This is a genomic window from Blautia sp. OF09-25XD, assembly GCF_003482095.1.
Lineage (GTDB): Bacteria > Bacillota > Clostridia > Lachnospirales > Lachnospiraceae > Fusicatenibacter > Fusicatenibacter saccharivorans.
On sequence record NZ_QUMG01000005.1, the window covers coordinates 1 to 57671 of the forward strand.

The following is a 57671-nucleotide window of genomic DNA, read 5'->3' on the forward strand; positions in this document are numbered from 1 at the left end:
AAGTTTTACGCCAAAACCAACAAAAAACCATCCCTTAAAAAATAGATAATGTCAATATTGCAAACCCTAAAGTATAATGACAATATTGCAAACCCTAAAGTATAATGACCTTTTTTCTGTAGTTTCTCAAAAACCTTTCTTATTTATTGGAACGATTATAGAAAATATTGATTTAACCGGAAATGCAGAACAAAATAAATTAAAAGATACCTTGGTTCAAAGTAAAGTGGCCGAATATTTAGAGCATTTTTCTGAAAAAGAACATACCAAAGTAGGAAACGATGGAGCAACACTTTCTGGTGGAGAAAAGCAAAAGATAGCTATTGCACGAGCATTATTAAAGAATGCTCCTATTGTAATTCTGGATGAAGCAACAACTGGTTTTGACACTGAATCACGTACATACTTGCATGAGATGATAACAAGCCAGATGAAAGAAAAAACCGTATTATTAATCACTCATCATTATGAAGAACTGGATGGATTCGATAAAATTTATCGTTTGGAAAATGGATATTTGTTTCCCGTTAAATAATCATATAAATAAACTAAAAAAGCCAAAAAGAATGTCTTCAATACAGTTTGTAGGATATTCTTTTTTTGTGTGTTTTTTTCCTACGTGAATCTGTTTCTCACTATTTTTCTTAATACTATCTATATAGCCTTCTATAAAATAGGCTAAATTTCCGGGAAAGGAGCAGAAGTTGGTGAATTTATCCGGTGTTGGTGAAAAAACAGAACGAAAATTAAAAAAGATAGGAATTTTAAAAGCAGAAGATTTTTTACAATATTATCCGAACCATTATGAATACTTTCCTTATCTTACCTATATTAAGGATCTTGCCCATTTGGAAGAAGGTACCGTTGTGAGCATTTGGGTACAGCTAAAGGTCAATGTGATGCGTTCCGGCAAAGTTACCCGTATCTGGGGGGAAGATTCCAGCGGAGACATCAATATCTCTTGGTTTCATCCGCCTTATACCGTTCGTCAGTTAAAAAGAGGGAGTAAGGCTGTATTACGCGGTCCAATTTCTTTTTTTCGTGATAAACCCTGTATGTTCCAGCCTTCTTTATATTCACCGGAAGAATATAAGGAATTATTAGGAAAAATGCTTCCTGTATATCCGTCTACATCTGGTATTTCGCAGAGATTACTTCGAAGCTGCGTCCGGGAAGCCCTTGAAATGGAGATTTCAGAGACATTGCCTGAAACAGTGCTTCAAAAATACAACTTATATTCCAGAGCAGATGCTTTAAGAGAAATCCATTTTCCAAAAAACGAATTTACGCAAAAGCAAGCTGTATACCGTTTGAAATTTGAAGAATTTTATCAGTTCAAGAAAGAGTTGGCGGAAAACTATGCTGCAGAAGAGCCAAACGCATGTCCGATGAAAAAATCAAGCCTGCTTAATAACGTTGTCATAAAGGGACTGCCCTACACATTGACGAATGCGCAGCAACAGGCATGGAAAAAGCTGGAAACAGAGCTGTGCGGAAAATATCGGGTAAACCAGCTGATTCAGGGAGATGTTGGCGCTGGTAAGACCATTGTTGGCTTTTTAGCTATGTTATTAGCAGTTGATAATGGCTATCAGGCTGTTTTAATGGCTCCAACAGAGGTTTTGGCAGAACAGCATTATGAAGATATGATGGGTTTCCTGAAAAATTATAATCTGCCTTATGCATGTGTCTTAGTTACAGGAACAACGAAACAGAAAAAAGCGATTTATCGAAGAATTGCGGATGGCACAGCTAATCTGATTATCGGAACCCATGCTGTAATTTCAGAGTCAGTCGCATATCAAAAGCTGGGAATTGTTATTATTGATGAACAGCACCGATTTGGTGTTTCACAGAGGACATCTTTACAGAACAAGGGGAAGAGGCCGCACGTTGTTACAATGAGTGCAACTCCAATTCCCCGTTCTCTTGGACTTATTTTATACGGAGATATGGATATTTCTATCATTAACGAGCGACCGGCTAATCGACTGCCTTTAAAAAATTGTGTAATCTCACGGAGTGATCGTTCCAAGGCATGGCGGATGATTTACCGCCAGATCCAGCAAGGAAGGCAGGCATATATTATATGTCCAATGGTAGAGCAGAACCCGCTGTTTCCAGTTGCTGATGTCCAGAGTTACGCCGAATTTCTTCGGAAGGAATATCCTCCAGATATTCAGATCGGCATCTTACACGGAAAGCTTTCTGCTAAGGAAAAAGCTTCCATTATGGAAAAATTCCAGAAGAATGAAATCCAGTTGTTGATAGCAACTACCGTTGTTGAGGTAGGCGTTAATGTTCCAAACGCTTCCGTGATCATGATTGAAGATGCAGATCGTTTCGGTATGGCACAGCTCCATCAGCTTCGCGGTCGGGTAGGCCGCGGAAAATGGCAAAGCTATTGCATTTTTGTGAATGGAAACAATGATCCTTGCGAACGCCTTGACATCATGAAAAGCACAAATGACGGGTTTGTTATTGCAGAAAAAGACATGGAACTGCGAGGGGTCGGGCTGCTTCTTGGCGAACGTCAGTCAGGAAAAACAAGTTTTGTCTTGGTGGATGTATATCATGATACGGAAATTCTGCGTTTGGCTGCAGAAGCAGTAGAAGAGAGTAACAAAAAAAGCAGCAGGAGGTCTAAATAAAACGATGAAATCTATTCTTCAGTATCCGGGAAGTAAATGGCGGATTGCAAAACAGATTGTTTCTCTTTTACCGCCGCACCATACATATTTGGAGCCTTATTTCGGAAGTGGAGCTGTTTTGTTTAATAAAAGCAGATCCGACATAGAAACTATCAACGATCTGGATGAAAATGTGGTAAATTTCTTTCAATGGTTAAAAAATGACCCAGAAAAGCTTGCTCATGAGCTGTGGTATATTCCTTATTCACATTCTGTTTATAACAATGCAGTACAAAATAAGGCTCAAAATTCTTTGGAACAGGCTGTGAATTATTGTATTATGCTTAATATGGGGCATGGATTCCGCACAGGCGGCCCCGTATCCGGCTGGAAGTCTGATATACATGGACGCGAAAGAGCCTATGCAGCCAAGAATTGGGCATCGTTGCCGTCCAGACTTGAAGAGGCGGCAGCCCGTTTACGCGGCGTACAAATCGAATGTATGCCGGCACTGGAGCTGATTCAAAAATACAGATATAAAGATGTCCTTCTTTATCTGGACCCGCCTTATGTTCTTTCCTCCCGTGCTGGTGGTCTGCAATATGCCAAAGAAATGTCAGATGCAGACCATGAGAAGTTGTTGGAAGTTATATTAGATCATCCGGGACCTGTAGTTCTTTCCGGGTATGATTCGGATTTATACCGCAATATGCTAAAAGATTGGCATCGTATCGAGTTGGAAAGCAGAACACAGTCTCATGCACGGCGGACAGAGGTCATATGGACAAACTATATTCCGCCGCAAGCAGAACAGTTGACGTTTGAGTTAGACTGAAAAGATATGAAGGTTCCTGACGTTTGGCAAAACACTCAATAACACGGACATATTTTTACATTGACTTTTTCCTTTGCAACGAATATCATAATAATAACTCCTCTAACACGTTTAGAAGGAGAATCCGGTTTTCGCATTGCGATTACCGGTTTTTTATGCTTTCTTCATGTTTCGACCACATATTGGACACAACTATTATGTATAGTTATAGTTGTCCACAAGAAAAACAAACATTTTCTTTTTCATACCTTCCGGAGAGATTCCCTTATCTCTCCGGCTCCTTTTTTGTCTAAAAATTCTTGTACGTCAAAATCCATTCAATAAAATCTTTACAATACTTCAAGTAGAAGCTAAAATAAAAAACATTGAATGGAGAATATATATATGAAATTTTTTAAAACCCACAGCGATCATGAATTAAAAAGAATTAAAAAGACCGTAAAGCAGATTCTGGAGCTGCAGCCAGAATACGCACAGTTGTCGGATGAACAGTTAAAATCTAAAACAGAAGAATTTAAACAACGTCTGAAAGAAGAATCTCTGAATGATCTTCTGCCTGAAGCCTACGCAGCTATCCGGGAAGCGGATAAGCGGGTTCTGGGGATGGAACCATTTCCTGTTCAGATCATGGGCGGAATTATTATGTCCCAAGGACGAGTAGCCGAAATGTGTACTGGCGAAGGTAAGACACTTGTATGCACTCTTCCTGCTTATTTGAACGCATTAACCGGAAAAGGTGTGCATGTCGTGACGGTCAATGATTATCTGGCAAAACGAGATTCCGATCAGATGGGACAGGTGTATGAATGGATGGGACTGTCCTGTGGCTGTATTACGCAGGATATGGAAGCTCCTGATCGAAAGGTTCAGTATGCCAAAGATATTACCTATATCACAAATAATGAGCTGGGCTTTGACTATTTACGGGATAATATGGCTGTACGCAAATCTCAGATGGTTCAGCGCGGACTGCATTTTTGTATTATTGATGAGGTGGATTCGGTTCTGATTGATGAGGCACGTACTCCGCTGATCATTTCCGGTACAAAATTCTGCTCCAAAGGCAAATATCTTGCATTTGATCGTTTTGCAAAGATGCTTGAGCGTGGCGAGACAACGGAATTAAATAAAATTGATTATATTTCCGGAGAAATGGGAACAGATTCCGGAGATTATGTAGCAGATGAGAAAGATAACAATTTGTTCCTGACAGAAGCCGGAGTTGCCAAAATTGAAGAAATGTTCCATATTGGGAATCTTTCGGACCCAGAAAATCTCAGCATCCAGCACGGAATGGTGAATGCGCTGCGTGCCAATGCATTAATGCATAAAGACAAAGATTACGTAGTGCGTGATGATGAAGTCTTATTGGTTGATACCTTCACCGGACGTATTATGCCCGGCCGCCGCTTTTCAGACGGTCTGCATCAGGCGTTGGAAGCCAAGGAAGGGGTATCCATCCGACCGGAAAATAAGACGCTGGCAACGATCAGTTTCCAGAACTTTTTCAATAAATATGAGAGAAAATGCGGAATGACAGGAACCGGACAGACAGAAGAGCAGGAATTCCGTGATATTTATGGAATGGATGTTATCCATATTCCTACCAACCGCCCAATCATCCGAAAAGATCTTAATGATTCTGTATACAAAACCAAGGCGGAAAAATATGCTGCTATCGTAAAAAGAGTACGAAAAATCCACAAAAAAGGCCAGCCGATCTTAGTTGGAACCGAAACAATTGAAGTTTCCGAGATTTTGTCTGAGATGCTCCTGAAAAAAGGCATTGCTCATAATGTGCTGAATGCGAAAAATCCAGAAATGGAAGCTGCAATCGTGGCAAAAGCGGGACAATTTGGGGCAGTAACGATTGCTACCAATATGGCTGGCCGCGGTACTGACATAAAGCTGGACAGCAGATCCAAAGAAGCCGGCGGCCTGTATGTGATTGGCACAGAACGCTCTGAGAGCCGAAGAGTAGATAATCAGCTAAGAGGCCGTTCTGGACGACAGGGAGATCCGGGTGTTTCAAAATTTTTTATTTCTCTGGAAGATGACCTGCTGCGTTTATTTGGTTCCGAAAAATATATTTCCATCTTTGAGAACCTTGGAATTAAGGATGGCATGCCGATCGAACACCGTATGCTGTCCCGTTCCGTCGAAAAAGCGCAGAAAAAGGTAGAGGAGAACCATTTTGCTTCTCGAAAAAGTCTTCTTGAGTACGATCAGGTCAACAATGATCAGCGGGAGATTATATACAGAGAACGCCTGAAAGTCTTAAATGGCGAGGATATCCATTCCGATATTTTGTATATGATCGATTCCATTATTGATCGAAAAGTAATCGAATCCTATGAAGGAAATGAAATCTCGGCAAAATTGCTCAATGACAACTTATTACCAATCATTCCGCTGCCGACAATCGGCGATGCTGATACCAAGGAAGATGATTTTGTTAAAAGTCTGCATACGAGTGCCAAGGTATTATATCAGAAAAAAGAAGCTTTGATGGAGCAGGCATACCCGAATGAGCATATGATGAGGGAAATCGAACGAACGCTGTTGCTCAAAACGGTTGATAAATACTGGCAGCAGCAGATCGATGATATGGATCAACTCCGGCAAGGTATTCATATGGTTAGTTATGGGCAGAAAGATCCCAAATTAGAGTATCGTTTACAGGGATTTTCCATGTTTAATGCCATGAATGATAACATTCAGGAGGATACCGTTCAGCTTTTATACCAGGTTGCGCCTGTCATCCATGATAATTGATATACCCAAAGAGGTCCGAAAGGATCTCTTTTTTTTGCCCAATTTTATTTTTTTTACAATACTATATATGAGAAAAAAATATCCAAAGCTGGGAGGCAACCTATGAAGAGAATCGTGTTAGCAATTACCCTATATATTTCTTGTATGGTGGTAGACTATCTTGTCCATTATCTGAACAACAGAAAAAAGTCATCAAGCCCAACAACCACTCAAAACTCTGAAAGCTATGTTGTAAGTTGTCCGGCATCTGTTAAATATGTATATATGACCATATTCGCTTTGGAAATCATACTGTTTGGTGTGTTTCTTTTTTTAAAGTAACTTCAAATTCCAATATCACAGCAGGACATTTTCGATTTGCGCTTATTTTTGCCGGGATCGGATTGTTTGTTGTAATCTGGACCTCCAGTTGGAAATTGGAGGTAAACAAGACTGAATTAAAAATTCATAAATTATTTCATAGAACCCAATCGGTATCTGTTTTTGATATAAAGAATGTAAGAATAGGGGAAAAGCAGGACGTTACCTTATATGACATGGATGACAAGAAAGTCCTTACCGTTGATGCATTATCTGATAACTATAATCGTTTTTTAAAAACCCTGGAATTTTATGGTAAGTATCCGGCTGCATGTAAATAGTGAACAAGGAGGTACATCATTTTGAGTCAATTTCGAAACTTCTAAAATAGATATTTATCAGGAATTTGGAAAATTATGGAACTTTTTATCAAAGCTGTTTGAAACATTTTTTCATGATTTTTCAACATGTGTTATCAAAATTATAGATTACATATATCCCCGATGGAACGCCTTTATATGGAATAGAACAGGAGAAGCTTGGCCTAAAGATTTATTTTCATTCTTTGTCGGCTGTGCTTTTTGCCTTGGCCTGATATTGCTCCTGCATTTTCTTCACTCAAAACATAAGGCACGGCATAAATTCGATAAAGCGTCTCAAAAGCCTAAGATTACATTCAAAATTCCGTTCTTGCCAATAAGTTCGATTATGACCGTGAAGAAATTCGAACGGCGGCGGGTTCACTGCACAGACTTTTCGGGTGTATATGTTTTGCATAATTGCAAAAACAAGAAAAACTATGTAGGACAGAGCCAGCGGGTGATGAAACGGGTAAATGATCATTTAACCGGACATGGCTGCCGAGATGTATATAGAGATTATAAGAATGGAGATAAATTCTACATTCATACGATTCCATTTAAAGGGAGTGGGTATCGTTCCCTGAATGCTCTCGAGCGCGATAATATAGCCAAATATTCTGGATATACACGCGGTTACAACAAAACTAAAGGAAATATTGGATAGCAGAGGCAGGAGAATATTCTTTTGCTTCTGCTCTTTCTGTGTCCGCCGCACACATGTTCTGATTTTCTGCTTTTCTGATCCGATTGTTTTCCTGCCCATTCACAATACTTATCATATCAGGCAAATTCATACGAAAGGAGAACTAAATAAGGAAATGTCTGAAAAACAATATGTCAATGGAGGTATTATTTATGACCAGGAAAAAAGAATTTAAAGATGTTCGGCAGTTATTGGCCGAAAATCTCGAAAAAGCTTATGAACGCTGGGATTTGCTGTATAAGAATGGCGGCAGTGATCCCTTCTGGTGTGACGGGACTAACCTGAACTTGGTACGAAATCATATTTTGTACTATAGAGAACAGTGTGAAGAAGTTTTAGAGCCAAAAGACTATCCGGAAGCGTATCATAAAGAGCTTCCGCCAGTGGTCCCAGATGATTACATGGCAAAAAAAGGTGAAATTATGCAAGATGCCCAGAATCTTTACCTTACCCTTACAGATGCTGCTGGGAATGAGAACGATCCCGATGTAAAAAGTGCACTTGAAAAGGAACTCTGTGCTTTAAAAGTTTCTTTTAACTCGGGATCAAGAGAACTGGTTGCATTGCGTAATATTCTGCGCAGAAATGAGTATTTCCCAATTCTAAAACAGCATCCTGTTACGGATAAGATAGAGAAGACCATTACCGTTACAGGTCGCTGCTCCAGCCGTGAAAAGGCGGTCATAACAGCACCGAATGAGACGCAGAAACCTTTTTTTGAAAGCAAGGAAACACTTCCCGTGGGACAACTTTCTATTTTTGATTATATGTAAGGAGATTTTTTTAAATGGATTATCAAAAGAACACAGAACACATTGGCAGCAGTGATATCGGCATCTTAATTCTTTCCGGTTTTGAACGTGGAAAAGGATTTCAGTTAAAAAAACTTTTTTTCGGGGAAGATGGAACTTATTCAGCTTATATTGTCAATGGACAAACACACATTCCAGATCACTATGAACTCATCTGCGAATTCAACACATGGATGCGCATCTATGATGATGATCATTTTGTTCGAAAATTCTCTGCAGATGCAATTCGGGTATATCGTTCCGGGGATCGTGGATGCATTATTCAGCTGATTTAATTAAAGAAAGGAATGTAATGTGAGAGGATATTTGATTGATGTTATTGAAGGAAAAACGCACTCTGTAGATGTATTTGATCTGGAGGATTATCAAAAATTCATTCACTGCCAGACGATAGATATTGTATCTCGTACTATCGGTGACCGAGAGTATGAGATCATTTGCGATGATGAGGGGCTTTCCAAGCGTCCTGCACTGGTATCTGCTGTAAATAATGATGGCCAGCCAATGCTGGTGGGAAATCTCATTGTCATGGGAAATTCAGGCGGAGATGAAGATATGCATGAAATCTCATTTGATGAAATTCAGCATCTGAAAAAGCATTTTATGCATGTTGTTACAAAAGGATCAGGTCCAATACACCATTATACGTTGCTTTGTGATGTAGAATTTATTTGAGGATATGAAATGACAATACTTCAGCGCGAACATTCTCCTGATGGAATACTTATTCACTTAGAGGATTGGTCCTGCGAATATAAGGCAGCAAAAAATGCAACGATCGCTTTATATCCCGTTGCACAAAATAATATTTGCAATAATGGCCGAACATATCCCAAAAAGGGAAAGTTGTTCCGCGTCAGCTTTGACTTTGAGAGCGCAGCAGAAGCGCAAAGTGCATTTTTCAGTATTATATCCGGGAAGAAAAATATTTTGGACTATCTCAATAAGTATTCATCGGAAACAATACGCAAAGAAGATTTCTTGAAAGCATTGAAAAAAGAGATAAAACCGGGGGCATAAGCTCCCGGCTTTTGTTTTTGGAAGAATTTTCTATTCTATCTGTATCAGAACAAATTATCAAAGAAAGGAGTAACTAAATATACGTTCTGAAAAACATTGTATCGAAAGGAAAATTATATGAAAATTTACAGAAATGGAAAAGAAATTGTCTTAACAGACGAAGAAATCATGGAGGCTCATGCTGAACATATCAAGAGTTTCATGAGAAACGAATTAATCACAGTCTATGGATTACCAGATGAAGAAGCAGAAGACTACGCTGAACTGGCGTATTCGCATTATACAAGTGGAAATGGCTATACCGAATACGATTGCATTGAATGGGCGGTTACCATTTATGATTTACCGAATTTAGAGCTTGAAGATTCCTATCTGCTCCTCTGGCCCAAAGGGACAAAAAAGTTCTTTTCGAGCTTAGATGATGCGGTTTTTGCGGCAGCCACCAAAGTGAGTTTCCCTTTCCCAGCTTATGAGCAGATTTGGATTCTTGCTTCTAACGACAAGGGAAAAGTAGTTCCTGTTAAAAAGTACAGATCTTCAGATTTGTTACTGGAAGATTTATGGAAATCTTTAACGGATGTCCCATTTGATCCGGATTCTGAAGACCGTCTTGTACTTGCTGAACCATGGTTTAACTTTCCTGCTGGAACTGATCAGGAAGAAATCTGGGCATGGTTTGATGAAAGATACAGCGGCGGAGTGGCAAAGCTCATGTTTCCGTCACTTTTCAATCCTTCCCAAAAGGAACCTTCCGAAACAGCTTCTTTATTGGATGCCGTTGAGAAGAAAGTTTTTTCAATGCATTCGACGAATCCGGATGCCTTTACCGATCCTGATACCATCTTGGCAGATTTATTTAGTAAGGTAGATATGCAGCTCACCGGAACATCTGAGGAACTTTTCAATATTTATCGGCGTTCAGGCGATAAACAGGCCGTAAAAGATCTGTTTCTATTCTTTACAGATATTTCTTTTGATGAATATCTGCAGAAATGCATTGAGGAAACGGCATCTCTGGCTGTAGCAGATCTTAAATCTTAAAAACGATTTCAAAGGAGAATAAGAGAATGAACGTAATTGACTTCCATGTTACCAAGATCTTATCCGAAAAATACGGAAAGGTATATGAACTGTATGGAATGACGCTGGAAAAAGCACAGTCTCATCCTAAAAGCTTATGGAGAGAATATCTGCTTAGTGACGGCGTACTGCAGGAGTACGAGTTTTGGGATTACGGCGGAACTCGTACAGAAAAGCGTGTCAGCACACTTGCAGATGCTTATTATCCCGGCTATGTTGGTCAGCACTAAAAGACTTTATAGTTTAATAGAGAAAGGATATCTATGAGCAAAAGAACGAATATTCCAGACAATAAGAGCATCCTGCAGCGAATGGAAGCGGAGCTGGCTCAATCCAGCGGAACAGAGTATCTGCTTACGGATGGCTGTGTTATTTCTGCTGATGTAGAAGCAGTTCGAAAATGGTTCCATGAATACAAATTAGTTTTTGAATCCTCAGAAGAATGACATAGACAAAATGTGATCAAAGCATGCCGAAAGGCAAGATGTCCGGCAGGTGGAGTGAATCTCTATGTCCTGCCGGATGTAAAATAAAACAGATAGGAGAAAATTATATGTTAATTTATGGCGTAAAAATTTCAGACATCAAAAAATATAATGAACAGAAGGCTGAAAGATTCTTCGAAATTCTTCAGAAAACGAATGCAAGCAATATTGCCGAAAAGTATTTTCTTGATAAAACAAAAAATGACGGTACCTTCGACGATTTTCTTTCCAATTTTGATGATGGCTGCGGGAACTATGGAGCAGCCGCTTGCCTGAAAGAAATTATTGAAAATATTGAAGGCATTAATATCTCATGCGATACCGTAGATGGCGTGCAATACCTTGGATTATCCGTAGATACTCCATGGTATTACAATGAAAAGACAAGAAATATGGGTCAGAAAAAATACGAAGCGATCCTAATGAAATATATTTCTTGTGTCACGGACGAGAAATTAGAAATCAAATATTGGGCAGCAAACGACGATTGCGATTGGTGATTCTATAACCAATCGCGGACAGCATTTTTGAGGAGAAAATAATATGGTGAGAAAAATCAATAACAGATTATATAAAATCAATACATATGCTTCTGAAATGATTGTTGAAGTAGATGACAATTATGACGAAGAAGTACAAAAATTAAAGAAAGAGATTCAGCTTGATAGTCTCGGATGTAAATTAAATTTGCTTGTATATCTGGCAGAATTATCTGTACAGGGATATGCCATTTCAAGTGTAACAGAATTTAATTCAAACGGGACAAAACCTAGAGTTGCCTATGCTAATGACAAGAATTTCAAAAAGATCGTGAAATATTATTCCACAAAGGAAGCATAGGAAGCGGCGATTTTACTATTTTGACAAGAAAAGAGGATAATATTGTGGCAAAGAAATTAATTAAAGAAATTAGGCCATATGTAAAACTTTATAGAGATACTAATAATGGGATTGCTTGGATTGAAGATGGTTCCACTGGTCTTGGCATCAGTGTGCATCCCAACCTTGACAAAAGTGGTTCTGTGACCGGAATGAAAAAACTGGGATACTGGGATAAGTCAGATAGAATTGTGCTGAGTCATGGATGGAAATATAACATTGATAGATTTGTTTGCGATAAGAAAAACGATCTGGAGATGATTGTTGCGGATGAATGCATGTGTCGGGCCTGCCTGAAGAGAAGAGGTGCATAATGGAAACATTCTTTTTTCATCAGGATATCATTATCATTACAGCAAATGCTACCGGCGAAAAGTATTTAATCAAAGCAAAATCTATTCAGGATATTTTAGATGATTGGAATGGGGACTGTGAATTCGTTCCGTCAAACGATGCGTGTGTATTTTATACTGAGTGGAATGGGCGACCAATTAACTGCCGGGTATACTGATTTCGGTACACTAATCGAATATCTGAAAGGTTTGCAGAAACGAGGAAGCGGCGTTTAAAAAGAGAAGCCTATTATTAATTTCTGGAGGAATCTAGCATGAAAGAACTAATCAAATGATACATTAGCATCTATTGTATTTGAATCTGGCTATCCTTGGCAGCTTAATGATATTGAAAGAAATATATCAGAAAAAGCATTAAAAGATATCTGTAAAAAATACATGGATGAAATTGGTTTAATTGATGAACCTGATTATTTAGAACTTGAGTATTTTGGATAACCATGAAATGAGGTTACTGTGAAGAATGGAGGATATATGATGAAACGTGATTTAGTAGATGAATTGTATAAAATAGCGTATAAACGATATAGAGAAAAATATCCAAATAAAGATTTCGCATCTATTCCAAATTTTTTAGATTCACTTTGGTTCAGTATTGAAGGTGAACTTAATAGAAATGGATACGATGCTGCAAGAAAATATGCAGAAGAAGCAGAGTTAATTGTATTAAGGTGAATGAAATGAGGATTTGCTGTGAAGAATGGAGAAAATAGAATGAGAAAAGAAAATGGAGTATCTGTGACAAAAATATTAACAGATGTTCGGAGTAATCAAAAAAATGGGACATTGCATGGGTATAATTACTTTGAAGATGAAAGTGGAAAATGGATATATAATATTGATTTTCACATTGATGGTTGTTTTGCACCTATTCAATTGAAATTACCTAAACGAATTTCAATTACAAGGGCAGTAGAAAAGGCAAGAAAAATATTTAATAATACAAAATATTGTAGACAGCCAGATTGGAACAATTAAAGATAGCAATATTGATAATTGGAAGATAATGAAACGATGATTTCAGAAAATGGAGGAAAATCATGTTATACAATGTAAGTTTTATGCTCAACGGAGTTGATTGCGCAAATCTTGTTGATGCCGATGCTGATATGGAGACGGTAAAAGAATATTTTATTCATGAGCATCTGAATGGAGATAAAAATCGGTTTGTTGGAATTTCCGAAAATAACGAATCTTACAAACCAGGAAAACCTGTGCATAAAATGCCGAATAACTGGAAACGAAAATAAATTTAGAAATGTAGGTGATAGTATAAAAAGGAGCAGAAATCATGAGAGAATACAGAACTGAAAGTTATAAGAAAAAGCTCGCTGGCAATAAATTCTTTAGTTCAGATAGCGATCTAAAAAAATATGATGGTATGAGAGTTGAAAAGGTAATAAAGGAACTCACGGAAAAAGATTATGATAGGGAGCTGTTGGACGATACGGATAGAAATGAAGATGGTAAACGGAGATATGAAATAAATTGTATGTATGAAGTAAAACTTCAAAATGGCGAAATTATTAACGCATATGAAGATGAAATTAACCCAAATTATTGTGGCGATTATGAAGCATGATGAAGTCATAATTTCAGAAAGGAAAAACTATGCGAGAAAAAAATGTGCGAGAAATCAATCTTACAAAAGAAAATATTTGCTTCGCTAATAAGATTAGCGTTGAAGATAATGTGATTGCTGCCGAGTGTACCCTGTTGTTTGATGTTGATAAGTATTTTGGAACAACTATCAAAAAGGATAATACTTGGATTAGCTTTGATGTATGCTGGACTCCTAATGGATCAGTCCATGCTGAATACTGTCTGCGTTCCTTTGATGACTGCTGCAAACGTCTTGTTGATTGGCGTTTAACGGAGGAAGAGCAGGAAATCATCTTAGATAAAATGGAAGAATATTGTATGCAAGAAACCGGAAAGACTTTACAAGAATTATGGGACTCATACGAGGTCGAATAAAAAAAACCATGGCAATACAGAATGGTCGGGAATTCCCGGCCATTTTGTTTGTCCGCGCTTTTTACATTCTAAGAATATCAGATCAATTTAAAGAAAGGAGCATAATAATACATCGATCTGAAATTCAATTTGTCAAGGAGATGAAAAATCATGAAATACCGATGTTACGATTGGTATGGGACCGAAAAGGCAAATAACCTTTCCTCTTTAAAAGATGCCGTAAAAGAAGCATTGAGATTAGGTTGTGAAGTCTACGATGAAAACGGAGAAATCATATTTTCACAATGGGATGGATGGAACGGGGATTATCCTGATATTAAAAAGAAGGCTTTTCCTGTTGCAGATATGGAAATGGTTAAAAAAGCCCAAAATTTTCTTAAAAAAACCAGTACCTATGAAGATTGGTATTCTTTCAAGAATAACCAATTTCATGAATGGATAGGTAAGGCAGAATGGCTGCATAGTGATCGATGGAGCGCTGCTTATGACTGGGTGTATGATGGAAAATTTGCCGATGTGGATATTCCAGATGATATTATTAATTGCCTCGTTGAAGAATGGGAGAAGTCAATGGGATTGAAAGTTGGCATATAAAAAAATTTGGAAATGGAGTAACATATGGATTATCAAAAACTTTTTTTGCAAAGATGGAAAGAGCTGTAAAAATTTTTATGGTCCCGGGTAATATTATCGCTTGCTTTTATTACTTATGAAAAGTATTAAAAATAACATTGGGATAGGAGATCAGCTATGACAGAGAAAGGGATTGAAGTTGTGATGAATGCATTGGCAGGAACCCAAACAGTGGTAACGGCCGATTTTGCCAATGAAGTAGAACAGATCTTAAGAGAAAAAATACAAATTGAAAAGGAAAACGGAGGAAACTGCCATGAAAGCAGAAGTAAGAGCAAAATACATTACTAAATGGGATGACGGAAGGACGATTCTTGAGTCACCGTGCAAGGTAAATCTTATTACACACGAAATTTTGCATATTGGACGACGAAAAATCATCTGCAGCCCCTACCCAAATCGTGTTCTGGATGATTATGTAGAACACTTGGATGCTGAATATGTCCGTTTTGCAGACGGAACCTGCTGCAATGTTGTCGATTACCAGTCTACGTGGTCTTTCAAGGAACAATGTGGTATTGCACCGTTTTATAGGTCCTAAAAGGATATGGAAGGGTAAATGTTATGCTTAAAAATCTAAATTTGTTTCGTACAAAAAAGCAGTTAGAGAAACAGCGTTATAAAACGATACTCGTAGGAGAAAAAATCACAATGACATCGTATTCCCGCGAAGGATTCATATTTTTAAAGAGCCGTGAAAAAGCAAATAAATCCAATGGTTAATTCGATCGGTTAATACAATATTGGGAAATGTGTTAATCCAGAAGTGACAATTCAAAAAGAAAAGTGAGGAACGAAAATGAACATTCAAAGTATTTCGAAGGAAAACGCTAATGCAAACGTAACTTTAAGTGCATCAGAACTTGTTCTCATTTGCAATATGTTTCATGAGCAGCTTGCCAAAGAGAAAAGTAACCCCAAGTTTTTAGAATTATATGGTGATCTGATGTTGGCCAGAGATTTGTGTCAGTATGGACATGTTGACAACTTTTGTCTGGGCGGCATTGTAAAATGCCGTAACAGCATCGGAAATGGGGTAAATGGGGTATTGTCCGACGAAGATATTGATAAATTCAATAACTTTTTGGAAGATATGCCGACTGCATTAGATAACTCCGAATGGTTAAATGACTACGTGAGTGAAATCGAAAAAATTGCTGCTCAATTGACGATGAGCCAATCCGACGGTTACTCACATATTTTACGAATCTGCGATGCTATGAAAAGGGAGCTTACCGTATCTGCCGAAATGGAGGATGACTTATGATGCTACAAACCCTTAAAGGTTATAAAGTTGTATATAATATAAAGGGATACGACATAACAGCTGGCAATTCCCAGATTTTTCCAAAACGCCATATTGCCGAAATATATAAATGGAATTATGAATCACACCCATGGTTCCACGAAGAACTCATTATCCGGGAAGCAGACTATGAAGGTGTTCCATTGAGCGAGAGTATTATTATCAATGGGAGAGAACTCATTGACCGGGAACATTATTTTGGACTTGATGCGTGCGAAGTGGGATGCTATATTACAGAAGATCTTTTGGATGAGCTTCTTGGTATGCTGCCCCCTGCCTGCACGAGAAGTGATTGTTCTCAAATTGGAGAACCTGTCTCACATCGAATTGCAGAAAATGGTTTCGAAAAGCCCACCTATGCTACATTTAAGAAAGTCGAGGCTGGCATATGGGAGTATTGCGGGGATTGTTTTCGGGGTGAAAACGTATGTTCTGGCATAGAATTACCGTATTTGTAATATTGCGTTTCTTGCTTTCATATGCTATAATGTATATGGATAGATACTAAAAATGAAGTGCTATTTTCATAATAAGTAGCAAAAACCTCGGAGGTAGGCAAACTCCGGGGTTTTTATTTTACTCGAGGCGATATGATATAGACGGATATAACATAACATCTGATAATCACAAAAAAACACGGCAGCATAAATAATGCATCTGCCGTGTTTTTTTGTCTAAAAATATTTTTCGTACGTGAAAATTACAATTCCATTTTTTTTCAATTCTATAAATATCAGACGTACATGCACTAAAACGTTCTGAAATACACATTAAGAGGTAAAAAAATATGGAAAAGACCAGAAAACAACTTGTGGCAACCGTAGCAGCAATGTTAGGAGATCAGTATAAAGTTTCGATCTCCATACGACATTTTGAGGAATCCCTCAAAGAGTTCGACTCAACGTATTTCATTGAAATCGTAAAAAAGGCAGCGGAAGACAGCTTAGTCCCTGTTATTGCGCTTGATCCCTTTGTAAAGGCGGTCAATCAGAATGAAATTTCCATGAATCGAGCTGCGTCTATAATCATCAATACATTTTTTGAAGCTGAGTCCGAGGCTGATAAAACAGACTTTTCGTCTTGCCTCTCGAAAAAGTATATATTAGATCATGTTTTTTATCAGATGTTTCCATCTGCAGCATGCGAACATTTACCGTTTGCGGCACCGTCAAAAACCTTTTTTTGACCTTACTGTATTATACATGCTAGACCTTGATGTTACAGCGTTTGGGGGAGGTACGTGTGTCGTCTCCAGTGCAATGATGAGCGAATTGGGAATTACTGCAGCAGAACTTGATAGTGCAGTGCGAAGAAATATCTCTGATTGTGATTTTAAACTTCAAAAACCGAAACCAAAAACCATTCAACAAAATCCGATTTTGGCAAATTCTTATATAGTTTCCTGTGAAAAACACAGAAATGCTGTTTTGCTGTTCCCTGAGTATTTTCAGAAACTGGCAAATTATTTACAGGATGATCTTTACGTTTTACAGTTAAGCATTTATCATGTTTTGGTTGTCCCGGCAGCAACTTTCACGGCATGCTCCGTTGATGAGATCGCTCCTATTTTGTACTCTGCTCTTCGAAAATTTGCTCCAAAAGCAACGGTTCTTGGAACTTCTATTTATAAGTTCGATCGGACGGAAGGGAACTTTTCTACTATCATCAAATAGTTAAGAGTTAGATCATCCAATAAAATGCGGCGGGCATAATGTGTCAGCCGTGCTTTTGTCTATTTTTCAAAAAAATTTGCGCGTCTAACTTCATCACTGAAGCAACAAGAATGCGACGCGTAGTTTTCAAGGATTATTTTACAGGAGTCTCATATTGATACGGTGATGTACAGAAATGCGTTGCAGATACATGTTCCGAGGACAGGAACCGATGTGGATGTCATTTTATCCGCAGTGGAAGAGTATCTTATGATGTATCTTATGATGCTTGCAAAAGAATGAATTCGTATTGCTTTTGATCATGCACAAAAAGATGTGGGCGATCTCAGACAGCGCACAAAAAAAGGCATTGAAACGGCGAGATTAAATGGAAAAATCATAGGCCGTCCAAAAGGGCAACATAGCGTAAGCGAACGAGAAGTGCGAGCAAAAAGACAAATGATGAAGAGTGTCAGATCGGTTGGAGTGTCAATTTGAAACGATCTCGCGGGTACCATTCCCAGCACCGCTACGCGTTGGTCTGCCCATTTCCCAGGAGCGTAATTCATGAGTAACGTAGCAATATTTTGCGCTTACCTTACGTTTGACGTTTGCAAGCCATCGGCGCTATTTGCCAAAGTTTTAAAAACGAATGCAGAAAAGCAGCAAACCTTTTTAGGGTTTACTGCTTTTCCGTTTCCTGTAGACAATGTGATTTCAGTTTTTTGTTATCTAATTCATCGTATTAGATGTTGTAGAACAATAACCAAATAAAATAACTATTTCATTGTTGGTGGTAATAACTGCATTAGGGGGGATAGAAATAATTAAACTACTCGGTAGCTTCATCACCATTAAATTCACGGTTTGTTTTTCCATTTTGATTACAACTTACTGTAATTGTGGCTGATGAAGAAAGCTTATTTCCAAAAAGGCCTTCTTTATACAATTCAAATACTCCAACTGCTTTTGCAAAAGTGGGAGAAACCTGTTTCTCAGAAGCGCTATTTTTAACCTGCCAACCATCAGCAACATTCCAAACACTGTTTTTACAGTTTGTTACATTACAGATGGTTCCATCATATGTAAATTCGCCAACGGTCTTAAATTCACCCAATGTAGAATTATCAGACTTCAAATAAAAGCGTCCAGATTGCCATGCAGAAGCAGTTTGATACTTGGCAATTGTGACTGGTTCAGAATTATAAAACTCTATACCAACTTCTGAGTTATTGGTATTCAGCAGGATAGAATCGTTTTGTGTTGGTTTGATTGAAGTATGGTCTGCTGCAAAAGCAGTTGTAGGAGACATAGTTCCTAACAAAAATACGGACAAAGTTGCTGCGATAAGTTGTTTAAGTTTTGTATACATATTTATCTTTACCTCCACATTAAATTATAGTTGATTCATCATAATCTCCAGAAAAACTGATTTTTCCGCTTTTACTACATTTTGCTTTACAACTTGCGCTATTATTATATTTACCACTCTTTTTGAGCGTATAGTTTCCTATAATAGAGGCACTTCCGTCATCGCTTTCTTCATCGCTTAGATTATATGTTCCGCTCCATCCAGAAGCTGTTGGATTATGATAGCCACTTGAACCAGTTGCTGTTGCTGATGATCCAGTATATTCAAAAGTTCCATCTAAGCCATATACGGATACAATCTCTTTGCTTGAAGTTAGGCGAAACCAACCCTCCATAGAAAAACTTTTTGCGCGCGCACGAGTTAAATTGTTTACTTTAATTACTACTTCCGTGTAAACTTCTTCGCTTATGTCTAACTTAACTGGAATAGTTGTAATACCATTTTGTACAGTGATATCGGCTGGATCAGCTAATGCAAGCGCTTCTTCAAGGGAGATTTCAAATGATGTATTTTGTTGCCTGTCATTTGATTCTGCCGCAAACGTTGGTAAAGGAAATGAAAATAATAATGTAAAAGCAATCAATAATGGAAATAATTTTTTCATATCACATGCCCTCCATCAAATAAGATTTGTTTTAGAATCTGTTTCTCTTCTTGAAAAAGAAAAATGCACAACCAAATACTGACAAAGCTAATATCCCCCAAATAAACCGACCATAGGTTACTTGAGAATGATCAACATCTTTAACATCTGTTCCGCCAGCCATATCCGAATTTGCTTCTGGTAAATCATTAGCAATTTCTTTTACTTGTTCGTAATCATAAATTACAGAATTACTTCTTGCATAAGTGACTAAATTTTCATCATAATCTGTTGCGGTAACAGGAACAATTTCTTCTATTACACCATCACTATTAGGAATGAGGGCAACAACATCTTGGAATATTGGTAAACCGCCAACCAATATTGTATCTGCTGGAATTTCATCGATGATACTTGAAAGTTTTTTTTCATAATCATAGTTTGAATTTCCATTTTTGTATAATGCAAGGCTAGAAATGACCCATTTCCCCGCATTATCTAATACCTCTTGCTGTTCTTCCTCAGAAAGAATAGCTTTTGCATTCTCACTTAAGGGAAGCCCCTTTTGGAAATTAACTACCACGGTTCCATTAACTGTATCAATCGGTAACAGATAAATATAGTTTCCGTTTTCAAGTGCATTTTCAATTTCACCTACTACGTTAGTGGATAATTTAAAAACATTTGTATCGACATATATTTTGAAAGCACTGTCATAATTTATGTCCTCTGCTGTAATGGATATGTTTTTATCACTGTATACATCATTAACAGCGGTTACAATTTTGTCTGAAATGTTGCTTAATTCCGATTCGGCGTTGCCCGAAAAATCGGATGCAAATGCTGTTGCAGAAAACATGAACATCATAGAGAGCGTTAATAAGCAAGTGATTATTTTTTTCATATTCGTTACCTCCTAATCAATATTAAGCTTTCTATTGGTTATTTTCTTAAAACAGTTTTTTCATAGCAACGAGTTCCCAGTGTTCCAGTTGATCCATTTACCAGCCCAGTATACGAAAAATATTGTGCATCAACATTGGGCGAAGGGTCTAAAATATACAAATAATTTGTAGAACCCGTTTTATAACCACTAGCAACGACTACATGACTTAATGAACCATCCTGGCCTTGTAACCAGACAACAAATGGATCACCATCATCAATTTCAGTTTTACAAGAATTAAAAGAAAGTGCGGTGGATTTACTGGTAAAAGTTACACTATCTACAGATGCATATTTTATCGCATCGCAAATATTTGTAATAGTACCTTCTTGATTATCTGTATTACCCTTAATTTTTTTTACAATAGCATACTGGTCACGATTGCTTCCACTGTTATAATACTTGCCGATCATCTCTGAACAAGAAGCCCAGCACCACTTTGTCTTGTTTTGATCTATCTCAGAAACACCCAAAGTTTTTGATGCTGCAAATACTGGAACAGTTAAAGTCATAATCAGCATGGCAACAACAGGAATTTCTAATAAACGACGTTTCATAAATTATTCCCCCATTTCAATTTTATTTGCCTTATAATACCTACGCTTATAACTACGATACCATGATAATCACCCTCCATCATTTTTAAAATTATGTACACAATAATGTATATCTTAACAAAATTATATCACAATTAAATGTATATCGCAAATAGTTTCTGTAATATCAGGGATTTCGCTTTTAGTAACGCATATTTATAAGTAGCCCCTTTTCTGTATTCACTTTTCCTTTTTTCTCACAGACAGAACCATTATGCACAAAATTCCCCCTTTTCTGTTTGGAACCGTTTTACCTATTTCTTTTTCCTTTTATACAGCATATTCTATCCACCTTTTTCATACAAAATGTCCTTTACTTTTTCTATCAGCAGTTCATCACAGAACTTTCGGCTTACACTCTTTCGGCTGATTCCGCTTCCTTCAAACGTTTGGACTCGTCGATACAGATATAGTTCTCTCATGTTGAAACCTATGATCATCAGGTTAAATATAACTTCTGTCGCTGTGTGACAATAACAGTGCTTCGCGTGATAATACGTTTTTTACTAAGTGAATGTTTCTTGATGGATCTTGATTGATAGAAGCATGTTATTTTGCACGCAATTTCCAATATTATCTATATCAGATCAATTTAAGCAGAAAGGAGTATGTCAAATAACAGATCTGAAATACAATATGTCCATGGAGAAAAAAATGAAAAAATTGCATTCATCAAATAGAGGATTAACATTCTCTATAACACCAAACGAACAATATTATCCCGGCGGTCATTATATTTATGAAGTCCGCCCAACTTGCATTATCATTCGCCCTTCTAAGAGCGGCCTTAAAATTTCCAAAAAGAGATCTGGAGCCAATATAAATGCCTTATTTGATCTTAGGAGTAAAAAAGTACGCGATGCAGTTTCCAGATGCAGTCATATGGAAATGGAGGTTCTGCAGGACAAAATTATCGTACGCTGCATCCGCAGTATTAAGGACAAAATCGTTCCCATTGAACGTGTCCTTGCTGAATTCAGCGTATCCAAAGTAGTTTTAAAGGCTGCCGCTGGCATTGAAGGGCAAATCAGCATTGCGGAATATTTGGATTCCATCGGATTTTCTGACTGGAATACAACCGTTAATGAGGAAGTACGATCTGTATTTTCTGTTATGTCTTTATTTTCAGGAGCAGGCATGTTGGACTGGCCATTTCATCTGGACCCGGCCTTTGAAATCAACTACGCATGTGACTCTGATGCGGCTGCCTGTGAATCGTATCGACATAACATAGGAAATCATATTGTGTGCCGTGATGTCCGGGAAGTTTCGGGAAAGATCCCTCCACAGCACCTGATCATAGGCGGGCCTTCCTGTAAACCATTCTCTTCCAGTAATCGAAGGAGAAGAATGGAGAATCATGAAGATGTTGATCTTGTGGATGAATATATTCGCATCACACAGGAAAATTGTCCGGAAATTTTTGTAATTGAAAATGTTCCGCAATTTATCACCTGTGAAAGCGGAAAATTTCTTTCCAAAGTGCTGCAAAAATTGATCCATCGGTATACAATCACATCCAACATTGTACGAGACTGCGATATTGGCGGATATACCACCCGAAAAAGGGCGATCATTATCGGATCTCGTATCGGTAAAATTCAGCTTCCACAGCTCAAATTATACCCATTCCATACGGTCCGTGAAGCATTATCCAAAGTCACATCCAAATGGTATAACTACTTTGATGTAACTACAAGCCGTCCGGAAACAGAGAAGAGAATGGCTCTCGTCCGGCCCGGACATAATTTCAAAGACATTCCTGAATTTCGTGATAATAAAACTATGCATTCAGATCGCTACTATCGACTGGATTATGATTCTGTATCTCCTACCATTGTCAATTGGAGAAAGCTCCCCATTATTCATCCAACAGAAAACCGAACATTAACTGTAGCAGAAGCTTCTGCCTTAATGGGATTTGATCAGCGTTTCGAATTTCATGGAACGATCGGGGAACGTCAGCAGCAGTGTGGAAACGGATGTACCTACGCAATAGGTAGTCTGATCAAAAAGGTCACCAAAGAAGCCCTGCTCCGGTATCATTGCGATCCGATCCTTAGTGTGTAGTACATATTTGAATGTTAAATAGAAGGAGGAAAATTTTATGTTATGGACAGTATTATTTCAAAAGCTGAAACGTCAGCCGCCGAAAGCATCCCAGATATATGCACTTCTGGACAATCCCAAGACACATCGAACAGAAAAAGTATATCTGAAATTAAAGTATGATTCTCATGGATATCCTTATTTCGTTCCAAGAGACGAAAATATTGAACGCGGATATCGGAAAACGAAATAAACAACCCAGGGGGTGCGAGCAGCATCCCCTTTTCTTATTGCAAATACCGCCCCCAAAAAGACCTGCATTTTTTGTTTTTTACATTCTTTCTAATTCTATCAGTATCAGATCAATAAACGAGGAAAGGAGTATACAAATTAGATCTGAAATACATTTTGTCAAAAAAGGAGAATTAACATGATCAACGGAGAATTAATCGTTGACAACTTTGCTGGCGGTGGCGGGGCAAGTACAGGCATTGAACTTGCTACTGGTTATAGCGTTGATATTGCTATAAATCACGATCCAGAGGCAATTCGAATGCACCAGACCAATCATCCAAACACAAAACACTATTGCGAAGATGTATGGATGGTAGATCCTGTTAAGGTTTGCAATGGACGTCCAGTAGGGCTTGCCTGGTTTTCACCAGATTGTAAACATTTCAGCAAAGCAAAAGGCGGAAAGCCCAAGGATAAGAACATCCGTGGCTTGGCCTGGGTAGCCTGCAGATGGGCGGGATTAGTACGTCCGCGAGTTATTATGCTGGAGAATGTAGAGGAATTCAAAGGATGGGGGCCTCTTAACAGGCAGCATCATCCAATCAAAGCCAAACGCGGCACAACATTTCAGAAATTTGTTCATCAGCTCAATGATTTAGGATATGAGGTTCAATATCGAGAGCTGATTGCTGCTGATTATGGCGCACCTACAACCCGAAAGAGATTTTTTCTGATTGCTCGATGCGACGGAAAGCCTATTGTATGGCCCTCACCTACGCATGCGCCGGCTGATAGCCAGAAGTCAAAAATGGGCATTTAAAGCCATATCTGGGAGCCTACACGCAAATCGACTTTCAGCGTCCTTGCCCAAGTATTTTTGATACGGCAGAAGAAATTAAGGAAAAATATGGCATCCGTGCGCAAAGACCGCTTTCTCCGAAAACGATGGAGCGGATTGCAAGAGGAATCCAAAAATATATCTTAGAGAACCCAGAACCTTTTCTTGTCCAATGCAACCACGGTGGAGATCGGAAAGCAGGGGATTTACACATCCCGCTCCCTACAATCACAGCGAAAAATGGGTATGGAATTGTGCGGCCGACGCTTGCTCCCTGCAAATCAGGAAAAATTTCTGCATTTTTGCACAAATATTATTCAGGAGGATATAAAGGAGCAGGAGAATGCATGAAAAATCCATTACCTACTGTTACTGCATGGGATCATAACAGCATTGTGGCTGCAACTCTTGTTCAGATGAATAATCACTGCGATGGAAAGGACATTCGGAATCCTCTTCCTACCATCACAGCCGGAGACGGACATTTCGGTGAAGTAAGAGCCTTTCTTTTGAAATTCCATGGAAATCGTAGCGAAGGAGACCTGAAAGAACCATTAAATGTCATAACTACCAAAGATAAATTCGGGCTTGTTACAATTTCAGGAACGGATTATCAAATCGTAGATATTGGGCTGAGAATGCTGGAACCACAGGAACTTTATGGATGCCAGGGCTTTCCAAGTGATTATATCATCGATCATGACTATACGGGAAAGACCTATCAGAGAGCAGAGCAGGTTAAAAGATGTGGCAATGCCGTTTGCCCACCCATACCAGCCGCCCTTGTAAAAGCGAATCTTCCTGAACTGTGCAAAGCAGAAAGGCAGCCCATTTGTCGCCCAGACAGAATCCAAACTGAGCGCAATGGACAGTTGAAATTTGCATAAATATTGTGCGGAATTTTCACGTAGACGCTTGGAAGACCCGCGGACACATGCGGACATATAAGTCCGGAAAAACTGTATATATTAAAGAAACTACGCACCACCGGAAAGCACATAACGGTGATGCGCAAAATGTAAAAATGATTGTGAAATCATTAAAAGAATAGTAATTTAAATTTTGCAAATGAAAAATTGCTTTCATGGGAAAAGAAGGATGAAAATATGAATAAAATTGAAACACCAACGCTGGATATAATGATTGAAATTCAGGAACAATCACAGCTTTGTGGAGAATTTCTTGATTGGCTCTTAAGAAAATATACCATGTTTGACAGAAAACAAAAGAGAGAAAGTCCATTTGCCAATGTTATGGGTAACGGAGACTATATCAATAAAGAAAAGTTACTTGCTGAATTTTTTGATATTGATTTAGTAGAAGCTGAAAAAGAACGACAAGCTATTCTGGATGCTATGCAACGATGAAAGATTGTCTTAAATGTGACCGTTCCAAAAGATAGTAAAATAAATCTTTAATGTATTGAATATTTTTCACATAAAACATAACCTGTTTTATAGCACATGATAAAAATTAAAGTTTATTTTTATCGTGTGCTTTTTTTACAATTCTATTAATATCAGTAGAAAGAGAGGTAATGAGCATGATACACGCTATATGTGATTTTTGTGGAAAAGACTGTGATAGAACGGCAACGCTGTTATCTATGACACCTTTTCAAAATTTTGCTAGGTATCATACAGATAATGAACCATATGGAAATAGAGAAAAAACTAGAAGTTTTGTAATCTGCTATGAATGTTGTAAAAAACATAATCTTCCTAATCCGTATGAAACATATTCAGGAATTACTAAGCAAGAGGGGCATTATGAGAAATGCTTGATAATTATACAGATGTTGACCTTGTAGGAGATAAAAAATACGATAAGAGATTTGATTAAATAAGGATTTAACTGATGATAGCTCAAGGCGAAGATAATTAAAAGGAGACAAATAATATGCAAAAAAAATTTATAACAATTGCAAGAGAAAATAAAAATGCAGACTTTTATTTAGTATGTCATACAGCCTGTAATGAACTAGGAAACTTTCAATGGTTCTTAAAAGATGACCCCAACTCTGAACATGAAGTAAATCTTGAAAACCAAGTTTATGAATCATTTTCAACTGACTCAAATTGGATCAAAGAAAATGCAGAAAATAAGTGGCTAGGTTGTCATTGTCTATTAAAAGATGATGAATATAATGAATATACAGAAATGATTTGTCATCTATCAAGCGATATTTTAACCATGCTTCGCAATAATATTTTTGATATGATTAGTACATTTAATTCTCAAGGGAATTTTGACCATAATTATATTTTAGAAAATTAAATACGAATTTGATCCACTTTTTGTCCTTTCTCCGGGATATAACGAGGGATATTATCTGGATCTTTCTATCCGCGGAGCCTGGTCTATTACGTACAAAATAGACACGCTTCATTTAGGTACCATAAAAACGCTGGGTAATTCCGTAGAAGGAATCCGTCAGATGGCAACACTCTATGGAGAATGCCTTGTTTCGTTTCAGAAGATCATGCATGATAATATGGATTCGTTTACTCGAAAAGGCTTCGATCTGAAGTTCTATAACACAAAAAAGGAATATTCCGGCGGATTTTCCGGTTTAGAGAGTTCCGACATAGCCCGCCAGCGATTCCAGGAATATCATTCAAAATCGCCTGAAGAGCTTAATTATGGTATTATTCGGGACAATATGTCTCGTAGAGAAAAAATTGTTACAGAAAGGAGCAGCTTATGAAAATCAATTTTTCCATAAACTATAAAGGATACACTGCTGATATATCATACGAACCAGAAGATAAGATCTATGTAGGTGAGGTCCGCTGCATTTCTGATTCTTTGAATTTTCATGGAAGATCCATTCTTGAGGTCAACGCAATGTTTCACCAATCCATTGAGAATTATTTGGATCTCTGCAAACAGATTGGTAAAGATCCTGAAAGGGCTGCCGACTATGAGCTTGCATGCAGAATTTACACCTGCATTTCTGATAATACGGATTGTACGACAGAACCCGAAGCAGTAGAAGCGCTCAGAGAAGCCGTTTTAAAGAGTGGAAAAGCCGGTACTTCAGCTTTTGAGTTATTATGTGATCGTATTGAAGAATTGCTGGAAAACAAGTAAAAAGCACTATTCAGAAAGGTTCTGGGAACACTGCAGATGCATGTGTTTCCGGAACCTTTTTCAATTTTTCAAAAAATCCCATTGTGTTTTCAATACTATATTTGAACAACAAATACAATAGGAGGTATGAAAAATTGAGACACAAAAAACTTATTATTGGAACAGGTATTTGCCTTCTAGGCATTGCCTTATCTGCCGCATGGTTTATTCCATGCAAATTGGAAGCTACTTACGCTGGTAAAACACCTTATCAGTACGATGCAGTCTCTGCCAAAAGCTTTCATGCAAACACTGTAAGCCTGCTCGGAAGGAAAAATCCGGTAACAGACATTTCTATCAGCCCTAAAAAGCTGTCTAAGTCCATCCAACGCATTACTGTGACGTACGGAGATATGTCCGTATCTGTACCTGTAAAAGCTATTAAAGCCGATCATATCGCATGGAGTTATGCGGATGGACCGATCTACGAAGGAGATTCTTTCCACTCGGAAGACATATCTGCGAAGCTTATTTATGCGGATAATACCCAAAAGGAACTGGCCGTATCCGATTTTGAACTCACAAAGACTCCTGAAATTTTAACTGCAGATGATCATACTGTAACTGCAAAGACTATTCTGGGCGAGGAGCAGTATGAGATTCCACTGAACACGATCAGCAAATTGTCAATGGAAAGTAAAGAACTTCTCTATGAAGGGGATTATCCAAAATCTGATTTTTCTTATGAAGTCACGTATAGTGGCAACGAAAAGAAAGAATTGTCTGTAGATGATGTTGAAATTTCTGACACAATTTCATTGGCAGCAGGAAATAATGATATTTCTGTTACCTATCTTGGAAAAGAATATACATCAACAATCACTGCAAAGCAAAAAACAGCTGCTGTCGTCGCCGCCGAGACCTATAAGGCAGAATTAGATAATAGTGTATCTAATGTCACAACCGATAGTATTTTCGTTTCCGTTCAGCAAAAATACACGGAGAGCGGTGAATATTTCTTAACCCATATTATCGTCAACGATCCATCTAATCAAGTCAAAGGCGGACTATCAAATGACAGTTGGGGCAGCTATAGAGAATATCCGACTACATATGCCGGCCGTACAGGAGCAGCAGTCACAACAAACGGCAGTTATTTTTCATATGATAGTGGCAACCTGTATGCGCTGGATGTTTTATTAAAGATGGAAAAATTTTAAAAGACGGTGTGACGAATGGGAAAGAAATCTGCCTGGACAACACTGGAAAGTTTTATACTCCATCGGCTGGAATTTCAGCTTCTACACTCCTTGCATCCGGAGTCAAAGATATTTGGGGGACAGCTGATCCACTGCTAATCCAGGACGGTCAAAAAGTAGATTTGGCAAATCAGCAAAAAATAAATAATACTTACTATAACCGAACAGCAATCGGTATGGTTCAGCCAGGAGAGTATTATATGATTACTGCCGGAACGGCACAGTACAAAAATGGATTGTCTTTTGCTGAATTGCAGAGTATTTTCGCCAATCTTGGATGTACCTATGCAAGAAGCATGGACGGCGGCGGTAGCAGTTCCCTTGTCGTGAATGGAAAGTTATTAAACACACCTGCGCAATACGATGAACGTCCGGTTGTCGATTTTCTGAGCTTTTTGCCATAAATATTCATAGCTCTGGATTGGATGGGAAACTCTCCCATTTATAATGACATTTTTGTTTTCGGGCTAATTTTTCATACTATTTTCATCAGATCAAATAAACGATGAAAGGAGTACCGAAACCTATAAGATCTGAAATACATTTTGTCAAGGAGTATATTTATGAAACCTATTAAAATTTTGCGTCTAAACAGAAAGCATCTTTCACAAATGACCTATTATTTCACAAGTTTTCAGGATAATAGCTGTTCCCATGATGGACAGTCATCTATCTGCCGTATTCACAGTATGCAATATATTCCGGTAACCCCTAATATGCGTGACTACAATTTGCTTGATTCCCTTGGTGTCGCACCTGATCTGGAACGGATTCTGGATTATGCAATGTTATATGGTGCCACTTACGTAGAACTTACTGGAAATGATGCGGATATTGATCCTTTGCTCCCCACGTTCAAATGGACTCTGGACAACGATATCTTGTATGCTATTTTGAAAGATGGCGAACAGATGGCAACTTATTTTGCTGTCGGAATTGATTTTCCTTGCCATTGCATTGTCCCAGCTAACTTTGTACTTGGATCATCGGATTTTTCAGCATGCATTGAGGATACGTTACGTCGTATTGCTTCCTTATATCCTGAATCAACTACGGCAGAACTTTATGCCAACATGGGTGCTGTACCTGACGAAAAAATCCCGGAAGGAGAAGAGGATAACTGGGTTCCTGTAGATCTTGGATATTCGATTCCGGAAATTCTGAGGATTGAAAATTCGCCAAAGCCTCCACTTTACTTCAAGGTAAATCCTCATTATGAAGATACGCTGGCTTTTAAAATGCCCTATTTTGATATGGACTACCTTGAAAAACATGTTCGGCCCGAGTTTGATGAGATTTCAGAAATTATCCCAATTTCTCCAGAAGATTATCAAAAATCGATCAAATACGAAGATGTATGTACTTCCGCACGGAACTAAATCTATTTTACGACTATGCTCAAATGATATTTTTTATCAAGAAAGGATTATATTATGCTGAATTTTTTGAAAAAACTTTTTATGCGTAACCCAAAACACTACATCGTTTCCGGCCCATCTGTACCGGAGAAAGACTTTACAAACAAACGCAACGCGCGTAAATTTCTGTTTCAGAACAGTGAAAATGGCTACGATGCTATGATCGACTGCCTTGATACAGATCCTTGCTGCAAATAATCAAAAATCCCCATAGCCACAAAGGTTCTGACTTCATTTTGAAGATTCAGGACCTTTTTTATTTTATATTTACAATACTCAATATATAGAAATTATTTCAAGGAGAGCATCAACATGGCTAAAGCATGCACATTTATCGGAAACAGAGACTTATCATTAAATGAACAGTGGGCTTTGCGCCCCCGTCTGCAGCAGGCTATTCTGAATTATCTGAATGCAGGAGGCTATTTTTTTGCGTGTGGTGGCTCATATGGGTTTGACTTAGTTGCTGCGGAAGAAGTTCTGAATTTCAAACAATATTATCCCTATATCCAGATGATTCTGCTGCTCCCATATCCCCATTATACCTCAAGGTGGACGATGGAAGACCAGCAACGCTTACAACAGGTTATGCAATACAGTATTTATCGTTATTCTTATTCTGCTTATCGAAAAGGCATCTATTCAGAGCGTAATCAGCAGCTTATTGATGGTAGTAATTATTGTATTTACTATTCGGATTCCAAGACTGCGCCTTATACGCAATCCATCATAGATTATGCAATTGATAATGGAATATGGACTACAAACCTCGCTGATAACCTTCTTTGGGGCGCAGATGACTACTTTGAACATCTTTGAGTGAAAATTTTTTAAATATTTACAATACTATACTTAGAAACAAAATTTACCAAAGAAGGAGGACGCTGTTTCATGTTTTTTAATGTATGATTACGGCCAATAATTTAATGATCAAAACAGTATTAGAATTTTTGAATGAAATTTCCCTTCCAAAACCAGATAAGAACTCATATGCTGCTAATTTTTTGAAGTTGTATGAAAACGGTTCGGAAGCCACCTATGTGCATATTACCAAAGAGAATGCATATGGAAAAGAATATCTGCAGATTTCGAATGATACAGGAGCTTGTATGTCTGACCGCGTTCAGCCATCTGAGCCTGTTTCCTATATTGATCTGATTCAGTTATCTGATAATATCTGCACCGTAGCGGAGCATGCAAAGGAATCAATTCCTTTCCAGCTTACTGCTGATGAATTTTGCTTAGTTACGGGCGTTGATATTTATAAATCAAATTTACAGGAGGACAAAAAGTGAAATCAAAGAAAGTCAGCACTACTTTTACCGTTCTTAGCATGGCTGCAGGAATGTTTCTCACTCCAGCATCCGCCTATGCAGAACCATTAGCATCCGGGCAGGAAACTGTAGTGGATTCAAGTGATGTCTCGACAGATGATTCTGTATCTGAAAAAACAGATTCTGATTCTGGCGCATCTGAAACACCGGAAAAGCCAGAAGACTCGTCATCTGATACTTCTAAGGAACCAGAGGAAAAAGATGACTCAGAAGATCCGGCACCTACGGAACCAGATGTTACCCCATCTGTCACCCCATCTGTCACCCCATCCGTTACTCCGGCTCCAGAGCCTTCCAAAGCTCCAACACCAGACGCATCAATCTCTGAGACTAAGCCAAAAGCTGATTCTGAATCCACTAAAAAAGATGCAAATTCCAGTTCTACATCCACAAAAGACGCAGATCCCTCTTCCGATAATGCGGCAGAAGCGGCTGCAGTAGAAGATTGGAGTCAGACAATTAACTATGAAAATTACATAGGGAAAAAGGATCTTCGTGCCGGGTTTGCCCGCGTTGATAAAGTGTATGCTTATGCAAAGGTCAACACAAGGCTTAATGTCAGAGAATCCGCTTTCACAAAGTCACGTATTGTCGGAACCCTTTCTCCAAAAGCTCTTTGTTATGTTATTTCTGATTCAGATCAAAAATGGGTATACATCGAATCTGGCGATGTCCGCGGCTTTGTCAAAAGCAACTATCTGCAGCAGGGAAAAACGGCATTAACCTACGTTTCCCGGACTGGAGAAGACAATATGGAGCTTGCTGAACAGGTAATTGATCCTGAAGAAAATGAAGCGTTTTCTTATAAAAAAGAAACGGTTTATGATGTAACCAATTCTTCCGGCGAAGGAATCATCACTTTTGCCAAACAGTTCGTCGGAAATTCCTACGTCTGGGGCGGAAATTCGCTCACGAATGGAATCGACTGCTCCCATTTTGTATGGCAGATTTTGACACGCTGCGGCGCTTACGATGGTGAATATACCACCTCTTATGGCTGGAGATCACTGGGCGAAGAGGTAAAAAGCCTTGCTGATGCAAAAGCTGGTGATGTTGTCTGCTACGATGGACACGTTGCTCTCTATGACGGAAATGGAAAAATCGTAGAAGCCCTTAATGAAGATCAGGGCATTGTCGATACCCGGAAGGTAGATAGTGACACCATTCTTACCATCCGCCGTTTTACATCTAATGATGAGATCGGAGATACCAATGCTGAAAAAATTTGGAATTATCTGCGTATGCATGGCTTTTCCAAAGAAGGAACCGCCGGTATTATGGGCAACATTGCAAATGAAGCCTCTACAGATCTGGACCCAACACTTCTGGAAAGCGGTTCTGTGAAGAAATCCGGACTCACTGGTACGCAGTATACTGCACTGGTTGATGCCGGCAGTATCAGCCGTGAAGAAGTCATTCACAGCTCTTCTTTGGGTATTTACAGTGGTGGTAGATATGGGTATGGTTTATGCGGCTTCACAGATCCTGAAATCAAGTCCTATCTGTGCAAATATACCATTGATAAAGGGAAGAGCTTAGGGTCTATTTCTGGGCAGCTGGATAGCCTTATCGCCTATCTGGAAAAACATAATCCTTCGCTGTTAGAACGTCTTAAAACTTCAGACAGCGTTGAAGATGCTGCCACTGCATTTCTGCGCGAATACGAAAAATGCAAAGACCTTGATCGTGAAGAAATCGAGCGGGTTTCGGCAGCCAAACAGATTTATGAGGTATTCCAGGAATACCAGTCACCCGTAGAATAAAACTTTCTCAAAAAATCTCCATGTTACCCAAAATCCGACTGATTTAAGCAATTCTGCTTGGAATCAGTCGGATTTTATTATCTTTTATAACTTCTTTTACGATTTTGGTTGCTATATCAACATTATTTGGCGTACAATATTAATTACGAGTCTATTTATATATGAGCATCGTTAATGAGGAGGGGTTGGATGTGAAAAAGAAACATATAGTTATTGCAATGATGGCTTTTATCATTCTATTATCAGTAGCTTATTTACAATGGGGCCGTAAGGAACGTGTGGTGAATTCTTTTTCGACCGCCTCTGATACGTCCTATACTCAGGAATTTAGTGTAATTGCCAACACTTTATTTTTGAACAAGAATGAATACGCAAAAGATTTAATTGCCAAAACCCTTCATAATGGCTTTCGAAATATTCGTTTTTCCTATGATGTCGGCTTTCCAGAGCAAATAACAATCTACGTTTACAAAAACAGATCTCTCTATCACCATGGAAGAGAAAATTTTCGAGTCATATACTCACAAGAAGGGAATTATAAGATAGAAGAGTAGTAAAAAAGAGATGCCGACTGACATCTCTTTTTTTTCGCCATTAAATTTCCAAAGATATATATCCGTTTTTCTGAACCGTGTGCAAATTTTTCAAGTATTTCTGTTTGTACTGCTCCACTTCGTTTGGGGACAAATTAATCCGGATATTTTCAACCGCCTTAGCTAGTATGTCATCCATACAAAATCCGTATTTTCCAAGGGCATTCTGGACTTCTTGATTAAGTGCCAGCGCATACACTTTTTCAAGATTCGAGGAGCAGAAATCATCAATCTCCGCGTATGGAATCCCATTCCGTATCATTGCACTTTTAATTGCGGAACTGGTATTTTCCTGTTCAACCAACAGAAGGAAACTGCATTCCGGCAGCCCCTTAATCAGTCCCCAATAATCCGAATCAGACGATACCAAAATGAAAGCTTTTGTTCCTTGTTCAAAATATTCCCTTGTTGTTCCGACAGCCAAAGAAATGTCCACTAAAGACTTATCTGCCTTAACCCGCGGAATCATTTTGTGTTCTACCCCCGGAATCAATCGCTGCAGCAATCGCCAGGTAACCGTAGTATGTACATCGTTATATAAAACAATTTTTTTGATGTGTTCTCGTGTTGCTGGCTCAAGTCCGTCCAAAACAGAGTAGAGCTTATATGGGTTTGCATTTTCACAATCCACAACAATCGTAATTTCCTGATTGTCCTGAATATAATCCTTAATATTCTTTTTGATTTCGTCGCTGGCATCCGTCACCTTAGAAAGATCATCAAAGACATCTCCGTTTCGCCTGTACAGATAACTTACAAACTTCTCATCATTGTACAAGATATTCCCTACTTCTACAGATAATGCCCCTACGACATACATCGTATAGGGAAATCGGTTCCGTTTTTCTCCATACGATTCTACCAGCTTTGAAACTTGTCTTTCTTTGAGTTCCGGAAGGCAAAACATATCTTTTACGTAGTCCCAATTAAGCCATAGTGGAAAACTATTCTTGCAGCCATTGATATACTTTTTGATTTCAGCACTGACTAACACAACGTATTTCGCCGGGGTCCAATTAGCTCTCCAGATATCTACGTCATCCTTTTTGAGCTTTTTAATACATTCCGGGTCAATATATTCCGGAATTGTATCAATATTTTTCATATCATACTGAAACAAATTCCGGATTCTTCCATTGTTTCTTAATAATGCAGTCCGAATAATACACAAATTCCGGACAATCCTTGCATCTTTACATTCCTCCAGCCCCGTATAGATTGTCTCATCAAAATTGCTTTCTTCACCCCAAAAATACTCCTCCGATACGCCTAGCAGATACGCGATTCTTGAAACAATATCGAATCTCGGATTTTTATATTTGGATGCTTCCAGTCCGAGATCCATTTCTGAATTACACATAATCAAATTCCTCCTTTGTATATTTTGTTTCCGATATATAGTATGGAAAATAATTTCAAAAAACGTTTTTCACGTACATAAAATTTATTCTTCTTTTGATTCGTCATTCTAAAAACATCAGATCAATATTTCATGAGAGGAGCGTAAAAACGAAGGTCTGAAATACATTATGTCAAAAGGAGATGTCAAATGGCACACGTAGCTATTATGATCCGAATTATACCATCTGAAAATCGAAATATGTATTTTCGAATGATTCAGGACTCGAATACAACATTTAAGGTAGAAATGGGGCGTGTTGGGGCTGCTCCATACATCCGTTATTATCCTATATCAGTATGGGATAAAATGTATCAAAAGAAAATTTCAGAGGGCTATCAGGACAAGACAGAACTCATGGATGTACATTCTTCCTATACATACAAAGAAATCGAGGATGATTCTGTTCGTGAACTCATTTCTTTTTTGCAACAGGAATCATCTATGGCCATCAAATCTAATTATTCTGTATCCGTATCCGAGGTTAGCCCGCAGATGATCACGCAAGCAGAAGATATTTTGAATCAATTTTCAAATGATCCATTAAAGGATAATTCTCTTCTGGAACAATTATTTGCTCTATTGCCTCGGAAAATGAAAAATGTTGCAGACTATTTGCTCCCGGCAGATGCCGATCCGGAGCAGATTCAGAATGTTATAGATCGAGAAACTGATCTGCTGCGCATGATGGAAACCCAGATGCAGGCATTGCCGTCTAATGACAGCAAAGAAAAAACTCTTCTGGAAGAATGGAAGTTATCAATCACCCCTGTAAACGATGAAGAAGAACTCCGGCAAATCAAACGACACATGGGGCATTCTGCAGATTGCTTTTCAAAAGCATTCCGTGTTAAAAATTCCAATAGAGATAACGCTTTTTGGAATTATTATGACAAACATAATTATCATAAAGAAGACATTCATTACTGGTATCATGGGTCCAGAAATATGAATTGCCTGTCCATTTTACATAATGGACTTATCTTAAATCCCAAAGCGCCCAAAGTCGGTCATATGTTCGGCTATGGAATATATCTTGCTCCAAAAGCGAAAAAAAAGTATTGGATATACCTCATTGAATGGGTCTTTTTGGGTACATGGCACCTCAGACAAAGCCTATCTATTTGTTATGAAAACCGTGTACAAGTCACCCTATCATGTCTACACATGGACCTCGGGCATGAAATCGCTAACCAAATCCCGCATTTCACCTCACGATGCTGTTTTTGCTCATGCTGGCACATCTTTAAGGAATGACGAGGTTGTTATTTTTGACGATGCACAGGTAACGCTTCAGTATATTATCGAATTGAAACAACAATAGAGACACAAAATGGCCGGGATTTATTCCCGACCATTTTGTTTTTTTCACTTTTCCACATTCTAGGGGTATCAGATCAATTCATGAAGAAAGGAGTATATCAATAACCGATCTGAAATTCAATTTGTCCAAGGAGAAAAATATGCATATTACTATTAAGACGTACAACGATACCCGGAATATGGAAGTTCCACAAACAGAATCTGCCTTGTATAAGGCCATTGGGGAGCAGTTATTAAATTTGTCCGTTCCCAATCGTTTACTTGTTTCTACACCTGTAGGAGAAGCGGAGTTTGACGTTAAACAGCGTGGCACATTCGCAAAGGACGGGACCATCTATCCGAGTATGTATGTAACAGAAGAGTACAATACCATCCAGCTCCCACAGGATACCTATCCGGAAGCTTATTTAACCTGTATTAACCCAGTATCCAACAATTACAAATTCTACCATTTTCGGCCATCTGGTTCCGTACTGAATGCAACTTACGGACGTATCGGAGCTGGCAGGGGAGAAGCATTTGGAAAAAAGGACTTGAAAACCCCATATCCCATCCATCTATATTGGATTCGCTACTATGAAAAGCTTTCAAAAGGATACAAGGACGAGTCTTCTATTTATCTTGCTCCAGCTGTGTCGGAAACACCTGTTGCACCCACCATTCCTGATCAGCGTCCGGAAGCTATTGAATTATATCAAAAACTGTATACCTACGCTAAAGGTATGGTCGAACGGCATTTGGTCCACCATGACAAAGTGACCGTTGAACAGGTATCTCAGTCGAAGAAAATTCTTGCGGAATTAAGTACCAAGACTACTTTGAAGGATTTCAATGAGACGCTTCAGAAATTATTAACTATTTCCCCTCGAAAGAGCAGATATGTTAAATCTCTTCTTGCTGTGAAAACGTCTGATTTTCCTGCGATTATAGATCGTGAAAATGACCTTATCACGGCGATGGAAGTTATGCGTCCGTCCGGTTCTATCGGCAGTTTTCGGGAACATAATATTCATGTATTTGAAGCTACAGACTCCCAGCGGCAGGAAGTTATCGAACACTTAACCCCTTCTCTGCAGCAGAAAGTACGAAAAATCTGGCGTGTTATCCCAGATCGGCAGCAAAAAACCTTTAACAGCTATTGTAAAGAGCATCATATTCGCTATGTACGGCAGATGTGGCACGGAAGCCGGAATGCAAACTGGCTCAGTATCACGGAGAATTCCATCAAAATTCTTCCTTCATATGAAAACGGACGTATGTTTGGTGATGGAGTCTATTTTGCCCTTAATCCAAACAAGAGTTTTTTGTATACAAGCAGTTCTTCTGCAAAATATACAAACGAAGATGAAAACGTCGTGTATATGGGCCTTTTTGCGGTTGCTTACGGGAAACCACTTTATGTGGAATCGAGCCACCACTTTACTCCAAGAGAGCTGGAAGAGAAAAAGAAAAATTGTGTTCATGCCAAAGCTGGACGCTCTTTAAGAGAAGATGAAATCATCTTTTATTCAGAGGCTGCCATGGTAATGAATTATCTCGTTGAATTTGACGCTTAAAGGAGATTTTTATGAAATATTATATTAGTGATTTACATTTGTTTCACCCGGCGATTCTTCAAAAATGCAGTCGCCCATTTGCAACAATCGATGACATGCACCGGACTATTTTCCAAAATTGGAAGAAAAAAGGTATTGGTCCTTGTGATGAAGTATATATTCTTGGTGATGTTGGCATGTATCATGAAAAGGGAATTGGGAAGTTTCTTATGGCTCTTCCAGGCAAAAAATACCTTGTTACTGGGAATCATGATTTCAAGAATATCCATAATCGGGACTTCTCCAGCGCTTTTTTTATGGTGCCGTCCCTATGCAGAAGTAAGGGATACTGAACGTAAAGTTGTTCTGTTCCATTATCCGATTGAGGAATGGAATGGATTTTATGTGGGTTCCTATCACCTGCACGGTCATATTCACAATACAACTGTAACACATATTGACAGAAGATATAATGTATCCGTCGATGTTATCAATTATACCCCAGTCACTCTGGATGAACTGATCGCTCAAAATGACGTAAAATAACAGCCTATTCAAAGAAAAACACTGTTCCATAAAATGCATGGGCAGTGTTTTTTTTGCAAAAAAATCACCTACGTGAGAATATAAGTATTTTTCTTTTTGCAATACTATCAATAAGAAAATTTTCGAAGAGGAGGTTTTACAAATGAGAATTATTGTTGACGCGGATTCTTGTTCAAAAATCCGTCAGATTGAAGAAATTGCGGAAGAGAAAGGCTTACCAGTAATGTTGTTCTGCGATACAGCGCACCAGCTTTATTCTGATTACAGCAAAATTAAAAAGGTGGCTCCCGGAAGAGATGCTTCCGATATGCAGATCTATAATGAATGCAAAATAGGAGATATCGTTATAACACAGGATTACGGACTTGCTTCGTTGGTCATGGCTAAGGGCGCACTGGTTATGCATCCAAGTGGAGCTATTTATTCAAAAGAAACAATTGACACCCTTCTTATGAGCCGTTATTTGAATCAGATCGATCCCAATATCCGCCATCGTAAGAAAAAAAGACGCTCTGTTCAGAAAAAATATGATTTTCAGAAATCTTTATTGCAGATGATTAACCCCGCCGAAACTAAAAAGACCGCTTTTGCCTAAGAATTTGTATTAGAAAAGGGAGGTGTTTTATGCGCATATCTAAACGAAGACAACAATATTTGGATAAATTCAAGTTTCCTTATCACGGACAGATATTTTCCAGCATTAAAGCTTGTTGCGAATACTATGATGTGGCCTATTCCTGTGTTTTCCCGCTGAAAAAGGAGAAAAATATCACAGCGGAAAAAGCCATTGACCATCTAAGGGCTGCAAAAAAAGGACGTTGCGTGAAATATCACGGTCAAACATATCCATCTATGAAGGTATGCTGTGAATTGTTTAATGTTCCTGTTGACAATGTGAGTTACTATAAGCGCACTCATAAATGCTCTTTTGAAGCAGCATTGGATCATTATGTCTTAAATGAAAGCCGTTATTCTTTCAAGTTCAACAACCAAAAATATCCATCTATTATCGCTTGTTGTAAAGAATATGGATTGAGTCCTAGTGTTGTATATGCCTATAAAAACAAGAATCAGCTAACTCCTTCCGCCGCTATCAGGGCTTGTCTAGCACAAAAACAGCGTCAAGAGAATCAGATTGCTCCACCCAAAGTGCTTCCCAAGAAGAAAAAGAAAAAAGTCTCTGCCCCACCTAAGCCTCGCCCATCAGACTTTTGGATTGTGGAAATTAACGGAGAGGCATATCCTTCCTTATCCGCTTTTTGCAAGCAGCATCATATAAGTCATAGCAGTGTGGCTGCAAGAGCGCACCGCCTAAAATGCACCATCGAGGAATCAGCAAATCATTTTCTAGCTTTGCAAGAACTTTCACTCTTATACCCGGATGCTATACAATTCCAAAATAGTACATACGATTGCGTAGAAAAGCTCTGTTCTCGTATAGGCGTAGACCCAATCGCGATTTTACATTTTGTTAAATCCAAACAATATACGTTAGAACAGGCAATCCAAGAAGCATTATCAACCACTGGAATGCATCGCGTTCAAGATGCAGATCCTGTCGTCTTTCAAACACAGTATATCCTACATTATACCGTTGTTATCATGCTTTACAAATTGACGCGAGGTCTGTAAAAACACGCATGGAAAAATATCATATGAGCTGGGAAGAGGCTGTTGAGGATGCAATAAAATGCAAAAAGACATCTGACAAATAACCATCTAAAGGCGTTGACGAAAAAGTTGACGCTTTTTTTGTTTTTATTTCTAATACTATAAGTATCAAAACAAGAAAGAGGTGTCTATTTTGCAACGTACAAAAGGAAATAATTTAGATTCAGACAAAATTCTGCTATCTGTGAAAGAAGCATCCGAGCTTACCGGAATTTCAGAACGTAAACTTCGTGATCTCATGAATGAAAGTAACTTTAAGGTTCAAATTGGCAGGCGTACTATGATCCATCGAAAAAAATTCGAACGATGGATTGACCAGCATACTTGCATTTTTTAAGTTCGCGTGATACGATAATATCCGTATGCGCGTATCATTAGGAGAATGATATGGGAAAAGACTCAAATGGAAAAGAGCTTGGTGCCGGCATCTATCAAAGAAAAGACGGTCGATATGAAGCTCGCATCAGAATCAAAGGGCAAAAAAAGCCCTATAGTATCTATGATACTAATCTTCGGAAACTGAAGCAAAAAAAGAAACAGTTTCTCTTATTGATGGCAAACAGAGATTTAAACCTCTCGTTTACGCTAACAGTTTCACAATGGTTTGAAATTTATTTAAAGAATTATGCACGGCCCAAACTAAAAACACAAACTCTTAATAACTATGTTACAGGCTTTGAACGTGTGGAAGATTACATTGGTTATATGAAAATAATTGACGTGAAAAATGTAAATATTGTGTCGGCTATGCAAGAACTCGAAAAAGAGGGATATGCAACGACTACAATTCAACAGTCTTTGGCCGTTTTAAAGCAAGTTTTTCGCACTGCTTTTGAAAATCGTATCATACCGTTTGATCCATGCTCCGGATATCAATACGCTGGACCGCCTAAGTCTGTAAACGAAAAACCTCCGGACGACTTATTTGAACGGACGTTTGAGCAGGTACTAACTCCTGATGTGTTAGAACAATTTTTCAAGAGTATTCAATCACGCCGCTATTATGAATTATTTATCGTTCTATTACATGGCGGCTTAAGAATCGGAGAACTTCTTTCCCTACAGTGGAAAGATATAAATTTTAGGAAAAAGCAGTTGAAAGTCTACAAAACTGTGAAAAAGGTTCGAGACATTTTTGACGAGGAGGGAAATCGACTTTATGATTCGGCGTTGTATCATCAAGTAACAACGCCGAAAAGTGAGAAAAGTTATCGTATCGTTCCTCTTTCTGATATTGCAGTTAAGGCTTTAAAACAATGGAAAGCCCAGCAAGATGCAGACAAGAAGCAGTACGGACGCGATTGGGGACGTTCGAATCCCTTGCTTGAACAATATCCGGATCTTGTTTGTACTACTGGACCGGGCAATCCACTTAATCGCAGTTGGCTTGATCGAATATGCAATGACTTTCAAACGGCAATAAATGAACCGGAAATATTGCTTGCCCAAAAAGAAGGACGTTCTCCAAACCTGGTCAAAGTAACACCACATATGTTCCGTCATACATATGTAACCACCCTGATAAAGGCCAAAGTTCCGGAATCTGTTGTCCGTGAGTATGTTGGTCACAGTTCAGATAAAATGGTCGAATATTACACTCATCTTGATAATAGCTATATCGAACCAGAGCTTCGAAAGGGTATGAAGAGTTTTTATACGAATTTTGATCTAAAGGATAAAAAGGTGAAAAAATGAATTTTTCTAATAACAAAACACCTCAAAACCAAAGTCAGACAGAAAAGGTGGTCAAAAGCTGGTCAAATCCAGAAATCATAAGCAAAAAATCCCCTACTTGCAAGGATGTTTTAAAAACTGCGAATTTATCGCCTATGATGGTACATTATTGCCAGACGAAGACGGGCTTGACTGACCCGGCTAATACCATTTTGTTTTACCGCTTAGGTGATTTCTACGAAATGTTCTTCGAGGATGCCACCCTGGTATCCAAAGAACTTGAGCTTACGCTGACCGGAAAGGACTGCGGCATGGAGGAGCGCGCTCCGATGTGCGGTATCCCGTATCACGCTGCAGAAGGGTATATCAACCGTCTTGTAGAGAACGGCCATAAGGTTGCGATCTGCGAGCAGATGGAGGACCCGAAACAGGCAAAGGGCATGGTAAAGCGCGAAGTCATCCGCGTTGTCACACCGGGTACGACGCTGATCCCGCAGGGACTTGATGAGACGAAGAACAACTACATCATGTCGATCGTCTGCATGGAGGGATGCTTCGGTATCTCTACAGCAGATATCTCGACCGGCCAGTGCTTCGTCACGGAAATGGACAAGCCGCGCCGCCTTGTGGATGAGATCACGAAGTTTATGCCGGCGGAAATCATCTGCAATCAGTCGTTCCTGCTCTGCGGGATTGATGTGGAGGATCTCCGGACCCGCCTTCATATCTGCGTGAATGCATTGGAAGACTGGTATTTCGACGATGACATCTGCCGCCGTACACTGCAGGAACAGTTCCATGCTGCTACGATGGAAGGCCTTGGCATCGCCGATTACAACTGCGGAACAATTGCAGCCGGTGCGCTGTTCCAGTATCTGCACGAGACACAGAAATCGGATCTGTCTCACATGAATTCGATTACACCGTATGTGACAGACAAATATATGCTGATCGACAGCTCCAGCCGCCGGAATCTTGAACTTGTGGAAACGCTGCGTGAGAAGCAGAAACGCGGCTCCCTGCTCTGGGTTCTCGATAAAACCCGCACGGCGATGGGCGCACGTCTTCTGCGAAGCTACGTAGAGCAGCCATTGATCGACGAGGAGGAAATCAATGCAAGACTCGATGCTGTAGAGGCTCTAACGGGGCAGGCGATGCTCCGCGAGGAAATCCGTGAATACCTCCGTCCGGTTTATGACCTTGAGCGTCTCGTCGGAAGAATCAGCTACCAGTCCGCGAATCCGCGTGACCTGATCGCCTTTAAATCGTCGCTGCAGATGCTGCCTTACATCAAGCAGCTCTTAAACTCGTTTGACGGCGGCGCTTTGGCGCAGATTCAGGAGGATCTCGACCCGCTGGAAGACCTCTATCAGCTTGTCGATGCGGCAATCGTGGATGATCCACCGTATCTGATGCGCGACGGCGGTATGATCAAGGACGGCTACAACGAGATGGTCGATAATTACCGTCACGCCAAGACCGAGGGCAAACAGTGGCTGAGTGAGCTTGAGGCAAGTGAGCGCGAGAAAACCGGCATCAAAAATATGAAGGTCAAATACAACAAGGTATTCGGCTATTATCTGGAGGTCACGAACTCGTTTAAAGATCTTGTCCCGGATTACTATACGAGAAAACAGACATTGACGAATGCGGAGCGCTACATTACCCCGCGTCTGAAGGAACTCGAGGATACGATTCTCGGTGCGGAGGATAAACTGTATGCGCTGGAATACGATCTTTTCTGTACGGTGCGCGATACGGTTGCCGGTGAGGCGGAGCGGATTCAGCGCACGGCGCAGGCTCTGGCACGGCTCGATGTGTATGCATCACTTTCCTATGTTGCCGAGCACAACCACTATGTGCGTCCGAAGCTGAACAGCCGCGGAAAGATTGATATCAAGGACGGCCGTCACCCAGTGGTCGAGAAGATGATTCCAAACGATATGTTTATCGCAAACGATACCCTGCTTGACAACGGTGACCACCGCGTTTCCGTCATCACCGGACCGAACATGGCCGGTAAATCGACGTATATGCGCCAGACGGCCCTCATTGTGCTGATGGCACAGATCGGTTCGTTTGTTCCGGCTTCGAAGGCAAACATCGGTATTGTGGACCGGATCTTTACCCGTGTCGGCGCATCCGATGACCTGGCAAGCGGCCAGAGTACGTTTATGGTTGAGATGACGGAGGTGGCAAATATTTTACGGAATGCGACCGCGAACAGTCTTTTGATCCTTGATGAGATCGGACGGGGAACGAGTACGTTTGATGGTCTTTCGATTGCCTGGGCGGTCATCGAGCATGTGGCGAATCCGAAGTTGCTCGGTGCGAAAACGCTGTTTGCGACACATTACCACGAACTGACGGAGCTCGAAGGAAAGCTGCCGGGAGTACACAATTACTGTATCGCCGTCAAGGAAAAGGGAGACGATATTGTGTTCCTGCGTAAAATTGTACAGGGCGGTGCAGATAAGAGCTACGGGATCCAGGTGGCGCGCCTCGCAGGTGTGCCGGAGTCGGTGCTTTCCCGGGCCCAGGAGCTGGTGGAGCAGTTAAGTGATGCCGATATTACCGCAGCAGTCAAGGATCTGACCATGCAGAAGAAACCGAAGGCAAAGCCGGTTCACTACGACGAGGTCGATATGGCACAGATGTCGCTGTTCGATACGGTGCAGGACGATGATATCATCAAAGAGCTCTCGGAGCTTGATATCTCGAATATGACACCGATGGATGCTTTAAATACCCTGTACCGTTTCCAGGGAAAGGTGAAAAACCGCTGGAAATAGGGGAATACTGGATCAGAACATAAGTTAGAATCAATCCGAAACAGAAAGGAACAACATGGCTACCATAGCAGTACTGGATCAGAATACGATTGATAAAATTGCGGCCGGTGAGGTCGTAGAGCGGCCGGCCTCCGTGGTAAAAGAGCTGGTAGAAAACGCAATGGATGCCGGCGCAACGGCAATTACCGTGGAAATCCGCGATGGCGGTATTTCGCTGGTGCGGATCACGGACAATGGAAGCGGCATTCCGGCCGAACAGGTGCCGCTCGCTTTTCTGCGCCACGCGACGAGTAAGATCCGTTCCGTGGAAGAACTCGTGCAGATTGCATCTCTTGGCTTCCGCGGCGAGGCGCTCTCGAGTATCTCGGCGGTTGCGCAGGTCGAGATGATTACGAAAACGCCGGATGCGCTGACGGGAACGCGGTATGTGATTGAGGGCGGCGCGGAGAAGGCCAATGAGGAGGTCGGTGCCCCGACCGGAACAACCTTTCTGGTCCGGAATCTTTTTTACAACACGCCGGCTCGTCAGAAATTCTTAAAAACGCCGGTTACGGAGGCGAATGCGGTGACTTCCGTTGTGGAGCAGCTTGCGCTGTCGCACCCGGGGATTTCGTTTAAATATATGGTGAATTCACAGGTGAAGCTCCATACGAGCGGCAACCGGAATTTAAAAGAACTGGTCTATAATATCTACGGCCGCGACATCGCGAGGGAGCTGATCGAGATTCACTCGGAAAGCCCGCTGATGACGATCGACGGCTTTATCGGAAAACCGGTGATTTCAAGGGGAAACCGGAATTTTGAAAATTATTACGTGAATGGACGGTATGTGCGGAGCAAGCTGCTGGCCCGCGCGATCGAGGACGGATATCAGACATCGATGATGCAGCATAAATATCCGTTTACGCTGTTCTATGTCCAGATGGATGGAGAAGCAGTCGACATCAATGTGCATCCGACGAAGATGGAACTGCGATTTTCCCATCAGGAGGAGATTTACCGCCAGATGCGTGATATGATCTCGGATGCCCTGAATCACAGGGAGCAGATTGTGAAGGTTTCGCTTTCTTCCGACAGGGAACGGAAAGCAGAGGAAAAAGCGGCACGGAAAGAACAGATTGTTGTTCCGGAACCGTTCGAGCAGAAACGGCAGGTAAAAGAAGGCTTTGCACGGCAGTCCCTTCCGGTGGAGCCGGTTTCCAGCCAGAGCAGAAGAATGCCGATTTTCCCGGAGGTGGAACGAAATGGATACCGCGCAGCGAAAACGTATGTGCCGGTTCAGCAGATGACGGGAATGACGCGGGAAGAGGAAGAACTGTTTGAGCCGGGTGCAGGAAACGTGCCAAAGACGGCAGACCTCTCAAACGCGGACGCAATACAGCATCAGCAGGAGCCAGATGTAGCTCCAACGGTATCTTCCATGCCGGAAGAATCCTCATCTGTATCTGCTTCGCCTGAGCCAGAAGGCCAGATGCAGCTCTTTGATGAGCAGTTTCTTACCCCGGAGGCAGAGAAATCGCACCGCATCATCGGCCAAGTTTTCGATACGTACTGGCTGATTCAGTACGGCGAGAATCTCTACATCATCGATCAGCATGCCGCGCACGAAAAGGTACTGTTCGAGCGGATGATGAAAAATTACCGGGAAAAGAACGTCACCTCCCAGATGGTGAGTCCTCCGCTGATCGTCTCCTTAACGCCGCAGGAAGCAGATCTTGTGACCCGTTACATGGACGTTTTCCAGTCCTTCGGCTACGAAATTTCCCCGTTCGGCGGAAAAGACTATGCGATCAACGCCGTGCCGCACAACCTGTACGGTATTGCGACGGAGGAGCTGTTTATCGAGATTCTCGACAATCTTGAGGAGGTCCGCGAAAAGCCGCTGGAGATTTTAAAAGACCGTCTGGCGACGATGTCGTGCAAGGCCGCCGTAAAGGGCAACAATCATCTTTCCTATGCAGAGGCGGAGCAGCTCATTGCCGAGCTTTTGACGCTCGAAGATCCGTATCACTGCCCGCACGGCCGGCCGACGATCATTTCCCTCTCGAAACGGGAACTGGAAAAGAAATTTAAGAGAATTGTGTAGGTGATTTTTTTGAAAAAACCTTTGATTATCCTGACCGGTCCGACCGCTGTCGGCAAGACGAAGCTGTCGATTTCGCTTGCCCAAGCGGTGAATGGGGCCATTATCTCCGCGGATTCCATGCAGGTCTACCGCCATATGGATATCGGATCTGCCAAAATCCGCCCGGAGGAGATGTGCGGCGTTCCGCATTATCTGATCGATGTGCTCGATCCTTCCGAAGAGTTTCACGTCGTGAAGTTTGTGGAACTGGCGCATGAAGCGATGGAAAAAATATACGCCGCCGGACAGATTCCGATCGTGACGGGCGGCACCGGCTTTTATATCCAGGCGCTTTTAAAAGAAGTTGATTTTACGGAATCGCACGGTGAACTGCCGATCCGGAAACAGCTGGAAGAAAAAGCAGCAACGGAGGAAGGCGCGGCAGAACTGTACCGGGAACTTTCCGAGGTTGATCCTGCTTCCGCGGAGACGATTCACCCGAATAATGTAAAACGTGTAATCCGGGCGCTGGAATATTATCACGAGACAGGACAGAAGATTTCGGAGCACAACGAGGAGCAGAAGCAGAAGGAATCTCCGTACTGTTCTGCTTATTTTGTGCTGAACGACGAACGTTCGATTCTGTATGACCGCATTGACAGGCGCGTCGATCAGATGATCTGCGACGGACTGGTTGATGAAGTTTTCCGTTTGAAAGAAATGGGATACACAAGAGATCTTGTCTCCATGCAGGGACTGGGCTACAAAGAACTGTTCCCGTATCTTGCGGGCGAATGCACGCTGGAGGAGGCCGTCTATATCATCAAGCGGGACACCCGTCATTTTGCCAAACGGCAGCTGACCTGGTTCCGACGGGAAAAGGATGTGATCTGGCTGAACAAGCCGGATTTTGACTACGACGAAGAAAAAATATTATCATATATGCTGGATCGCTGGAACGAAATCGTTTCGGCCGATGCAAAGGAAGAAGGAGAACAATCATGTTGACAGAAAAAGCTGCTATGTACAGCACACTTGGCATTTCCAAAGAGGTTTTCGCATTTGGAACGAAAATTGAGGAAGAATTAAAAGAGCGTTTTGCAAAAATTGATGAAATCGCAGAATACAACCAGTTAAAGGTCATCCACGCCATGCAGGCAAGCAAGGTCAGCGAGGCATGCTTATATGGAACCACAGGATACGGATACAATGACCTGGGACGTGATACGCTGGAGCAGGTCTATGCAACGTGCTTCGGCACTGAGGATGCACTGGTACGCCCGCAAATCGCCTGCGGAACCCATGCGCTTGCAACGGCGCTTTCCGGAAATCTCCGCCCGGGCGACGAACTGCTTTCTCCTGTTGGAAAACCGTACGACACCCTTGAGGAAGTGATCGGCATCCGCCCGTCCGTCGGATCTCTTGCGGAATATGGCGTAACTTACCGCCAGGTAGATTTAAAAGAGGACGGCTCTTTCGATTACGAAGGAATCAAAAATGCCATCAACAAAAAGACAAAGATGGTGACGATTCAGAGGTCGAAAGGATATCAGACCAGACCGACGCTTTCTGTTACCCGCATCGGTGAACTGATTGCATTTATTAAAAATATCAAACCAGATGTCATCTGTATGGTCGATAACTGCTACGGCGAGTTCGTGGAGACGATTGAACCGACCAATGTCGGTGCAGATCTGATGGTCGGATCCCTGATCAAAAACCCGGGCGGCGGACTGGCTCCGGCCGGCGGTTACATTGTTGGAAAGAAAAAGTACGTGGAAAATGCAGCATACCGTCTGCTCTCCCCGGGACTTGGAAAAGAGGTTGGCGCAACACTCGGTGTGAACGGTTCCTTCTACCAGGGATTCTTCCTGGCACCGACCGTTACCGCAGCGGCATTAAAAGGTGCTGTCTTTGCTGCAAATGTTTATGAGAAACTGGGATTTGCCGTTGTTCCAAACGGAACCGAGAGCCGTCACGACATCATTCAGGCGGTAACCTTTGGAAAACCGGAAGGCGTCATCGCATTCTGCCAGGGTATCCAGGCAGCTGCCCCGGTCGACAGCTTCGTTTCCCCGGAACCTTGGGATATGCCAGGTTACGACAGCCCAGTTATCATGGCAGCTGGCGCTTTCGTGCAGGGCTCTTCCATTGAACTTTCTGCCGATGGCCCGATCAAACCGCCGTACGCTGTCTATTTTCAGGGTGGGCTTACGTGGCAGCACGCAAAATTCGGTATTCTGATGAGTCTTCAGAAACTCGTCGATGCCGGTATGGTGACATTATAATGGCAAAAAATGTGGTAATTATCGGCGGCGGCGCGAGCGGACTGATGGCGGCAATTTGGGCCTCACGTCTCGGTGCCGCGGTCACCGTTCTGGAAAAGAACGATAAACCGGGCAGAAAGCTTCTTGCGACCGGAAACGGACGGTGTAATTTTACCAATCGTTATCAGGATGCATCGTGCTACCGCACGGGAAATCAGGAGCGTGCATCACGGGTTCTCGAACAGTTTACCGAACAGGACACCGAACAGTTTTTTGAACAGCTCGGCATCCGCATCCGGAGCCGTGAAGGCTGGCTTTATCCGGCCAGCGAGCAGGCACAGTCCGTTCTTGAGCTGCTGATTTTGGAAGCCAGATTCCGAAAGGTAAAAATCAAGACACGGGAAACGGCTGTTGCAGTGGAAAAAGCCGAAAATGGTTATCTGGTGCGCACCGAAGGATGGCAGTACCCGGCTGACAGCGTCATCATCTGCTGCGGAAGCTGTGCTTCCCAGATCGCCGGTTCCGACGGAGATACACTTCGATTTGCCGATCAGCTTCAGCTCGCTTCGATTCCGTTTTTCCCGGCCCTCTGCCCGCTCCGCTGCAAAGGAAACCAGTTTTCCTCCTGGGCGGGTGTTCGGGTGCGCGCGAAGATTACGCTTCTGGTTGAAAATCAGGAGGTTCTGACGGAACAGGGAGAGCTGCAGCTTACCGACTACGGTGTCTCCGGCATCCCGGTATTCCAGATTTCCCGGTTCGCTGTGCGCGCCTGCATGCAGAAAAAACGCGCTGAACTTCTCGTAGACTTCTTTCCGGAACTGACGGAATCGGAGCTTACTGCAGAATTTGTCAGACGGCAGGAAATCTGCCCGTATAAAGCGCCAAAAGAGCTTCTGATCGGCCTTCTTCCGGAAAAACTCATTCCGGTTCTGATCGGAAAGAAAAAGATTCCGGAAGAAATGGCAGGCGCCATCAAATCATATCGTTTACAGATCACCGGCCAGACCGACTTTGGAAAAGCCCAGGTGTGTGCGGGCGGCATCACGCTCGACCAGCTTACGGATTCTCTGGAATCGGTACAGCACCCTGGTATTTTCTTTGCGGGAGAAGCCCTGGACGTCGACGGCGTCTGCGGCGGCTACAATCTCCAGTGGGCCTGGTCCAGCGGAAGTGCAGCCGGAAGAGCTGCAGCAGGAGAACATTCATGATTCGGATACAGCAATTAAAGCTTCCAGTCACCCACACACAGGAGGAACTGGAACAGAAAATAAGAAAAACACTGAAAATCGGAAAACACGATCTGCAGGAAATTGAGCTCTTACGCCGCTCAATTGATGCCAGAAAGAAATCCGAATTAAAATACGTTTATCAGCTTGATGTAAAAGTAAAAGATGAGAATGCCGTACTGCGGAAGGCGAAAAATAACCAGATCGTAAAAGCGGAGAAAAAGCCATATGTGTTCCCAAAATCTGGAGAACAGACTCTTGTTCACCGGCCGGTTATTATCGGAAGCGGTCCGGCAGGACTTTTTTGTGCCTATGTTCTCGCAAAGCATGGCTACCGTCCGCTCGTTCTGGAGCGCGGCGAATCTGCAGAACAGAGAAAGAAAAGTGTCGATGCGTTCTGGAAAACCGGCGTTCTGAACCCGGAATCGAACGTACAGTTCGGAGAGGGCGGCGCCGGTACGTTTTCGGATGGAAAATTAAACACTTCGGTGAAGGATCCATCCGGCAGAAACCGTGAGGTACTCCGGATCTTCACGGAATGCGGGGCACCGGAAGAAATTCTGTACGATCAGAAACCGCACCTTGGCACCGATCAGCTCATCGGAATTGTGACAACGATGCGGAAAAAGATCGAGGCATGGGGCGGAGAAGTCCGTTTCGGAGCAAAAGTGACGGACTTTGGGATTGAAAACGGCAGACTCACTTCTGTAACCGTCAATGAAACCGAGAAGATTGCCGCGGAGACTGCAGTCCTTGCGATCGGCCACTCTGCACGCGATACCTTCTTTAAACTCTGCGAAAATAAGATCTCCATGGAAGCAAAATCCTTCGCTGTCGGCGTCCGCATTGAGCATCCGCAGAAGATGATCACGGAGGATCAGTACGGACCGGAGGCACCGGATTTCCTTGGGGCAGCACCGTATAAGCTCACCAATCAGTGTGAAAACGGAAGAGGTGTGTACTCATTCTGCATGTGTCCCGGCGGCTATGTTGTCAACGCATCCTCGGAAGCGGAACGCACCTGCGTCAACGGTATGAGTTATTCTGACCGGGAAGGTAAAAATGCGAACAGCGCTATGATTGTCACCGTAACACCGGAAGACTACCGCCCGTACCATGTAGAGGGAACGCCGGACGTACTCGATGGTGTGGCATTCCAGAGAGCGCTTGAACACGCTGCGTGGGAAGCCGGAAAAGGCAAAGTTCCGGTGCAGCTTTTTGGTGATTTCTGTGAAAACAGAGTTTCTACAGCACTTGGAGAGGTAACCCCTTCCATCTGCGGAGAATGGACTTTCGCCAATCTGCGGGAAGTTCTTCCGACGTTTATCGGAGACTCCCTTGTGGAAGGCATTCGTGCATCTGAGCGGAAAATCCACGGCTTTTCCCGTCCGGACGCCGTTCTTTCCGGCGTGGAAGCGCGTACCTCGTCACCGGTCCGCATTGTAAGAAATGAAACGCTCGAAAGTCCGTCGCTTACCGGTCTTTACCCGTGCGGAGAGGGCGCAGGCTATGCGGGAGGCATCACTTCCGCAGCCATGGACGGATTAAAAACGGCAGAGGAAATTGCAAAAAAATATATGAATTTTTCATAATTCCTATACATCTGCGGAAAGTTGTGCTAGAATGATGGGTGATTCAAACCAATGTATTCCATGAAAATTCCCGGAAGAGTGGTGGGAGGAATACATGAGAAAAAATGGATTACGAAACCTGCCGACGATGGAACAGCCATATGAAAAATGCCTGGAAAACGGCCCGGAAAGCCTTTCCGACGCGGAGCTTCTGGCTGTCATTTTACGATGTGGGGCAAGGGGAAAAACATCCCTGGAGCTCGCAAGAGAAATTCTTTCCCTTCCCGGAAAAGAGGAGGGCCTGTTAGGACTCTATCACTGTACAAGACAGGAACTTCTGCAGATCCGCGGAGTCGGGGAAGTAAAAGCGATCCAGCTCCAGTGCATCGGTGAGCTTTCCAAACGAATGGCCGCGGCCGGAGCAAGAAAAGGTCTCTGCTTTCATGATCCGGCTTCCATTGCGGATTATTACATGGAACGTCTCCGCCACGAGGATCAGGAGGTTCTTCTCTGCATGATGCTGGACACAAAAAATCAGCTTCTCGGAGAAAAGGAAATCACAAGAGGAACGGTCAATGCGACGATGATTTCGCCGCGGGAGCTTTTTCTTGCGGCACTGCAGTTCCGTGCGGTTCATATTCTGCTGGTTCACAACCATCCAAGCGGAATCCCGGAACCAAGCGGTGACGATATTACCGTGACACGGCAGATCCGGCGGGCGGGCGAAATGCTCGGCATTACCCTGCTGGATCACATTATTATCGGGGATCACTGTTATACCAGTATGCTGGAACAGGGAATCTGATCCCGAAAATCCGAGGCAGAAATGCCCAAAGGAAGGGAACAAGTTAAAGGAGCACGATGCAGATTCGAAATGTATACGGCATAGACCTTGGCACCAGTACCGTCAAAATCTATGACCTGAAGAAAGACACAATCACAAAAGAAAAAAATATGATTGCCATACGCAACCGCGAACAGGTGATTGCCGTTGGAAATTACGCATATGAAATGCACGAGAGAACGCCTTCCAATATCGAGGTAATTACCCCCATGAGCAACGGACGCATTGCGAATGTATTGATGGTAGAAGCCGTTTTGCACACGCTTCTCCATCGCTGTACGCGCCACATGGGATACCGCCCGGAGCTGTATTTTTCAGTTCCCTGCGATATGACAGAGATTGAACGGCGTTCTTATTATACGATTGCACATAAGGGAGCCTTAAAAAACTGCCGCATGTATCTTGTGGATAAACCAATCGCGGATGCGCTGGCACTTGGCATTCCGATCAACCGCACGAAGGGTTCCATGATTGTCAACATCGGAGCGCAGAGCACAGAGATTTCTGTTATCGCCAACGCGAGGGTTATTTTTTCCAGAATCATCCCGGTAGGCGGAAAACAGTTCAACGAATCGATATGCAATCTGAACCGCCGCAAAAACAATTTCCAGATTGGCTCCAAAACAGCCAAACGTGTCAAGATTGCGCTGGCGGATCTTGGAACAGACAAAAAAGAGGCGCGGAAGGTGCGCGGCGTAGATGGTGCATCCGGTCTTCCAATGGAAGGGATCATTACTTCTTCCCTCGTAAACGAAGCACTCCTTTCCGGTGTTAATGAGATCGGCGAGGAAATCAAGCATGCGCTGGAGCGTACACCGCCGCAGATCCACGATCATATCCAGAAAGAGGGTATTTACATCACCGGCGGAAGCACAAGGATTCCGAACATTGACCGCTATCTTTCGAGACAGCTCGGCTGTCCGGTGCAGCTTTCCCAGTATTATGACCTCTGTACCATCTGTGGGCTCAAGGAACTGATCACGCACGATGCGCTGCATCGCTGGGCTTACACGGTAAATAAAAAGAAGTAAATCTATCAAAAAGGACCCGCTATGAATAAGAAGAAAAAATTTCAGCTAAAAAGCAAACATTTACTTTTCATCATGACGTTCCTGTGTCTCTCCGGCATTTTAGGCAGTGCAGCAGACAAAATGCCGGTCACGCCGATCCGGGAAGCCGCAGGCTTTGTGATCATCCCGTTTCAGAACGGAATTAACCAGATCGGTGCGTATTTGACAGACTGTCTGACCGGTTTCCAGAACGTCAAAAAACTGTCTGCCGAGAAAGAGGAGCTTGAACAGAAGGTCACGGATCTGACTGAGGAAAACAATCAGCTTGTACAGGAGCAGCAGGAGCTGCAGCGTCTTCAGGAGCTGTATCAGCTGGACCAGTCCTACTCGGAATATGAAAAAGTAGCAGCACAGGTCATCTCAAAGGATCCGGGCAACTGGTATGATACCTTTGTCATCAACAAAGGATCAAATGACGGGATTCAGAAAGATATGAACGTTATTGCAGACGGCGGCCTTGTTGGACTTGTTGAGGAGGTAAGTTCCAATTCCGCTACTGTCCGCTCTATCATTGATGACTCCAGTTCCGTGAGCGCCATGACAGCATCTACCTCAGATACGTGTATTGTATCGGGTGATCTGCGCCTGATCAGCGACGGAAAGCTTGCCTTTTCCCAGCTGAATACAACCGACACGGTAGCTGAGGGCGAAAAGATTGTGACATCGAACATCAGTGATAAATACCTCCGCGGTATTCTGATCGGCTATGTCAGTGAAATCACCGAGGACTCCAATCACCTGACGAAAAAGGGATACATCATTCCTGTTGTGGATTTTCAACATATTCAGGAAGTTCTCGTGATCAAAGAATAAAACAGCAGGGAGGAGAGTAAATGCGCAGAAAAATCACGCTTGCCTTTCTGATTCTGGCAGCTTTCCTGTTACAGACAACTGTATTTCAGTATTTTCAGATCGCGTCCGTAACGCCGAACCTTCTTCTGATTCTGACGTCCGCCTTTGGGCTGATGCGCGGAAAAAAAGAGGGACTGATGGTCGGATTTTTCAGCGGTCTGATGATTGATCTGTTCTACGGCAGCCTGTTTGGATTTTACGCACTGCTCTACATGTATATCGGTTATCTGAATGGCTTTTTCTGCAAAGTCTTCTATGACGATGATATTAAGGTACACATTGTACTGGTCGCTGCCAGCGATCTTGTCTACAGTCTGCTGATGTATGTGCTGCAGTTCCTGCTGCGCGTGCGCCTGCACTTTTTCGATTATCTGGCGCATATTATTCTGCCGGAAATGGTATACACGGTAGTGCTCTCCATTCTGCTTTACCGGCTTTTATTTATCATCAACCGTAAACTGACCGAAAATGAAATGGAAGGACAACAGTCGCCATGGCTAAGAAGATAAGAAAACTTTTCCGCAGACTCGGTGAAAACCGCACCCTATTGCTTGGTGTGGTTTTCCTTGCTATGTTTGCCGTCCTGATCGGAAGACTTTTTATCCTGCAGGTGGTGCATGGAGAAGAGTATGCGGATAATTTTGAACTGCAAATCACAAAAACCAGAACCCTTGATAGTACAAGAGGAAATATTTATGACCGGAACGGAAAACTGATCGCTGGAAATAAGGTTTCCTACTCCGTAACCATCGAGGATAACGGAACGTACAACACGACAAAAGAACGTATTCTCTCTCTGAACGCAGAACTCTATCGTCTCTGTAAGCTGATTCGTGCAAACGGAGACTCGATTGACACCAGCACCTTCCCGATTGAAGTGGATGAGAACGGTGCGTTTGTTTTTACAGGTGAAGAGGGAACGACCCGCGACCGTTTCCGTGCAGACATTTATGGACAGAAGAAAATCGACGATATGACGGCAGAACAGAAGAGTTCCAGTGCCGAAACGCTGATGACATTTCTTGCCGGACCGGACGGCTTTGGCCTGGATGCCTATTCTGACGATGAAAAATACGCATATTCTGCCAAAGATTTTGAAGAGTATGGTCTTCCATACCAGACAGACGAATCCGGAAATGCGGTCCTTTCTCTTTCCAATCAGGAGCGTCTGGAAATTCTGGTGATCCGCTATAAGATGAAACAGACGAATTATCAGAAGTATGTCCGCGTGACAGTTGCTTCCGGCGTCAGCAGCAATACAACTGCATCGATTGCAGAGAATGAAGATGTTCTGCAGGGTGTCAGCATTTCGGAAGATTCCGAGCGTGTATATTATGACGGAAAGTATTTTTCCTCTCTGATCGGTTATACGGGCCAGGCGTCCTCAGACGAGCTGACAGAACTGAATGAAGAGCTGAAGAGCCAGGGAAAAGAAGAAACGTATTCCACGGAATCCATCGTCGGAAAATCTGGTCTGGAACAGTATATGGAGACAATCCTTCAGGGAACCGACGGATCAGAAGAGATTATCGTTAATAACGTCGGAAAAGAGCTGGAAACGGTAGAAGGATCCCTGGTTGAGCCAAAACAGGGAAATAACGTCTATCTTTCGATTGATTATGACCTGCAGATTGCGGTATATAAAATTCTGGAACAGAGAATTGCCGGCATTCTGAAACAGTATCTGAGTGATGTAAAATCCGTTGATACCTCAACACTTGCCAATACGGATGCCGTTCCGATTCCAATTTACGATGTATACAATGCACTGATCGAAAACAGCACGATTGATATTTCCCATTTCTCGGCGGCGGATGCCACGGAGCGTGAGCAGCGGATCTATGCACTGTTCCAGCAGAAGCTCCAGCAGGTGCTTGCCGAGATTACGCAGGAACTGACCGTTGAAACAGCAACCGTTTACAACGACCTTAGCGATGAAATGCAGGAATATGAGACCTTCATCGTGGATAAGCTGCTTTCCAGTACGATGGGTATTCTTTCTTCAACAGCAATTGATGAGAAAGACGCCACCTATCAGGCATGGAATGACGGAACGATTTCTCTTCGTGATTATCTGACGTATGCGGCAAGCCAGAACTGGATTGATGTCTCAGCACTGACGCAGGATGATGCCTACCTGGATTCTCAGGAGGTTTATCAGAAGCTGACGGAGGTTATTCTGGACCGTCTGGCAAACAATACAACATTTGCAAAAAAGATGTATCACTATATGCTGCTGCAGGATATGCTCGATGGCTATGATATCTGCAATCTGATGTATGATCAGAACCTTCTGACGAAAGAGGATGACGATTATGCCGCTTATGTTGCAGGAAATATGACACCGTTCCAGCTTCTGTCCGATAAAATCGCCAAACTGGAAATCACCCCGGCACAGCTTGCACTCGATCCGTGTTCCGGTTCTGCTGTCATTACGGACCCGAATACCGGTGCTATTTTAGCCTGTGTTTCCTATCCTGGCTACGACAACAACCGCCTGGCAAACCAGATGGATACCGCATACTGGGCAAAATTGAATACCGATGAATCCAGCCCGCTGTACAACAAAGCAACCCAGCAGAAGACGGCTCCTGGTTCCACCTTTAAACCGCTGATGGCGGTTGCCGGATTAAGCGAAGGCATAATTACTCCGACCAGTACCATCAACTGCAACGGTCTGTTCGGGGAAGGACTTGTCAACGAATCTGACTATGTCCACTGCCATCAGTTGAGCGGCCACGGAGATCTGAACATTGTCGGTGCCATCCAGAACTCCTGCAACGTGTTCTTCTGTACGCTTGGATATCGTCTGGGACTCGATGAGAACGGCACCTTTAAACAGAAGCGCTCTCTGGAAATGATCCAGAAATATGCCGATATGTTTAAGCTGGATGAAAAGACTGGAATCGAAATTTCGGAAACCGATCCGAATGTAACCGATTCCCTCCCGATCCCTTCCTCGATTGGTCAGGGTACC

Annotated in this window: 67 protein-coding genes (1 of these 67 running past the window's edge); 62 read left to right on the forward strand and 5 right to left on the reverse strand. The window is 41.7% G+C overall.

Annotated features, from left to right (window positions below):
- Positions 1-76: 76 nt before the first annotated feature.
- The 28 genes from DXA93_RS05455 (at position 77) to DXA93_RS17620 (ending at position 18576) form a co-directional block, all read left to right on the forward strand.
- Positions 77-535, forward strand: coding sequence for an ATP-binding cassette domain-containing protein (locus tag DXA93_RS05455; protein ID WP_119207850.1), 459 nt, complete (start codon positions 77-79; stop codon positions 533-535).
- A gap of 172 nt (positions 536-707) precedes the next feature.
- The gene (recG, locus tag DXA93_RS05460; RefSeq protein WP_158568354.1) at positions 708-2651 is read left to right on the forward strand and encodes an ATP-dependent DNA helicase RecG; all 1944 of its coding nucleotides are present in this window, start codon (positions 708-710) and stop codon (positions 2649-2651) included.
- A gap of 4 nt (positions 2652-2655) precedes the next feature.
- On the forward strand, positions 2656-3465 hold the full coding sequence (locus tag DXA93_RS05465) for a DNA adenine methylase (RefSeq protein ID WP_119207851.1): 810 nt from the start codon (positions 2656-2658) through the stop codon (positions 3463-3465).
- A 384-nt stretch (positions 3466-3849) separates the two neighbouring features.
- Complete coding sequence (gene secA, locus DXA93_RS05470; protein ID WP_243001884.1) at positions 3850-6240, forward strand: preprotein translocase subunit SecA; 2391 nt, start codon at positions 3850-3852, stop codon at positions 6238-6240.
- Positions 6241-7757: 1517 nt separating this feature from the next.
- Positions 7758-8378 carry a hypothetical protein gene (locus DXA93_RS05490; RefSeq protein ID WP_119207853.1) on the forward strand — a complete coding sequence of 207 codons (621 nt, stop codon included), beginning with the start codon at positions 7758-7760 and terminating at the stop codon, positions 8376-8378.
- A 14-nt stretch (positions 8379-8392) separates the two neighbouring features.
- A complete protein-coding gene (locus DXA93_RS05495; RefSeq protein ID WP_118640193.1) occupies positions 8393-8692 on the forward strand; it encodes a hypothetical protein in 300 nt (99 codons plus the stop codon).
- A gap of 31 nt (positions 8693-8723) precedes the next feature.
- Positions 8724-9092, forward strand: a complete 369-nt coding sequence (locus DXA93_RS05500; RefSeq protein WP_118640641.1) for a DUF3846 domain-containing protein — start codon at positions 8724-8726, stop codon at positions 9090-9092.
- A 9-nt stretch (positions 9093-9101) separates the two neighbouring features.
- Positions 9102-9437: a hypothetical protein gene (locus tag DXA93_RS05505; protein WP_117802152.1), complete on the forward strand. Its 336-nt coding sequence runs from the start codon at positions 9102-9104 to the stop codon at positions 9435-9437.
- A 117-nt stretch (positions 9438-9554) separates the two neighbouring features.
- The gene (locus DXA93_RS05510) at positions 9555-10478 is read left to right on the forward strand and encodes a hypothetical protein (RefSeq protein WP_119207854.1); all 924 of its coding nucleotides are present in this window, start codon (positions 9555-9557) and stop codon (positions 10476-10478) included.
- 26 nt (positions 10479-10504) lie between these two features.
- The gene (locus tag DXA93_RS05515) at positions 10505-10747 is read left to right on the forward strand and encodes a hypothetical protein (protein WP_117802150.1); all 243 of its coding nucleotides are present in this window, start codon (positions 10505-10507) and stop codon (positions 10745-10747) included.
- 33 nt (positions 10748-10780) lie between these two features.
- Positions 10781-10963: a hypothetical protein gene (locus tag DXA93_RS05520; RefSeq protein WP_117802149.1), complete on the forward strand. Its 183-nt coding sequence runs from the start codon at positions 10781-10783 to the stop codon at positions 10961-10963.
- A 107-nt stretch (positions 10964-11070) separates the two neighbouring features.
- Positions 11071-11502: a hypothetical protein gene (locus tag DXA93_RS05525; protein WP_119207855.1), complete on the forward strand. Its 432-nt coding sequence runs from the start codon at positions 11071-11073 to the stop codon at positions 11500-11502.
- A 43-nt stretch (positions 11503-11545) separates the two neighbouring features.
- Positions 11546-11842 (forward strand): hypothetical protein, encoded by a 297-nt coding sequence (locus tag DXA93_RS05530; RefSeq protein ID WP_117802147.1) that lies wholly within the window; start codon positions 11546-11548, stop codon positions 11840-11842.
- A 44-nt stretch (positions 11843-11886) separates the two neighbouring features.
- Positions 11887-12195: a hypothetical protein gene (locus DXA93_RS05535; protein WP_117802146.1), complete on the forward strand. Its 309-nt coding sequence runs from the start codon at positions 11887-11889 to the stop codon at positions 12193-12195.
- Positions 12195-12392 (forward strand): hypothetical protein, encoded by a 198-nt coding sequence (locus DXA93_RS05540; RefSeq protein ID WP_119207856.1) that lies wholly within the window; start codon positions 12195-12197, stop codon positions 12390-12392. Before DXA93_RS05535 ends, DXA93_RS05540 begins: the two co-directional genes overlap by 1 nt.
- 316 nt (positions 12393-12708) lie before the next feature.
- Complete coding sequence (locus DXA93_RS05545; protein WP_147399526.1) at positions 12709-12909, forward strand: hypothetical protein; 201 nt, start codon at positions 12709-12711, stop codon at positions 12907-12909.
- Between the two features lie 18 nt (positions 12910-12927).
- Entirely contained in the window at positions 12928-13212 is a 285-nt protein-coding gene (locus tag DXA93_RS05550; RefSeq protein ID WP_147399528.1) for a hypothetical protein, read from the forward strand.
- Between the two features lie 62 nt (positions 13213-13274).
- Complete coding sequence (locus DXA93_RS05555; RefSeq protein ID WP_117802142.1) at positions 13275-13484, forward strand: hypothetical protein; 210 nt, start codon at positions 13275-13277, stop codon at positions 13482-13484.
- A 41-nt stretch (positions 13485-13525) separates the two neighbouring features.
- The gene (locus tag DXA93_RS05560; RefSeq protein WP_117802141.1) at positions 13526-13816 is read left to right on the forward strand and encodes a hypothetical protein; all 291 of its coding nucleotides are present in this window, start codon (positions 13526-13528) and stop codon (positions 13814-13816) included.
- Positions 13817-13845: 29 nt separating this feature from the next.
- Positions 13846-14211: a hypothetical protein gene (locus DXA93_RS05565; RefSeq protein ID WP_119207858.1), complete on the forward strand. Its 366-nt coding sequence runs from the start codon at positions 13846-13848 to the stop codon at positions 14209-14211.
- Between the two features lie 150 nt (positions 14212-14361).
- A complete protein-coding gene (locus DXA93_RS05570) occupies positions 14362-14805 on the forward strand; it encodes a hypothetical protein (RefSeq protein WP_119207859.1) in 444 nt (147 codons plus the stop codon).
- A 156-nt stretch (positions 14806-14961) separates the two neighbouring features.
- On the forward strand, positions 14962-15135 hold the full coding sequence (locus DXA93_RS17760) for a hypothetical protein (RefSeq protein ID WP_158583264.1): 174 nt from the start codon (positions 14962-14964) through the stop codon (positions 15133-15135).
- Positions 15101-15385 carry a hypothetical protein gene (locus DXA93_RS17615; RefSeq protein WP_117802134.1) on the forward strand — a complete coding sequence of 95 codons (285 nt, stop codon included), beginning with the start codon at positions 15101-15103 and terminating at the stop codon, positions 15383-15385. The genes DXA93_RS17760 and DXA93_RS17615 overlap by 35 nt, the downstream gene beginning before the upstream one ends.
- Before the next feature lie 258 nt (positions 15386-15643).
- Positions 15644-16111, forward strand: coding sequence for a hypothetical protein (locus DXA93_RS05575; RefSeq protein ID WP_119207860.1), 468 nt, complete (start codon positions 15644-15646; stop codon positions 16109-16111).
- Complete coding sequence (locus tag DXA93_RS05580; protein WP_119207861.1) at positions 16108-16608, forward strand: hypothetical protein; 501 nt, start codon at positions 16108-16110, stop codon at positions 16606-16608. The genes DXA93_RS05575 and DXA93_RS05580 overlap by 4 nt, the downstream gene beginning before the upstream one ends.
- 329 nt (positions 16609-16937) lie before the next feature.
- A complete protein-coding gene (locus tag DXA93_RS05585) occupies positions 16938-17336 on the forward strand; it encodes a hypothetical protein (RefSeq protein WP_119207862.1) in 399 nt (132 codons plus the stop codon).
- A gap of 16 nt (positions 17337-17352) precedes the next feature.
- A complete protein-coding gene (locus DXA93_RS05590) occupies positions 17353-17823 on the forward strand; it encodes a hypothetical protein (RefSeq protein ID WP_243109161.1) in 471 nt (156 codons plus the stop codon).
- A 546-nt stretch (positions 17824-18369) separates the two neighbouring features.
- Positions 18370-18576 carry a hypothetical protein gene (locus tag DXA93_RS17620; RefSeq protein ID WP_147399530.1) on the forward strand — a complete coding sequence of 69 codons (207 nt, stop codon included), beginning with the start codon at positions 18370-18372 and terminating at the stop codon, positions 18574-18576.
- A 58-nt stretch (positions 18577-18634) separates the two neighbouring features.
- Here the strand turns inward: DXA93_RS17620 and DXA93_RS05595 are convergent, their stop codons facing one another.
- From DXA93_RS05595 to DXA93_RS05610, 4 genes are read right to left on the reverse strand one after another with little or no spacing between them, the layout of a single operon-like run.
- Positions 18635-19174 carry a hypothetical protein gene (locus DXA93_RS05595; RefSeq protein WP_119207864.1) on the reverse strand — a complete coding sequence of 180 codons (540 nt, stop codon included), beginning with the start codon at positions 19172-19174 and terminating at the stop codon, positions 18635-18637.
- A gap of 19 nt (positions 19175-19193) precedes the next feature.
- Complete coding sequence (locus tag DXA93_RS05600) at positions 19194-19778, reverse strand: hypothetical protein (RefSeq protein WP_055222176.1); 585 nt, start codon at positions 19776-19778, stop codon at positions 19194-19196.
- 31 nt (positions 19779-19809) lie between these two features.
- Positions 19810-20661, reverse strand: a complete 852-nt coding sequence (locus DXA93_RS05605; RefSeq protein WP_119207865.1) for a hypothetical protein — start codon at positions 20659-20661, stop codon at positions 19810-19812.
- Between the two features lie 38 nt (positions 20662-20699).
- Complete coding sequence (locus tag DXA93_RS05610; RefSeq protein ID WP_119207866.1) at positions 20700-21260, reverse strand: C39 family peptidase; 561 nt, start codon at positions 21258-21260, stop codon at positions 20700-20702.
- Between the two features lie 693 nt (positions 21261-21953).
- Here DXA93_RS05610 and DXA93_RS05620 point away from each other — a divergent pair.
- From DXA93_RS05620 to DXA93_RS05690, 16 genes are all read left to right on the forward strand, one after another.
- Positions 21954-23369: a DNA cytosine methyltransferase gene (locus DXA93_RS05620; RefSeq protein WP_158583265.1), complete on the forward strand. Its 1416-nt coding sequence runs from the start codon at positions 21954-21956 to the stop codon at positions 23367-23369.
- A 37-nt stretch (positions 23370-23406) separates the two neighbouring features.
- Complete coding sequence (locus DXA93_RS05625; RefSeq protein WP_117802129.1) at positions 23407-23601, forward strand: hypothetical protein; 195 nt, start codon at positions 23407-23409, stop codon at positions 23599-23601.
- Positions 23602-23778: 177 nt separating this feature from the next.
- Positions 23779-24402, forward strand: coding sequence for a DNA cytosine methyltransferase (locus DXA93_RS19550; protein WP_330427272.1), 624 nt, complete (start codon positions 23779-23781; stop codon positions 24400-24402).
- Between the two features lie 365 nt (positions 24403-24767).
- On the forward strand, positions 24768-25307 hold the full coding sequence (locus DXA93_RS19555; RefSeq protein ID WP_330427273.1) for a hypothetical protein: 540 nt from the start codon (positions 24768-24770) through the stop codon (positions 25305-25307).
- A gap of 219 nt (positions 25308-25526) precedes the next feature.
- Positions 25527-25787: a hypothetical protein gene (locus DXA93_RS05635; RefSeq protein ID WP_118640630.1), complete on the forward strand. Its 261-nt coding sequence runs from the start codon at positions 25527-25529 to the stop codon at positions 25785-25787.
- A 532-nt stretch (positions 25788-26319) separates the two neighbouring features.
- On the forward strand, positions 26320-26697 hold the full coding sequence (locus tag DXA93_RS05640; RefSeq protein WP_118640628.1) for a hypothetical protein: 378 nt from the start codon (positions 26320-26322) through the stop codon (positions 26695-26697).
- Positions 26698-26857: 160 nt separating this feature from the next.
- Positions 26858-27127 (forward strand): hypothetical protein, encoded by a 270-nt coding sequence (locus tag DXA93_RS05645; protein ID WP_117802120.1) that lies wholly within the window; start codon positions 26858-26860, stop codon positions 27125-27127.
- A complete protein-coding gene (locus tag DXA93_RS05650) occupies positions 27124-27513 on the forward strand; it encodes a hypothetical protein (protein WP_117802119.1) in 390 nt (129 codons plus the stop codon). Before DXA93_RS05645 ends, DXA93_RS05650 begins: the two co-directional genes overlap by 4 nt.
- Positions 27514-27647: 134 nt before the next feature.
- The gene (locus DXA93_RS05655) at positions 27648-28712 is read left to right on the forward strand and encodes a hypothetical protein (RefSeq protein ID WP_119207868.1); all 1065 of its coding nucleotides are present in this window, start codon (positions 27648-27650) and stop codon (positions 28710-28712) included.
- An 8-nt stretch (positions 28713-28720) separates the two neighbouring features.
- Positions 28721-29155 (forward strand): phosphodiester glycosidase family protein, encoded by a 435-nt coding sequence (locus DXA93_RS05660; RefSeq protein WP_243109162.1) that lies wholly within the window; start codon positions 28721-28723, stop codon positions 29153-29155.
- A 159-nt stretch (positions 29156-29314) separates the two neighbouring features.
- Entirely contained in the window at positions 29315-30130 is an 816-nt protein-coding gene (locus tag DXA93_RS05665) for a hypothetical protein (protein WP_119207870.1), read from the forward strand.
- An 81-nt stretch (positions 30131-30211) separates the two neighbouring features.
- On the forward strand, positions 30212-30367 hold the full coding sequence (locus DXA93_RS17765) for a hypothetical protein (protein ID WP_158568351.1): 156 nt from the start codon (positions 30212-30214) through the stop codon (positions 30365-30367).
- Positions 30368-30481: 114 nt separating this feature from the next.
- Positions 30482-30988, forward strand: coding sequence for an SLOG family protein (locus DXA93_RS05675; RefSeq protein WP_118640626.1), 507 nt, complete (start codon positions 30482-30484; stop codon positions 30986-30988).
- Between the two features lie 107 nt (positions 30989-31095).
- Complete coding sequence (locus tag DXA93_RS05680; RefSeq protein ID WP_147399303.1) at positions 31096-31464, forward strand: hypothetical protein; 369 nt, start codon at positions 31096-31098, stop codon at positions 31462-31464.
- A complete protein-coding gene (locus DXA93_RS05685; RefSeq protein WP_119207871.1) occupies positions 31461-33266 on the forward strand; it encodes a phage tail tip lysozyme in 1806 nt (601 codons plus the stop codon). Before DXA93_RS05680 ends, DXA93_RS05685 begins: the two co-directional genes overlap by 4 nt.
- A gap of 191 nt (positions 33267-33457) precedes the next feature.
- Positions 33458-33820 carry a hypothetical protein gene (locus DXA93_RS05690; protein ID WP_119207872.1) on the forward strand — a complete coding sequence of 121 codons (363 nt, stop codon included), beginning with the start codon at positions 33458-33460 and terminating at the stop codon, positions 33818-33820.
- Positions 33821-33860: 40 nt separating this feature from the next.
- On the opposite strand, the gene DXA93_RS05695 is transcribed toward DXA93_RS05690, so the two are convergent.
- Complete coding sequence (locus tag DXA93_RS05695; RefSeq protein WP_147399531.1) at positions 33861-34979, reverse strand: NYN domain-containing protein; 1119 nt, start codon at positions 34977-34979, stop codon at positions 33861-33863.
- A gap of 429 nt (positions 34980-35408) precedes the next feature.
- Between DXA93_RS05695 and DXA93_RS05700 the strand changes: the two genes are divergently transcribed.
- The 18 genes from DXA93_RS05700 to DXA93_RS05785 form a co-directional block, all read left to right on the forward strand.
- Positions 35409-36515 (forward strand): hypothetical protein, encoded by a 1107-nt coding sequence (locus tag DXA93_RS05700; RefSeq protein ID WP_119207874.1) that lies wholly within the window; start codon positions 35409-35411, stop codon positions 36513-36515.
- Between the two features lie 206 nt (positions 36516-36721).
- The gene (locus tag DXA93_RS05705) at positions 36722-38137 is read left to right on the forward strand and encodes a hypothetical protein (protein ID WP_117801175.1); all 1416 of its coding nucleotides are present in this window, start codon (positions 36722-36724) and stop codon (positions 38135-38137) included.
- Positions 38138-38148: 11 nt separating this feature from the next.
- A complete protein-coding gene (locus tag DXA93_RS05710) occupies positions 38149-38469 on the forward strand; it encodes a metallophosphoesterase (protein ID WP_119207875.1) in 321 nt (106 codons plus the stop codon).
- Between the two features lie 335 nt (positions 38470-38804).
- Complete coding sequence (locus DXA93_RS05715; RefSeq protein ID WP_118640620.1) at positions 38805-39257, forward strand: DUF188 domain-containing protein; 453 nt, start codon at positions 38805-38807, stop codon at positions 39255-39257.
- A 29-nt stretch (positions 39258-39286) separates the two neighbouring features.
- A complete protein-coding gene (locus tag DXA93_RS05720) occupies positions 39287-40294 on the forward strand; it encodes a hypothetical protein (RefSeq protein WP_119207876.1) in 1008 nt (335 codons plus the stop codon).
- 163 nt (positions 40295-40457) lie between these two features.
- On the forward strand, positions 40458-40670 hold the full coding sequence (locus DXA93_RS20845) for a helix-turn-helix domain-containing protein (RefSeq protein WP_117801167.1): 213 nt from the start codon (positions 40458-40460) through the stop codon (positions 40668-40670).
- Positions 40671-40720: 50 nt separating this feature from the next.
- On the forward strand, positions 40721-42028 hold the full coding sequence (locus tag DXA93_RS05730; RefSeq protein ID WP_119207877.1) for a tyrosine-type recombinase/integrase: 1308 nt from the start codon (positions 40721-40723) through the stop codon (positions 42026-42028).
- Between the two features lie 134 nt (positions 42029-42162).
- On the forward strand, positions 42163-44799 hold the full coding sequence (gene mutS / locus DXA93_RS05735; RefSeq protein WP_119207878.1) for a DNA mismatch repair protein MutS: 2637 nt from the start codon (positions 42163-42165) through the stop codon (positions 44797-44799).
- A 55-nt stretch (positions 44800-44854) separates the two neighbouring features.
- Positions 44855-46885 carry a DNA mismatch repair endonuclease MutL gene (mutL, locus tag DXA93_RS05740; RefSeq protein ID WP_119207879.1) on the forward strand — a complete coding sequence of 677 codons (2031 nt, stop codon included), beginning with the start codon at positions 44855-44857 and terminating at the stop codon, positions 46883-46885.
- A 9-nt stretch (positions 46886-46894) separates the two neighbouring features.
- On the forward strand, positions 46895-47872 hold the full coding sequence (gene miaA, locus DXA93_RS05745) for a tRNA (adenosine(37)-N6)-dimethylallyltransferase MiaA (protein ID WP_117509148.1): 978 nt from the start codon (positions 46895-46897) through the stop codon (positions 47870-47872).
- Entirely contained in the window at positions 47866-49152 is a 1287-nt protein-coding gene (locus DXA93_RS05750; protein WP_055228136.1) for a methionine gamma-lyase family protein, read from the forward strand. Before miaA ends, DXA93_RS05750 begins: the two co-directional genes overlap by 7 nt.
- A complete protein-coding gene (locus DXA93_RS05755; protein ID WP_173827227.1) occupies positions 49152-50339 on the forward strand; it encodes an NAD(P)/FAD-dependent oxidoreductase in 1188 nt (395 codons plus the stop codon). The genes DXA93_RS05750 and DXA93_RS05755 overlap by 1 nt, the downstream gene beginning before the upstream one ends.
- A complete protein-coding gene (locus DXA93_RS05760; RefSeq protein WP_055228138.1) occupies positions 50336-51949 on the forward strand; it encodes an NAD(P)/FAD-dependent oxidoreductase in 1614 nt (537 codons plus the stop codon). The genes DXA93_RS05755 and DXA93_RS05760 overlap by 4 nt, the downstream gene beginning before the upstream one ends.
- Before the next feature lie 94 nt (positions 51950-52043).
- On the forward strand, positions 52044-52733 hold the full coding sequence (radC, locus tag DXA93_RS05765; RefSeq protein ID WP_022462847.1) for a RadC family protein: 690 nt from the start codon (positions 52044-52046) through the stop codon (positions 52731-52733).
- A gap of 56 nt (positions 52734-52789) precedes the next feature.
- Positions 52790-53803, forward strand: coding sequence for a rod shape-determining protein (locus DXA93_RS05770; protein ID WP_055217830.1), 1014 nt, complete (start codon positions 52790-52792; stop codon positions 53801-53803).
- Between the two features lie 21 nt (positions 53804-53824).
- A complete protein-coding gene (gene mreC / locus DXA93_RS05775) occupies positions 53825-54655 on the forward strand; it encodes a rod shape-determining protein MreC (protein WP_119207880.1) in 831 nt (276 codons plus the stop codon).
- A 20-nt stretch (positions 54656-54675) separates the two neighbouring features.
- The gene (gene mreD, locus DXA93_RS05780; RefSeq protein ID WP_022462850.1) at positions 54676-55203 is read left to right on the forward strand and encodes a rod shape-determining protein MreD; all 528 of its coding nucleotides are present in this window, start codon (positions 54676-54678) and stop codon (positions 55201-55203) included.
- Positions 55188-57671, forward strand: the 5' portion of a protein-coding gene (locus DXA93_RS05785; protein WP_118666237.1) for a penicillin-binding transpeptidase domain-containing protein. The gene runs 501 nt beyond the window's last position; 2484 of the gene's 2985 nt are visible here — the first part of the coding sequence; its start codon is at positions 55188-55190; its stop codon lies off the right edge, out of view. The genes mreD and DXA93_RS05785 overlap by 16 nt, the downstream gene beginning before the upstream one ends.

What these genes read in the sequence shown, in the direction of transcription:
- DXA93_RS05645 (WP_117802120.1), top strand. Translation starts at nt 26,858, where the DNA reads ATGGCAACACTCTATGGAGAATGCCTTGTTTCGTTTCAGAAGATCATG.
- DXA93_RS05705 (WP_117801175.1), top strand. Translation starts at nt 36,722, where the DNA reads ATGCATATTACTATTAAGACGTACAACGATACCCGGAATATGGAAGTT.
- DXA93_RS05625 (WP_117802129.1), top strand. Translation starts at nt 23,407, where the DNA reads ATGTTATGGACAGTATTATTTCAAAAGCTGAAACGTCAGCCGCCGAAA.
- DXA93_RS05635 (WP_118640630.1), top strand. Translation starts at nt 25,527, where the DNA reads ATGAATAAAATTGAAACACCAACGCTGGATATAATGATTGAAATTCAG.
- DXA93_RS05560 (WP_117802141.1), top strand. Translation starts at nt 13,526, where the DNA reads ATGAGAGAATACAGAACTGAAAGTTATAAGAAAAAGCTCGCTGGCAAT.
- DXA93_RS05575 (WP_119207860.1), top strand. Translation starts at nt 15,644, where the DNA reads ATGAACATTCAAAGTATTTCGAAGGAAAACGCTAATGCAAACGTAACT.
- DXA93_RS05610 (WP_119207866.1), bottom strand. Translation starts at nt 21,260, where the DNA reads ATGAAACGTCGTTTATTAGAAATTCCTGTTGTTGCCATGCTGATTATG.
- DXA93_RS05465 (WP_119207851.1), top strand. Translation starts at nt 2,656, where the DNA reads ATGAAATCTATTCTTCAGTATCCGGGAAGTAAATGGCGGATTGCAAAA.
- DXA93_RS05490 (WP_119207853.1), top strand. Translation starts at nt 7,758, where the DNA reads ATGACCAGGAAAAAAGAATTTAAAGATGTTCGGCAGTTATTGGCCGAA.
- mutS (WP_119207878.1), top strand. Translation starts at nt 42,163, where the DNA reads ATGATGGTACATTATTGCCAGACGAAGACGGGCTTGACTGACCCGGCT.
- DXA93_RS17620 (WP_147399530.1), top strand. Translation starts at nt 18,370, where the DNA reads ATGAGTAACGTAGCAATATTTTGCGCTTACCTTACGTTTGACGTTTGC.
- DXA93_RS05520 (WP_117802149.1), top strand. Translation starts at nt 10,781, where the DNA reads ATGAGCAAAAGAACGAATATTCCAGACAATAAGAGCATCCTGCAGCGA.
- DXA93_RS05710 (WP_119207875.1), top strand. Translation starts at nt 38,149, where the DNA reads ATGAAATATTATATTAGTGATTTACATTTGTTTCACCCGGCGATTCTT.
- DXA93_RS05580 (WP_119207861.1), top strand. Translation starts at nt 16,108, where the DNA reads ATGATGCTACAAACCCTTAAAGGTTATAAAGTTGTATATAATATAAAG.
- DXA93_RS17615 (WP_117802134.1), top strand. Translation starts at nt 15,101, where the DNA reads ATGAAAGCAGAAGTAAGAGCAAAATACATTACTAAATGGGATGACGGA.
- DXA93_RS05585 (WP_119207862.1), top strand. Translation starts at nt 16,938, where the DNA reads ATGGAAAAGACCAGAAAACAACTTGTGGCAACCGTAGCAGCAATGTTA.
- DXA93_RS05555 (WP_117802142.1), top strand. Translation starts at nt 13,275, where the DNA reads ATGTTATACAATGTAAGTTTTATGCTCAACGGAGTTGATTGCGCAAAT.
- DXA93_RS05675 (WP_118640626.1), top strand. Translation starts at nt 30,482, where the DNA reads ATGGCTAAAGCATGCACATTTATCGGAAACAGAGACTTATCATTAAAT.
- DXA93_RS05595 (WP_119207864.1), bottom strand. Translation starts at nt 19,174, where the DNA reads ATGTATACAAAACTTAAACAACTTATCGCAGCAACTTTGTCCGTATTT.
- DXA93_RS05570 (WP_119207859.1), top strand. Translation starts at nt 14,362, where the DNA reads ATGAAATACCGATGTTACGATTGGTATGGGACCGAAAAGGCAAATAAC.
- DXA93_RS05510 (WP_119207854.1), top strand. Translation starts at nt 9,555, where the DNA reads ATGAAAATTTACAGAAATGGAAAAGAAATTGTCTTAACAGACGAAGAA.
- mreC (WP_119207880.1), top strand. Translation starts at nt 53,825, where the DNA reads ATGAATAAGAAGAAAAAATTTCAGCTAAAAAGCAAACATTTACTTTTC.
- mreD (WP_022462850.1), top strand. Translation starts at nt 54,676, where the DNA reads ATGCGCAGAAAAATCACGCTTGCCTTTCTGATTCTGGCAGCTTTCCTG.
- DXA93_RS05545 (WP_147399526.1), top strand. Translation starts at nt 12,709, where the DNA reads ATGATGAAACGTGATTTAGTAGATGAATTGTATAAAATAGCGTATAAA.
- DXA93_RS05700 (WP_119207874.1), top strand. Translation starts at nt 35,409, where the DNA reads ATGGCACACGTAGCTATTATGATCCGAATTATACCATCTGAAAATCGA.
- radC (WP_022462847.1), top strand. Translation starts at nt 52,044, where the DNA reads ATGAGAAAAAATGGATTACGAAACCTGCCGACGATGGAACAGCCATAT.
- DXA93_RS05755 (WP_173827227.1), top strand. Translation starts at nt 49,152, where the DNA reads ATGGCAAAAAATGTGGTAATTATCGGCGGCGGCGCGAGCGGACTGATG.
- DXA93_RS05540 (WP_119207856.1), top strand. Translation starts at nt 12,195, where the DNA reads ATGGAAACATTCTTTTTTCATCAGGATATCATTATCATTACAGCAAAT.
- DXA93_RS05750 (WP_055228136.1), top strand. Translation starts at nt 47,866, where the DNA reads ATGTTGACAGAAAAAGCTGCTATGTACAGCACACTTGGCATTTCCAAA.
- DXA93_RS05495 (WP_118640193.1), top strand. Translation starts at nt 8,393, where the DNA reads ATGGATTATCAAAAGAACACAGAACACATTGGCAGCAGTGATATCGGC.
- DXA93_RS05680 (WP_147399303.1), top strand. Translation starts at nt 31,096, where the DNA reads ATGATCAAAACAGTATTAGAATTTTTGAATGAAATTTCCCTTCCAAAA.
- DXA93_RS05590 (WP_243109161.1), top strand. Translation starts at nt 17,353, where the DNA reads ATGCTAGACCTTGATGTTACAGCGTTTGGGGGAGGTACGTGTGTCGTC.
- DXA93_RS05515 (WP_117802150.1), top strand. Translation starts at nt 10,505, where the DNA reads ATGAACGTAATTGACTTCCATGTTACCAAGATCTTATCCGAAAAATAC.
- DXA93_RS05730 (WP_119207877.1), top strand. Translation starts at nt 40,721, where the DNA reads ATGGGAAAAGACTCAAATGGAAAAGAGCTTGGTGCCGGCATCTATCAA.
- mutL (WP_119207879.1), top strand. Translation starts at nt 44,855, where the DNA reads ATGGCTACCATAGCAGTACTGGATCAGAATACGATTGATAAAATTGCG.
- DXA93_RS05720 (WP_119207876.1), top strand. Translation starts at nt 39,287, where the DNA reads ATGCGCATATCTAAACGAAGACAACAATATTTGGATAAATTCAAGTTT.
- DXA93_RS05620 (WP_158583265.1), top strand. Translation starts at nt 21,954, where the DNA reads ATGAAAAAATTGCATTCATCAAATAGAGGATTAACATTCTCTATAACA.
- DXA93_RS05760 (WP_055228138.1), top strand. Translation starts at nt 50,336, where the DNA reads ATGATTCGGATACAGCAATTAAAGCTTCCAGTCACCCACACACAGGAG.
- DXA93_RS05455 (WP_119207850.1), top strand. Translation starts at nt 77, where the DNA reads ATGACAATATTGCAAACCCTAAAGTATAATGACCTTTTTTCTGTAGTT.
- DXA93_RS05505 (WP_117802152.1), top strand. Translation starts at nt 9,102, where the DNA reads ATGACAATACTTCAGCGCGAACATTCTCCTGATGGAATACTTATTCAC.
- secA (WP_243001884.1), top strand. Translation starts at nt 3,850, where the DNA reads ATGAAATTTTTTAAAACCCACAGCGATCATGAATTAAAAAGAATTAAA.
- DXA93_RS19550 (WP_330427272.1), top strand. Translation starts at nt 23,779, where the DNA reads ATGATCAACGGAGAATTAATCGTTGACAACTTTGCTGGCGGTGGCGGG.
- DXA93_RS05525 (WP_119207855.1), top strand. Translation starts at nt 11,071, where the DNA reads ATGTTAATTTATGGCGTAAAAATTTCAGACATCAAAAAATATAATGAA.
- DXA93_RS05565 (WP_119207858.1), top strand. Translation starts at nt 13,846, where the DNA reads ATGCGAGAAAAAAATGTGCGAGAAATCAATCTTACAAAAGAAAATATT.
- DXA93_RS05715 (WP_118640620.1), top strand. Translation starts at nt 38,805, where the DNA reads ATGAGAATTATTGTTGACGCGGATTCTTGTTCAAAAATCCGTCAGATT.
- DXA93_RS05530 (WP_117802147.1), top strand. Translation starts at nt 11,546, where the DNA reads ATGGTGAGAAAAATCAATAACAGATTATATAAAATCAATACATATGCT.
- DXA93_RS19555 (WP_330427273.1), top strand. Translation starts at nt 24,768, where the DNA reads ATGAAAAATCCATTACCTACTGTTACTGCATGGGATCATAACAGCATT.
- DXA93_RS17765 (WP_158568351.1), top strand. Translation starts at nt 30,212, where the DNA reads ATGCGTAACCCAAAACACTACATCGTTTCCGGCCCATCTGTACCGGAG.
- DXA93_RS05665 (WP_119207870.1), top strand. Translation starts at nt 29,315, where the DNA reads ATGAAACCTATTAAAATTTTGCGTCTAAACAGAAAGCATCTTTCACAA.
- DXA93_RS05770 (WP_055217830.1), top strand. Translation starts at nt 52,790, where the DNA reads ATGCAGATTCGAAATGTATACGGCATAGACCTTGGCACCAGTACCGTC.
- DXA93_RS05600 (WP_055222176.1), bottom strand. Translation starts at nt 19,778, where the DNA reads ATGAAAAAATTATTTCCATTATTGATTGCTTTTACATTATTATTTTCA.
- DXA93_RS05640 (WP_118640628.1), top strand. Translation starts at nt 26,320, where the DNA reads ATGCAAAAAAAATTTATAACAATTGCAAGAGAAAATAAAAATGCAGAC.
- DXA93_RS17760 (WP_158583264.1), top strand. Translation starts at nt 14,962, where the DNA reads ATGACAGAGAAAGGGATTGAAGTTGTGATGAATGCATTGGCAGGAACC.
- DXA93_RS05605 (WP_119207865.1), bottom strand. Translation starts at nt 20,661, where the DNA reads ATGAAAAAAATAATCACTTGCTTATTAACGCTCTCTATGATGTTCATG.
- DXA93_RS05650 (WP_117802119.1), top strand. Translation starts at nt 27,124, where the DNA reads ATGAAAATCAATTTTTCCATAAACTATAAAGGATACACTGCTGATATA.